Annotated in this window: 54 protein-coding genes and 1 riboswitch (1 of these 55 only partly in view); of the genes, 34 read left to right on the top strand and 20 right to left on the bottom strand. The window is 70.8% G+C overall.

Going from position 1 to position 57253, the window contains the following annotated elements:
* Together ACFYXB_RS12340 and ACFYXB_RS12335 are read left to right on the top strand one after the other, a co-directional pair.
* Positions 1–942: the 3' portion of an ROK family glucokinase gene (locus ACFYXB_RS12340; protein WP_389580775.1), read on the top strand. The gene continues 12 nt to the left of window position 1, outside the view; the window shows 942 of its 954 coding nt (coding positions 13–954); its start codon lies beyond the left edge, outside the window; the stop codon is at positions 940–942.
* A gap of 139 nt (positions 943–1081) precedes the next feature.
* Positions 1082–1828 (top strand): endonuclease/exonuclease/phosphatase family protein, encoded by a 747-nt coding sequence (locus tag ACFYXB_RS12335; RefSeq protein ID WP_389580773.1) that lies wholly within the window; start codon positions 1082–1084, stop codon positions 1826–1828.
* Here the strand turns inward: ACFYXB_RS12335 and ACFYXB_RS12330 are convergent.
* Positions 1825–2418: a hypothetical protein gene (locus tag ACFYXB_RS12330; protein WP_389580770.1), complete on the bottom strand. Its 594-nt coding sequence runs from the start codon at positions 2416–2418 to the stop codon at positions 1825–1827. The genes ACFYXB_RS12335 and ACFYXB_RS12330 overlap by 4 nt on opposite strands.
* Entirely contained in the window at positions 2411–3190 is a 780-nt protein-coding gene (locus ACFYXB_RS12325; protein WP_351344967.1) for an alpha/beta fold hydrolase, read from the bottom strand. The genes ACFYXB_RS12330 and ACFYXB_RS12325 overlap by 8 nt, the downstream gene beginning before the upstream one ends.
* Before the next feature lie 164 nt (positions 3191–3354).
* Between ACFYXB_RS12325 and ACFYXB_RS12320 the strand changes: the two genes are divergently transcribed.
* The 5 genes from ACFYXB_RS12320 to ACFYXB_RS12300 all read left to right on the top strand — a co-directional run bounded on the left by ACFYXB_RS12320 (position 3355) and on the right by ACFYXB_RS12300 (position 8240).
* The gene (locus tag ACFYXB_RS12320; RefSeq protein WP_351345400.1) at positions 3355–4065 is read left to right on the top strand and encodes a lysophospholipid acyltransferase family protein; all 711 of its coding nucleotides are present in this window, start codon (positions 3355–3357) and stop codon (positions 4063–4065) included.
* Positions 4066–4097: 32 nt separating this feature from the next.
* The gene (gene macS / locus ACFYXB_RS12315) at positions 4098–5339 is read left to right on the top strand and encodes a MacS family sensor histidine kinase (protein ID WP_389580767.1); all 1242 of its coding nucleotides are present in this window, start codon (positions 4098–4100) and stop codon (positions 5337–5339) included.
* Positions 5336–6013, top strand: a complete 678-nt coding sequence (locus ACFYXB_RS12310; RefSeq protein WP_389580764.1) for a response regulator — start codon at positions 5336–5338, stop codon at positions 6011–6013. Before macS ends, ACFYXB_RS12310 begins: the two co-directional genes overlap by 4 nt.
* Positions 6014–6150: 137 nt before the next feature.
* Positions 6151–7179, top strand: a complete 1029-nt coding sequence (locus tag ACFYXB_RS12305) for a 6-phosphofructokinase (RefSeq protein ID WP_389580761.1) — start codon at positions 6151–6153, stop codon at positions 7177–7179.
* Between the two features lie 65 nt (positions 7180–7244).
* Complete coding sequence (locus ACFYXB_RS12300; protein WP_388506088.1) at positions 7245–8240, top strand: 2-hydroxyacid dehydrogenase; 996 nt, start codon at positions 7245–7247, stop codon at positions 8238–8240.
* On the opposite strand, the gene ACFYXB_RS12295 is transcribed toward ACFYXB_RS12300, so the two are convergent.
* Together ACFYXB_RS12295 and ACFYXB_RS12290 are read right to left on the bottom strand one after the other, a co-directional pair.
* Positions 8192–10126 carry an anthranilate synthase family protein gene (locus ACFYXB_RS12295; RefSeq protein ID WP_389580758.1) on the bottom strand — a complete coding sequence of 645 codons (1935 nt, stop codon included), beginning with the start codon at positions 10124–10126 and terminating at the stop codon, positions 8192–8194. The two genes, ACFYXB_RS12300 and ACFYXB_RS12295, sit on opposite strands and share 49 nt — an antisense overlap.
* 93 nt (positions 10127–10219) lie before the next feature.
* Positions 10220–10276, bottom strand: coding sequence for a trp operon leader peptide (locus ACFYXB_RS12290; RefSeq protein ID WP_076973970.1), 57 nt, complete (start codon positions 10274–10276; stop codon positions 10220–10222).
* A gap of 104 nt (positions 10277–10380) precedes the next feature.
* Here ACFYXB_RS12290 and ACFYXB_RS12285 point away from each other — a divergent pair, with 104 nt between their 5' ends.
* Together ACFYXB_RS12285 and ACFYXB_RS12280 are read left to right on the top strand one after the other, a co-directional pair.
* On the top strand, positions 10381–11733 hold the full coding sequence (locus tag ACFYXB_RS12285) for a class II 3-deoxy-7-phosphoheptulonate synthase (protein WP_389580755.1): 1353 nt from the start codon (positions 10381–10383) through the stop codon (positions 11731–11733).
* Between the two features lie 149 nt (positions 11734–11882).
* Positions 11883–12155, top strand: coding sequence for a (2Fe-2S)-binding protein (locus ACFYXB_RS12280; RefSeq protein WP_351344987.1), 273 nt, complete (start codon positions 11883–11885; stop codon positions 12153–12155).
* A gap of 15 nt (positions 12156–12170) precedes the next feature.
* Here ACFYXB_RS12280 and bfr read toward each other — a convergent pair whose 3' ends face one another.
* Entirely contained in the window at positions 12171–12650 is a 480-nt protein-coding gene (gene bfr / locus ACFYXB_RS12275; protein ID WP_351344990.1) for a bacterioferritin, read from the bottom strand.
* A gap of 174 nt (positions 12651–12824) precedes the next feature.
* On the opposite strand from bfr, the gene ACFYXB_RS12270 reads away from it, so the two are divergent.
* Entirely contained in the window at positions 12825–13466 is a 642-nt protein-coding gene (locus ACFYXB_RS12270; RefSeq protein WP_389580751.1) for a sulfite oxidase-like oxidoreductase, read from the top strand.
* Positions 13467–13481: 15 nt separating this feature from the next.
* On the opposite strand, the gene ACFYXB_RS12265 is transcribed toward ACFYXB_RS12270, so the two are convergent.
* The 6 genes from ACFYXB_RS12265 to thiO form a co-directional block, all read right to left on the bottom strand.
* Positions 13482–13982: a DUF4396 domain-containing protein gene (locus tag ACFYXB_RS12265; RefSeq protein ID WP_389580749.1), complete on the bottom strand. Its 501-nt coding sequence runs from the start codon at positions 13980–13982 to the stop codon at positions 13482–13484.
* A 127-nt stretch (positions 13983–14109) separates the two neighbouring features.
* Positions 14110–15000, bottom strand: a complete 891-nt coding sequence (locus ACFYXB_RS12260) for a deoxyribonuclease IV (protein ID WP_389580747.1) — start codon at positions 14998–15000, stop codon at positions 14110–14112.
* A 46-nt stretch (positions 15001–15046) separates the two neighbouring features.
* Positions 15047–16972 carry a Stk1 family PASTA domain-containing Ser/Thr kinase gene (gene pknB, locus ACFYXB_RS12255; protein ID WP_389580744.1) on the bottom strand — a complete coding sequence of 642 codons (1926 nt, stop codon included), beginning with the start codon at positions 16970–16972 and terminating at the stop codon, positions 15047–15049.
* Between the two features lie 222 nt (positions 16973–17194).
* Positions 17195–17989: a thiazole synthase gene (locus ACFYXB_RS12250; RefSeq protein ID WP_389580741.1), complete on the bottom strand. Its 795-nt coding sequence runs from the start codon at positions 17987–17989 to the stop codon at positions 17195–17197.
* Positions 17990–17992: 3 nt separating this feature from the next.
* Complete coding sequence (gene thiS / locus ACFYXB_RS12245; RefSeq protein WP_351345008.1) at positions 17993–18205, bottom strand: sulfur carrier protein ThiS; 213 nt, start codon at positions 18203–18205, stop codon at positions 17993–17995.
* Positions 18202–19362: a glycine oxidase ThiO gene (gene thiO, locus ACFYXB_RS12240; protein ID WP_389580738.1), complete on the bottom strand. Its 1161-nt coding sequence runs from the start codon at positions 19360–19362 to the stop codon at positions 18202–18204. The genes thiS and thiO overlap by 4 nt, the downstream gene beginning before the upstream one ends.
* A riboswitch (TPP riboswitch) is annotated at positions 19360–19471 on the bottom strand. (Overlaps the previous gene by 3 nt.)
* Positions 19472–19609: 138 nt before the next feature.
* Between thiO and ACFYXB_RS12235 the strand changes: the two genes are divergently transcribed.
* The 5 genes from ACFYXB_RS12235 (at position 19610) to ACFYXB_RS12215 (ending at position 24217) form a co-directional block, all read left to right on the top strand.
* Positions 19610–20839 (top strand): NAD(P)/FAD-dependent oxidoreductase, encoded by a 1230-nt coding sequence (locus ACFYXB_RS12235; RefSeq protein ID WP_389580736.1) that lies wholly within the window; start codon positions 19610–19612, stop codon positions 20837–20839.
* 84 nt (positions 20840–20923) lie between these two features.
* The gene (locus ACFYXB_RS12230; RefSeq protein WP_351345025.1) at positions 20924–21289 is read left to right on the top strand and encodes an Rv2175c family DNA-binding protein; all 366 of its coding nucleotides are present in this window, start codon (positions 20924–20926) and stop codon (positions 21287–21289) included.
* Between the two features lie 184 nt (positions 21290–21473).
* Positions 21474–22136: a thiamine phosphate synthase gene (gene thiE, locus ACFYXB_RS12225; RefSeq protein WP_389580733.1), complete on the top strand. Its 663-nt coding sequence runs from the start codon at positions 21474–21476 to the stop codon at positions 22134–22136.
* A gap of 126 nt (positions 22137–22262) precedes the next feature.
* On the top strand, positions 22263–23186 hold the full coding sequence (gene metF, locus ACFYXB_RS12220; protein WP_351345031.1) for a methylenetetrahydrofolate reductase [NAD(P)H]: 924 nt from the start codon (positions 22263–22265) through the stop codon (positions 23184–23186).
* Between the two features lie 56 nt (positions 23187–23242).
* A complete protein-coding gene (locus ACFYXB_RS12215; RefSeq protein ID WP_389580729.1) occupies positions 23243–24217 on the top strand; it encodes a hypothetical protein in 975 nt (324 codons plus the stop codon).
* 9 nt (positions 24218–24226) lie between these two features.
* On the opposite strand, the gene ACFYXB_RS12210 is transcribed toward ACFYXB_RS12215, so the two are convergent.
* The 5 genes from ACFYXB_RS12210 to ACFYXB_RS12190 all read right to left on the bottom strand — a co-directional run bounded on the left by ACFYXB_RS12210 (position 24227) and on the right by ACFYXB_RS12190 (position 30233).
* Entirely contained in the window at positions 24227–25723 is a 1497-nt protein-coding gene (locus ACFYXB_RS12210) for a phytoene desaturase family protein (protein WP_389580726.1), read from the bottom strand.
* Positions 25724–25769: 46 nt separating this feature from the next.
* Positions 25770–26384 (bottom strand): DUF4126 domain-containing protein, encoded by a 615-nt coding sequence (locus ACFYXB_RS12205; protein ID WP_389580723.1) that lies wholly within the window; start codon positions 26382–26384, stop codon positions 25770–25772.
* 390 nt (positions 26385–26774) lie between these two features.
* Positions 26775–27404: a TetR/AcrR family transcriptional regulator gene (locus ACFYXB_RS12200; RefSeq protein ID WP_351345043.1), complete on the bottom strand. Its 630-nt coding sequence runs from the start codon at positions 27402–27404 to the stop codon at positions 26775–26777.
* Positions 27405–27451: 47 nt separating this feature from the next.
* Positions 27452–29536: a YhgE/Pip family protein gene (locus ACFYXB_RS12195; RefSeq protein WP_389580721.1), complete on the bottom strand. Its 2085-nt coding sequence runs from the start codon at positions 29534–29536 to the stop codon at positions 27452–27454.
* Positions 29508–30233: an ATP-binding cassette domain-containing protein gene (locus tag ACFYXB_RS12190; RefSeq protein ID WP_389580718.1), complete on the bottom strand. Its 726-nt coding sequence runs from the start codon at positions 30231–30233 to the stop codon at positions 29508–29510. The genes ACFYXB_RS12195 and ACFYXB_RS12190 overlap by 29 nt, the downstream gene beginning before the upstream one ends.
* Positions 30234–30426: 193 nt before the next feature.
* On the opposite strand from ACFYXB_RS12190, the gene ACFYXB_RS12185 reads away from it, so the two are divergent.
* The 3 genes from ACFYXB_RS12185 (at position 30427) to ACFYXB_RS12175 (ending at position 32675) form a co-directional block, all read left to right on the top strand.
* A complete protein-coding gene (locus ACFYXB_RS12185) occupies positions 30427–30990 on the top strand; it encodes an SAV_6107 family HEPN domain-containing protein (protein WP_351345052.1) in 564 nt (187 codons plus the stop codon).
* A gap of 193 nt (positions 30991–31183) precedes the next feature.
* Positions 31184–32008 (top strand): methyltransferase, encoded by an 825-nt coding sequence (locus ACFYXB_RS12180; RefSeq protein ID WP_389580715.1) that lies wholly within the window; start codon positions 31184–31186, stop codon positions 32006–32008.
* 277 nt (positions 32009–32285) lie between these two features.
* On the top strand, positions 32286–32675 hold the full coding sequence (locus tag ACFYXB_RS12175; protein WP_351345058.1) for a DUF3040 domain-containing protein: 390 nt from the start codon (positions 32286–32288) through the stop codon (positions 32673–32675).
* Between the two features lie 119 nt (positions 32676–32794).
* Here ACFYXB_RS12175 and ACFYXB_RS12170 read toward each other — a convergent pair whose 3' ends face one another.
* The 4 genes from ACFYXB_RS12170 to ACFYXB_RS12155 form a co-directional block, all read right to left on the bottom strand.
* The gene (locus tag ACFYXB_RS12170) at positions 32795–35170 is read right to left on the bottom strand and encodes a DUF3488 and DUF4129 domain-containing transglutaminase family protein (RefSeq protein WP_389580711.1); all 2376 of its coding nucleotides are present in this window, start codon (positions 35168–35170) and stop codon (positions 32795–32797) included.
* Positions 35171–35315: 145 nt separating this feature from the next.
* Entirely contained in the window at positions 35316–36686 is a 1371-nt protein-coding gene (locus ACFYXB_RS12165; RefSeq protein WP_389580709.1) for a DUF58 domain-containing protein, read from the bottom strand.
* Positions 36686–37729 (bottom strand): MoxR family ATPase, encoded by a 1044-nt coding sequence (locus ACFYXB_RS12160; protein ID WP_351345066.1) that lies wholly within the window; start codon positions 37727–37729, stop codon positions 36686–36688. Before ACFYXB_RS12160 ends, ACFYXB_RS12165 begins: the two co-directional genes overlap by 1 nt.
* A 262-nt stretch (positions 37730–37991) precedes the next feature.
* Entirely contained in the window at positions 37992–38540 is a 549-nt protein-coding gene (locus ACFYXB_RS12155) for a beta-class carbonic anhydrase (RefSeq protein WP_389580707.1), read from the bottom strand.
* A gap of 444 nt (positions 38541–38984) precedes the next feature.
* On the opposite strand from ACFYXB_RS12155, the gene rsmH reads away from it, so the two are divergent.
* The 16 genes from rsmH to ACFYXB_RS12075 all read left to right on the top strand — a co-directional run bounded on the left by rsmH (position 38985) and on the right by ACFYXB_RS12075 (position 56901).
* Entirely contained in the window at positions 38985–39941 is a 957-nt protein-coding gene (rsmH, locus tag ACFYXB_RS12150) for a 16S rRNA (cytosine(1402)-N(4))-methyltransferase RsmH (RefSeq protein ID WP_389580704.1), read from the top strand.
* Positions 39942–39983: 42 nt separating this feature from the next.
* The gene (locus ACFYXB_RS12145) at positions 39984–40529 is read left to right on the top strand and encodes a septum formation initiator family protein (RefSeq protein WP_389580701.1); all 546 of its coding nucleotides are present in this window, start codon (positions 39984–39986) and stop codon (positions 40527–40529) included.
* Positions 40530–40534: 5 nt separating this feature from the next.
* Positions 40535–42613: a peptidoglycan D,D-transpeptidase FtsI family protein gene (locus ACFYXB_RS12140; RefSeq protein ID WP_389580699.1), complete on the top strand. Its 2079-nt coding sequence runs from the start codon at positions 40535–40537 to the stop codon at positions 42611–42613.
* A 180-nt stretch (positions 42614–42793) separates the two neighbouring features.
* Positions 42794–44323, top strand: coding sequence for a UDP-N-acetylmuramoyl-L-alanyl-D-glutamate--2,6-diaminopimelate ligase (locus ACFYXB_RS12135; RefSeq protein ID WP_389580697.1), 1530 nt, complete (start codon positions 42794–42796; stop codon positions 44321–44323).
* A 4-nt stretch (positions 44324–44327) separates the two neighbouring features.
* Entirely contained in the window at positions 44328–45743 is a 1416-nt protein-coding gene (murF, locus tag ACFYXB_RS12130; protein WP_389580695.1) for a UDP-N-acetylmuramoyl-tripeptide--D-alanyl-D-alanine ligase, read from the top strand.
* Positions 45743–46813, top strand: a complete 1071-nt coding sequence (gene mraY / locus ACFYXB_RS12125; RefSeq protein ID WP_351345410.1) for a phospho-N-acetylmuramoyl-pentapeptide-transferase — start codon at positions 45743–45745, stop codon at positions 46811–46813. Before murF ends, mraY begins: the two co-directional genes overlap by 1 nt.
* Positions 46795–48219 (top strand): UDP-N-acetylmuramoyl-L-alanine--D-glutamate ligase, encoded by a 1425-nt coding sequence (gene murD / locus ACFYXB_RS12120; protein WP_389580692.1) that lies wholly within the window; start codon positions 46795–46797, stop codon positions 48217–48219. The genes mraY and murD overlap by 19 nt, the downstream gene beginning before the upstream one ends.
* Positions 48220–48305: 86 nt before the next feature.
* On the top strand, positions 48306–49667 hold the full coding sequence (ftsW, locus tag ACFYXB_RS12115; RefSeq protein WP_389580690.1) for a putative lipid II flippase FtsW: 1362 nt from the start codon (positions 48306–48308) through the stop codon (positions 49665–49667).
* A gap of 6 nt (positions 49668–49673) precedes the next feature.
* Positions 49674–50762 (top strand): undecaprenyldiphospho-muramoylpentapeptide beta-N-acetylglucosaminyltransferase, encoded by a 1089-nt coding sequence (gene murG, locus ACFYXB_RS12110; protein ID WP_351345089.1) that lies wholly within the window; start codon positions 49674–49676, stop codon positions 50760–50762.
* 26 nt (positions 50763–50788) lie between these two features.
* Positions 50789–51583, top strand: coding sequence for a cell division protein FtsQ/DivIB (locus ACFYXB_RS12105; protein ID WP_389580687.1), 795 nt, complete (start codon positions 50789–50791; stop codon positions 51581–51583).
* 284 nt (positions 51584–51867) lie between these two features.
* Positions 51868–53067, top strand: coding sequence for a cell division protein FtsZ (ftsZ, locus tag ACFYXB_RS12100; RefSeq protein ID WP_389580684.1), 1200 nt, complete (start codon positions 51868–51870; stop codon positions 53065–53067).
* Between the two features lie 10 nt (positions 53068–53077).
* Complete coding sequence (gene pgeF / locus ACFYXB_RS12095) at positions 53078–53806, top strand: peptidoglycan editing factor PgeF (RefSeq protein WP_389580681.1); 729 nt, start codon at positions 53078–53080, stop codon at positions 53804–53806.
* A 6-nt stretch (positions 53807–53812) separates the two neighbouring features.
* Entirely contained in the window at positions 53813–54532 is a 720-nt protein-coding gene (locus ACFYXB_RS12090; RefSeq protein WP_351345101.1) for a YggS family pyridoxal phosphate-dependent enzyme, read from the top strand.
* Positions 54533–54661: 129 nt separating this feature from the next.
* Positions 54662–55303: a cell division protein SepF gene (locus tag ACFYXB_RS12085; protein WP_389580678.1), complete on the top strand. Its 642-nt coding sequence runs from the start codon at positions 54662–54664 to the stop codon at positions 55301–55303.
* Between the two features lie 64 nt (positions 55304–55367).
* Positions 55368–55652: a YggT family protein gene (locus ACFYXB_RS12080; RefSeq protein ID WP_115908676.1), complete on the top strand. Its 285-nt coding sequence runs from the start codon at positions 55368–55370 to the stop codon at positions 55650–55652.
* 52 nt (positions 55653–55704) lie between these two features.
* On the top strand, positions 55705–56901 hold the full coding sequence (locus ACFYXB_RS12075) for a DivIVA domain-containing protein (protein ID WP_389580675.1): 1197 nt from the start codon (positions 55705–55707) through the stop codon (positions 56899–56901).
* Positions 56902–57253: the final 352 nt, after the last annotated feature.

Here is a 57253-nt window from a genome sequence, read left to right as displayed (position 1 = left end):
ATCGGCGTCGACATCGGCGGCACGAAGATCGCGGCCGGCGTGGTCGACGAGGAAGGCAACATCCTCTCGACCCACAAGGTGCCGACCCCGGGCACCGCCGAGGGGATCGTGGACGCCATCGCCTCCGCCGTCGAGGGCGCGCGCGCCGGGCACGAGATCGTCGGCGTGGGCATCGGCGCGGCCGGCTATGTGAACCGGCAGCGTTCCACCGTGTACTTCGCGCCGAACATCGACTGGCGACAGGAGCCGCTGAAGGAGAAGGTCGAGGCCCGAGTCGGCCTCCCTGTCGTCGTCGAGAACGACGCCAACGCGGCCGCGTGGGGCGAGTACAAGTTCGGTGCGGGCAAGGGCCACCGCAACGTCATCTGCATCACGCTCGGCACCGGCCTCGGCGGCGGCATCATCATCGGCAACAAGCTGCGCCGCGGGCACTTCGGCGTGGCCGCCGAGTTCGGCCACATCCGCATGGTCCCGGACGGCCTGCTGTGCGGCTGCGGCTCGCAGGGCTGCTGGGAGCAGTACGCCTCCGGCCGTGCCCTCGTCCGCTACGCCAAGCAGCGCGCCAACGCCACCCCCGAGAGCGCCGAGATCCTCCTCGGCCTCGGCGACGGCACCCCCGACGGCATCGAGGGCAAGCACATCTCCACGGCCGCCCGCAAGGGCGACCCGGTCGCCGTCGACTCCTACCGCGAACTGGCCCGCTGGGCCGGCGCCGGCCTCGCCGACCTGGCCTCCCTCTTCGACCCCTCCGCGTTCATCGTCGGCGGCGGCCTCTCCGACGAAGGCGAACTGGTCCTCGACCCGATCCGGAAGTCGTACAAGCGCTGGCTGGTCGGCGGCAACTGGCGCCCGGTGGCCGAGGTGATCGCGGCCCAACTGGGCAACGAGGCGGGGCTGGTGGGCGCGGCGGACCTGGCGCGCGAGCCGGATCCGATCATGTAACTCCGCCGGCTTTCCTTACCTCAGGGGCGCGGGGCTGTGTAAACATGCGGCTCCGCCGCGTGAGCGCGACCAGCCACCGACGACCGGCAGTCGCGCACAAGACCTCGCGCCCCGAGCCAGTGGGCGTACATTGATCCACATGTCGCCGCTCCCCAACTCCCACACTGAGCCCGACGGTTCCGCAGTCGTCCGCGTACTGAGCTACAACATCCGCTCGATGCGCGACGACACCACCGCCCTCGCCCGAGTCATCACCGCCTGCGCCCCCGACCTGGTCCTCGTCCAGGAAGCCCCCCGCTTCTTTCGCTGGCGCAAGAAACTCGCCCGCCTCGCGGCCGCCTCCGGCCAGGTGATCCTCACCGGTGGCGCAACCGCCGCAGGCCCCGCGATCCTCTGCAACCTCCGCGCCACGGTCGAGCGCAGCGAGGACGTACTCCTCCCGCTCACCCCCGGCCTGCACCGCCGCGGCTTCGCCACCGCGGTCGTCCGCTTCGGCGACGCCCGCCTCGGCGTGCTCAGCTGCCACCTCTCTCTGCAGAAGGACGAGCGCTACGAGCAGGGCGGCATGCTCCTCGACCGGCTCGCCGGCATGGGCGTCGGACACGCGATCGCGGGCGGCGACCTCAACGAACGCCCCGGCGACCGCACCTTCCGGCGCCTGGCGGATGGCCTCCAGGACTGCTTCGCCACCGTCCCCTGGGGCGGCGAATACACGTCCACGCCCAGCGCACCCCACCAGCGCATCGACGCGATCTTCGCGACGAAGGGCATCGAGGTGCTGGGCTGCGGAGTACCTCTCGCCCTCCCCGGCGTCACCGACACAGACCTGAGGGCGGCCACGGACCACCTTCCGGTCCTGGCCGCCCTCAGAATCCCCGCGCACTAGACGACCGCGCCGCGCCCCGGATCGTCGTCCTCGTCGTCGTCCGTCTTCATCCGTGTCACCAGCGTGACGAACCCGCCGAGGAAGCCGCCGATGCCCAGCGTCGTCAGCCACCACGTCATGTCCCAGCCGAGCAGCACCGCCACCAAAAGCAGGATCGGCCCGCCGACCACGCCCAGCCAGGCGAACTTGGCGGTCGTGTCGGCCATGGGCAGCGGCGGCGGCTCGGGCGGCACGAAGTGGCCCTCGTCGTCCTCCTCGAAATCGTCCTCGGACGGCTCGGGCGCCGTGTAGTCACGCGGCCCGACACCCGGCGCGAACGCGACGGAGCTGCCCACGGGCTTGGCGGGCTGCTGCTCCCCGGTGTCGGCGGCGTCGGAGTCCGCGTCGTCGGCGGCGTCGTCGTGCCGCTCGTTCGGCCCGGTCTCGGGCAGCGCGAGATCCTCGATCGCCTTGAACGGCTTGGCGCCCGGCGGATCCGGCGGCTCGTCGCCGTACCCGGAGACGATCGCCTGCCAGGCGGCCTCCTCGTCGAAGGGCACGCCCTGCTCGTCCGGCTCGCGGTCCTCGCGGTCGGAGTCGTGCTCAGCCAACTGAGGCCGTCCCTTCCTTGCCGACACTGGGTGCGAGCCGGTCTATGAAGTCGAGGCTCTCCTCGAAGATCCGGTCCGCGTCTTGGTCCAACGTCGCCACGTGGTAACTCTGTTCCAGCACTATCTCTGTCACGTCCGTCGACGACACCCGGCTCAGCACGCGGGCCGAGTCGGCGGGCGGCACCACATGGTCCTGGGCGCTGTGCAGGAGCAGCAGCGGCTGGGTGACCTGTGGCAACTCCCCGTCCAGCAGCCGGAAGAAGTTCCGCAGGGAGTGGGCCGCGTGCAACGGCACTCTGTCGTACCCCACCTCCGCCGCGCCCGGCTTCGCGATGTCGCTGGCGATGCCCTTCGTCGTGCGCACCAGGTGCCGGGCCACCGGAAGGGCGTACGCCGACAGGCCGTGCACCTTGTTCGCCGGGTTGACGACCACCACGCCGGCGATCGCGTCCCCGTGCTTGGCGGCCAGCCGCAGCGCCAGCGCCCCGCCCATCGACAGGCCCGTCACGAACACCACCGCGCAGCGCTCGCGCAGGACGCGCAGCTCGCGGTCCACCTCCGCGTACCAGTCCTGCCAGCCCGTGAGCTGCATGTCCTCCCAGCGCGTGCCGTGCCCGGGCAGCAGCGGCAGCGACACGGTCAGGCCGTGCGCCGCGTGGTGCTCCGCCCAGGGGCGCAGCGACTGGGGCGAGCCGGTGAAGCCGTGACAGAAGAGGACACCCACCTCTGTGCCCTCGTGGTGGTACGGCTCGGCTCCGGGGAGGACCGGCACCTTTGGGGCTCCTCTTCATGAGCGGGACGTGAACGACGACTGCGGATGTGATTCACCGTACGCGACCGCACTGACACCGACCAGGGTCGTCGGCTCCTTCCACCCCGCCGCGGGTTAAGGTCTGAGCGACGGAAACAGGAGGCACGCGGTTGTTGTACGGCACGATGAAGGTCGCCATCGGGGGACCGCTGAGGATCGCCTTCCGGCCCTGGGTGGAGGGGATGGAGAACATCCCGGCCGAGGGCCCCGCCATCCTGGCGAGCAATCACCTGTCCTTCTCGGACTCGTTCTTCCTGCCCGCGGTGCTCGACCGCAAGGTCACCTTCATCGCGAAGGCGGAGTACTTCACCACGCCGGGCATCAAGGGACGGCTGACCGCGGCCTTCTTCAAGGGCGTCGGCCAGCTCCCGGTGGACCGCTCCGGCGCGCGAGGCGCGGGCGAGGCCGCCATCAAGAGCGGCCTCGAGGTCCTCGAACGCGGTGAGCTGTTCGGCATCTATCCGGAGGGCACGCGCTCGCCCGACGGCCGGCTGTACCGCGGCAAGCCCGGCGGCCTCGCGCGCGTGGCGCTCGCCAGCAGCGCGCCCGTCATCCCCGTCGCGATGATCGACACCGAGAAGATCCAGCCGCCCGGCAAGGTGATGCCGAAGCTGATGCGGCCGGGCATCCGCATCGGCAAGCCGCTCGACTTCAGCCGCTACCAGGGCATGGAGCACGACCGCTTCGTCCTGCGCGCGGTGACCGACGAGGTCATGTACGAGATCATGAAGCTCTCCGGCCAGGAGTACGTTGACATGTACGCCACCGCGGCCAAGCGGCAGATCGCGGAGGCGGCCAAGGCGGAGAAGGCAGAGAAGGCGAAGACCGAGTCCTAGACAGGGCAGACGGGCACCGGGGGGTGGGGGGCGTGGCCGGACGCGAGCGCGTCATGAGGATGTCCGTCGAGCAGCCGTTGTGGCGTGCGCTCGCCGGGTACCGCGTCCTGACGATGTTGTACGCCATCGGCCTGTACGTCAGCGCGTACGACCGGCACGACCGCGACGACAACCCCTGGGTCGCCGTCGCCTACTTCGCGGTCCTGTTCGTGTGGACCTTCGCCACCCTTCCCAGGGTGGCGGGCGCGGCGAGTTGCACCAAGCGCTTCCTCGCCGTCGACCTGACGATCGCGCTCACCGGCATCCTGCTCACCCCGCTCGCCCACAGCCATCACGTCGCCGAGGGCGGTCCGACCCTGCCGTCGATATGGACCGCGGGCTCCGTGCTGGCCTTCGCCATCAAGGGCGGCTGGCGCTGGGCGGCGTTCGCGTCCACCATCGTGGCCTGCGCCAACCTGTTCGAGCGGGGCGTCCCGGCCCGCGACACGGTCCACAACGTGATCCTCGTCTGGGTCGCCTCCATCGCCATCGGGTACGTCGTGGAGGTCGCCCGTGCCTCCGAGCGCACCCTGGCCCGTGCCCTGGAGATCGAGGCCGCCACCCGGGAACGGGAGCGGCTCGCCCGCGACATCCACGACAGCGTGCTCCAGGTGCTGACGATGGTGCAGCGCCGCGGCGCGGTGCTCGGCGGGGAGGCGGCGGAACTGGGACGCATGGCGGGGGAGCAGGAGGTGGCCCTGCGCACCCTGGTCTCCGGCGGCATGGTCCCGGTCTCGCGCGCCTCGGAGGACGCGGCCGAGGGCGCGGTCGTACGGGCCGTGGAAGAACCGGACGACGCCGTCGACCCCACCGCCCCCGTCGATCTGCGCACGCTCCTCGCCCCGTACGCCGGTGCCCGGGTCAGCCTCGCCGAGCCCGGTGCCCCGGTGCCGCTGCCGCCCGGCGCCGCGCGGGAGCTGGCCGCCGCTGTCGGTGCCGCCCTGGACAATGTGCGCAGACATGCCGGGGAGGACGCGCGGGCCTGGATCCTGGTCGAGGAGGAGCCGGACGCGGTCGTGGTGACCGTAAGGGACGACGGCCCCGGCATCCCCGAGGGGCGGCTCGCGCAGGCCGAGGGCGAGGGGCGGCTCGGGGTGGCCCAGTCGATCCGGGGTCGGCTGCGCGACCTGGGCGGCAGTGCCGAGCTGATCTCGGTGCCCGGCCAGGGCACGGAGGTCGAACTGAAGGTACCGAAGGACGCCGAAAAGGCGCGGGGGAAGGCGGAGCGGCGATGACGCAGCAGCAGGGCCCGATCAAGGTCATGGTGGTCGACGACCACCCCATGTGGCGCGACGCGGTCGCCCGGGACCTGACCGCGTCGGGCTTCGACGTGGTCGCCACCGCCGGGGACGGCGAGCAGGCAGTGCGCCGCGCACGGGCCGTCGGTCCCGACGTCCTCGTCCTGGACCTGAACCTGCCCGCCAAGCCCGGCGTCCAGGTCTGCAAGGAACTGGTCGGCGCCGACCCGGCGCTGCGCGTCCTGGTGCTGTCGGCCAGCGGCGAGCACGCCGACGTCCTGGAAGCCGTGAAGTCGGGCGCGACGGGCTATCTGCTGAAGTCGGCCTCCACCGAGGAACTCCTGGACGCGGTGCGCCGTACGGCCGTCGGCGACCCGGTGTTCACGCCCGGCCTCGCCGGACTGGTCCTGGGCGAGTACCGGCGGCTGGCAGCCGAGCCCGGCCCCGCCCCGGACACGGACGCGCCGGGCGCACCGCGGCTGACCGACCGCGAGACCGAGGTGCTGCGCCTGGTCGCCAAGGGCCTGAGCTACAAGCAGATCGCCGAACGCCTCGTCATCTCCCACCGCACGGTCCAGAACCACGTCCAGAACACCCTCGGCAAGCTCCAGCTGCACAACAGGGTCGAACTGGTCCGGTACGCGATAGAGCGCGGGCTCGACGAGGAGTAGACCGGCCGACGTGACACCGGCCGACTGAGCGGCGTTCCGACAATTCACTGGAATCACCCTGCCCGCCTCTCGCTGTGTGACGTGACCCACCTTTACCGTGAGTGAGCGTCAGGTAACCGCGGCGAAGGGACAATTCCATGCGGGTCGGAGTACTGACCGGAGGCGGCGACTGCCCCGGACTCAACGCCGTCATCCGGGGCGTCGTCCGCAAGGGCGTCCAGGAATACGGCTATGACTTCGTCGGCTTCCGGGACGGCTGGCGGGGCCCCCTCGAAGGCGACACGGTCCGCCTCGACATCCCCGCCGTGCGCGGCATCCTGCCCCGCGGCGGCACCATCCTCGGCTCCTCCCGGACCAACCCCCTCAAGATGCAGGACGGCATCCGCCGCATCAAGGAGAACCTCGCCAAGCAGGAGGTCGAGGCGCTCATCACCATCGGCGGCGAGGACACCCTGGGCGTGGCCGCGCGGCTGGCCGACGAGTACGGCGTGCCGTGCGTCGGCGTGCCGAAGACCATCGACAACGACCTCTCCGCCACCGACTACACCTTCGGCTTCGACACCGCCGTGGGCATCGCCACGGAGGCCATCGACCGGCTGCACACCACTGCCGAGTCCCATATGCGCGTCCTGGTCGTCGAGGTGATGGGCCGTCATGCCGGCTGGATCGCCATCCACTCCGGGCTCGCGGGCGGCGCCAACGTCATCCTCATCCCCGAGCACCGCTTCGACGTCGAGCAGGTGTGCGCCTGGGTGACCTCGCGGTTCAAGGCGTCGTACGCCCCGATCGTGGTCGTCGCCGAGGGCGCGATGCCGAAGGACGGCGACGTCGTGCTCAAGGACGGGTCGCAGGACTCCTTCGGCCATGTGCGGCTGTCCGGCGTCGGCGAGTGGCTGGCCAAGGAGATCGAGAAGCGCACCGGCAAGGAGGCCCGCACCACGGTTCTCGGCCACGTCCAGCGCGGCGGCACGCCGAGCGCCTTCGACCGCTGGCTCGCCACCCGCTTCGGCCTGCACGCCATCGACGCCGTCCACGAGCGCGACTTCGGCAAGATGGTCGCTCTGCGCGGCACGAACATCGTCCGAGTCCCGATCGCGGACGCCACATCCAAACTGAAGACGGTGGATCCCGAGCTGTACGCGGAGGTGGGGGTCTTCTTCGGCTGAACCGGCGCTCCGGGGCTGTGGGCCGTATATTCGGCGGCCCATGGCCCAGTACGGCGGGAGCAGTTGTGGAGATCGTGGCTTTCGGTGTCCAGTCCGACGAGATGCCTCTCATCGAGCGGGCCTTCCAGGGTCACCACGACGTCCGCTGCGTGGACGTCTTCCTCAACGAGGACACCGCCCCCATCGCCGCCGGCCACGAAGTGATCTGCACCAGCGTCAACTGCGACCTCGGCCACCGCGTCATGCAGACCCTCGCGGTCGGCGGCACCCAGATGGTCGCCCAGCGCTCCACCGGCTTCAACAACATCGACCTCGACGTCGCCGAGCGCCTGGGCATCACGGTCGCCCGCGTCTCGTACTACTCCCCGTACTCGGTCGCCGAGTTCGCCTGGACGCTGGCCATGGCCGTCAACCGCCGTATCGTCCGCGCCTCCACCCGCACGCGTGACTTCGACTTCCGGCTCGACGGACTGATGGGCCGCGACATGCACGGCCGCACCGCCGGCGTCCTCGGCACCGGCAAGATCGGCGAGGCGTTCGCCCGGATCGCCCACGGCTTCGGGATGCGCCTGCTCGGCTGGGACATCGCCGAGAACCCGGCCTGTGCGGAACTCGGCATGACGTACGTCCCCAAGGAGCGGCTCCTCGCCGAGTCCGACCTCATCAGCCTGCATGTGCCGCTGATGCCCCAGACCAGCCATCTCATCGACGCGGACGCCCTCAAGTCCATGAAGGACGACGCGATCCTGGTGAACTCCAGCCGCGGCGGCCTCATCGACACCGCGGCCCTCGTCGCCGAACTGCGCGAGGGCCGCTTCACCGGTGTCGGCCTCGACGTCTACGAGGCGGAGGCGGGCCTGTTCTTCCTCGACAAGTCCCTGGAGGCCGTCGACGACGACACCCTGGCCCGCCTGGTCACCTTCCCCAACGTCCTGGTCACCTCGCACCAGGCGTACTACACCGAGGACGCCGTCGGCCAGATCATCCACGCCACGGTGTGCAACGTCCTCGACTACGAGGCCGGTCGCCGCTCGGAGAACGTGCTCGTGCCGCGCAGCTGACCGATGAGGTCCCGGACGACCGCGGCCCCGTTCAGCGTCAGCACCGACTCCGGATGGAACTGGACGCCCGCGAACCCCGGCCCCCGTACGGCATGCACCTCACCGTTCGCCGCCCGGCTCACCTCGACGCCGTGCGCGGCCAGCTCCCGCAGCGCCTCGTCGTCGCAGTGCGCCACGAAGCTGTTGTAGAAGCCGACGGTCTCGGGGCGCCCGAACAGGTCGACCGTCGTCTGCGCCCCCTGGTACGGCACCTCCTTGCGGACGATCTCCAGCCCCAGCTCGGCCGCGATCAGCTCGTGCCCGAGGCACACGCCGAGCACCGCGTGCCGGTGCCCTCGGAGCACCTCGGCGGTCAGCCCCCGCAGGAACCGCATCTTGGGGTCGTCCAGGTCGGACGGGTCACCCGGTCCGGGGCCGAGCACGACCGGGCCCTCGTGTGCGAGCACCGCGTCCCGCAGACCCGACTCGTCGTAGCGCCGGACGGTCACGTCGAGGCCGCCCGAGTGCAGCACGTGCGCGAGCATCGCCGTGAAGGTGTCCTCGCCGTCCACGACCAGCGCGTGGCCCGTCAGGACCTGGGACCGCTCCTGCATCCGCAGCCAGAAGGGGGCGAGGGAGGCCCGGCGGCCGTCCAGCGCGGCCCGCACCCGGGGGTCGTCGGCGAGCCGCGGTCGTACGGACTCCGCGCGCGGCCGGGACGGCTGTACGCCCAGCGCGGCCAGCACCCCCGCCGCCTTGGCATGGGTCTCCGCGACCTCGCTCGCCGGGTCCGATCCGCGCACGAGCGTCGCGCCGACCGGGACGCGCAGGCGGCCGGCCGGGTCGATGTCGGCGGTGCGGATGAGGATGGGGGAGTCGAGGGTCTGGGCCCCGCCGGAGTCGCGGCCGAGGAGGGCCAGCGCCCCGCCGTAGTAACCGCGCCCACCAGTCTCGTGCCGCTCGATGACCCGGCAGGCGTTCTGCACCGGCGACCCGGTGACGGTCGCGGCGAACATGGTCTCCTTCAGGACCTCCCGCGCGTCCAGCGACGACTTGCCGCGCAGCTCGTACTCGGTGTGCGCGAGGTGCGCCATCTCCTTCAGCCGCGGGCCGATCACGACACCACCCATGTCGCCGACGGTGCACATCATCTTGAGCTCCTCGTCGACGACCATCGACAGCTCCTCGATCTCCTTGCCGTCGGCGAGGAAGCGCAGCAGATGCTCGGGCGTCGGCCCCTCGGCGGGATAGCGGTACGTCCCGCTGATCGGGTTCATCACGACCGTCCCGCCGGACATCCGCACATGCACCTCGGGACTCGCCCCGACCAGCGTCCGCCCGCCCGTCTTCCGCCCCTGGCCTTCCAAGGAAGGTCCTTCGGGCCCTTGCTCATTTCCGGTGTGCACGACGAACGTCCAGTACGCGCCCCGCTCGCCCTCGAGGAGCCGCCGGAACAGGGCGAGCGCGTCGGCCCGGCCGAACCCGGGGATCTCACCCTCGTACGTCCGCCGGATCACGAAGTTCGCGCCCTCGCCGCGCCCGATCTCCTCGCGCAGCACCCGCCCGACGATCCCGCCGTACTCCTCGTCCCCGACGTCGAAGCCGCCGCCCTCGACGCGCACCTCGTGCGTCGGCAACTGGGCCAGGGCCTCCGCGAGAGGCAGTGAGTACGACTCGGTCGGCGTCAGCACCGCCAGCGGCGTGCCGTCGTCGCGGACGTCGAAGCCCCGCTCGCGGATCTGCCGGTACGGGATCAGCGCCAGCCCCTCGTCGGGCAGGTCGGCGAGACGGTCGTACGTGCCGACCGGGCCGAGGAACACCTCCACGGTGTTCTCGTCATGGCCCGGTGTACGACGGCGCAGCAGGGCGAACGGGCGGGGATCCTCGAGCAGGTCGAGCAACTGCATGGGTCCGTTTTCCTTCTCGCTGGGAGGAGCGGACTCCGGAAACGCCGAAGGCCGCCCCTCGGGCGGCCTTCGCGAATTCTTGCGTACGCGCAGTCAGTGGGCCGCCGGATGAGCGGTCCACCACCAGTTCTGGATCGAGTGCGCGAACATGCCAGGCAGCGTACCCCAAGCCCCCGTGTCCGACTGGTGTACCCGGTGTCTCAATTGCTGAGCATGGGGCGGGACGCCCGACACGACCCCGTAATGTTGAGGACGTGACCGTGAACGCTAAGACCAGCGCGAGCGCTGGCAACACCTGGCGAGACCTGCCCGCGGCGCAGCAGCCCGAGTACCCCGACCCCGAGGCTCTGCGCGCAGTGATCGCGGACCTCGAGTCGTATCCGCCGCTCGTCTTCGCGGGCGAGTGCGACCTGCTGCGCTCCCGGCTGGCGGCCGTCGCCAAGGGAGAGGCGTTCCTCCTCCAAGGTGGCGACTGCGCCGAGGCCTTCGACGGGATCTCCGCCGACCACATCCGCAACAAGCTCAAGACGCTGCTGCAGATGGGTGCCGTGCTGACGTACGCCGCGTCCGTGCCGGTGGTCAAGGTCGGCCGTATCGCCGGTCAGTACTCCAAGCCGCGCTCCAAGCCGGTCGAGACCCGCGACGGCGTGACCCTCCCGGTGTATCGGGGCGACTCGGTCAACGGCTTCGACTTCACCGAGGCCAGCCGCATCCCCGACCCGGAGCGGCTGAAGCGGATGTACAACGCCTCGGCGTCCACGCTGAACCTGGTGCGCGCCTTCACCACCGGCGGCTACGCCGACCTGCGCCAAGTGCACGCCTGGAACCAGGACTTCGTGAAGTCGTCCCCGTCCGGCCAGCGCTACGAGCAGCTCGCTCGCGAGATCGACAACGCGCTGAACTTCATGCGGGCCTGCGGCGCCGAGCCGGAGGAGTTCAAGACGGTCGAGTTCTACGCCTCGCACGAGGCGCTGCTCCTCGACTACGAGTCCGCCCTGACCAGGGTCGACTCCCGCACCGGCAAGCTGTACGACGTCTCCGGCCACATGGTGTGGATCGGTGAGCGCACCCGGCAGCTGGACGGCGCGCACATCGAGTTCGCCTCGAAGATCAGCAACCCGATCGGCATCAAGCTCGGCCCGACGACCGCGGCCGAGCAGGCGCTGCAGTACATCGAGCGCCTCGACCCGGAGCGCGAGCCGGGCCGGCTGACGTTCATCGTCCGCATGGGCGCTGACAAGGTCCGCGACAAGCTCCCCGAGCTGGTCGAGAAGGTCACCGCGTCGGGCGCCACCGTGGCCTGGGTGACCGACCCGATGCACGGCAACACCTTCGAGGCGGCCTCCGGTCACAAGACCCGCCGCTTCGACGACGTGCTCGACGAGGTCAAGGGCTTCTTCGAGGTCCACAAGTCGCTGGGCACGCACCCGGGCGGCATCCATGTGGAGCTCACCGGTGACGACGTCACCGAGTGCGTGGGCGGCGGCGACGAGATCTTCGTCGACGATCTGCACCAGCGCTACGAGACGGCCTGCGACCCGCGCCTGAACCGCAGCCAGTCGCTCGACCTGGCCTTCCTCGTCGCCGAGATGTACAGGGACCAGTGACCGGAGGGCCTGTTACCGGGACGTGAGGTGGGGCGCGGATCACATACGATCCGCGCCCCAGCCTACTTTTACGGGTCCTGTGTGACAGGTAAGGTTAGGTTAGCCTCACCGATCAACGGGATGGCAATAACGACCGATCCCGGTGGGAGGTGAACCGCGTGTACGTCTGCAGTTGCTTCGGCATCACCGAGCAGCAGGTCAAGCAGCACGCGGAGGACGGTGCCTGCACCCCCCGCCAGATAGCGTCGGCCTGCAAGGCTGGCACCGACTGCGGTTCGTGCGTACGGCGTATCCAGGCGATCCTCGGCCGTGGGGCGTGCCCGCGCCGTGAGCTGGCCGATCAGGGCAAGCCGATCCTGTCCGAGCCCGTGGTCGCGAGGCTGGACGAAGCCGGTGCCGCGCGGCTGGACGAGGCTGCGTAGCTCTGTCGAGGCGGCCTAGCTCTCCGGCTGCTCGATGATCTGAGCGATGTAGAGCGCCTCGCCGAGCTTCTCCAGCAGTTCCAGCTGGGTGTCCAGATAGTCGATGTGGTGTTCCTCGTCCTCGAGGATCGACTCGAAGATGTTCGCGGACGTGATGTCGCCCTTCTCGCGCATCACCTTGATACCGCGCCGCAGCCGGTCGATCGCCTCCACCTCGATCTGCCGGTCCGCCTCGAACATCTCCTTGACGGTCTGTCCCACCCGTACATGGAAGAGCCGCTGGTAGTTGGGCAGGCCCTCCAGGAACAGGATCCGGTCGGTGAGCACCTCGGCGTGCTTCATCTCGTCGAACGACTCGTGCCGCGTGTACTTGGCGAGTTTGTACCAGCCGAAGTTCTCCTGCATCTTCGCGTGCAGGAAGTACTGGTTGATCGCGGTGAGCTCGCCGGTGAGCTGCTCGTTGAGGAACTCGATGATCTCGGGGTCGCCCTGCATCGCAGAGGCTCCTTCCGAATGGGGGAAACGGGGAGTTTGCGGCGAATGATTGCACCGGCGCAGAAGATCGTCCAGTAAGTGCGTACTTAGTACGTAAGTGCATGCCTGATGTCATTTGTCCGGTTCGGGGATGCCTGGTCAAGGGCACTGCCCAAGGTCTGTCAGGATGGAGACATGGGTCACCCGGTGGAGCGCGAGTCTGGAGAATCTTCCGAGGCCGTACGGTCCGAGCTTCCGCCGGGGCAGCGACTGCAGCGCGGCTGGCCGGTCACGCACTACGGGCCGGTGCCCAAGTTCCGGCCCGAGCGCTGGGAGTTCAGGGTCTTCGGTACCACCGCCGACGGCGACAAGCACTGCTGGACCCACGAGGAGTTCACGGCCCTGCCGTACGCGACCGTCGTGGCCGATCTGCACTGCGTGACGAAGTTCAGCATGCTCGGGGCCGAGTGGGGCGGCGTCCCGGCGAGCGCGATCCTGGAGGCCGCCCCGCCCGCGCCCGACGTCACCCATGTGATGGTCTGGGCGGAGTACGGCTTCAGCTCCAACCTCCGCCTCCTGGACTTCGCCGCCGACCGCACGATCTTCGCGACCCACAAGGACGGCGAACTCCTCACCGCCGAGCACGGCTTCCCGGTCCGCCTGGTCGTCCCCCATCTCTACGCCTGGAAGGGCCCCAAGTGGGTGCGCGGCGTGGAGTACATGACCGCCGACCGCCGCGGCTTCTGGGAGGAGCGCGGCTACCACAACATCGGCGACCCCTGGAAGGAACAGCGCTACTCCTACCAGGAAGAGCCCGGGGACGGCCCCGAGCTCTGATCCCGGCGTCGTACGTCAGTGGTGGTACTGATGCATCACCGCATGCCCCTTGCCCCGCCCGATGGTCCACTTGTTGACCGGCGTCGTGACCACGAAGGCGATCGCCAGCGAGATCGCCAGCGAGCCCCAGAACAGCAGGTCGCCGAGCTGTGCGTCCATCGCGTCCGGCCAGAGCACGATCACCCCGTTGTCGATCAGCTCCATCACGGCGATGGACAGCGTGTCCGCGGCCAGCGCCACGCGGAAGGCGGTACGGAAGTCCACGCCGGCCCGCAGCACGCCGCGCAGGGTGAGCGAGTACCCGAAGAAGAAGGCCAGCACGATCGCCAGCACCGTGGTCGCGAGATTCCCCCAGCCGAACGCCGTACCGATCACCATGCCCAGCACCTCACCGATGGCACACCCGGTGAGGCAGTGCAGGGTGGCCTGAACGGCCATGGACCAGGTGGCCGCGGGAAGGTGAGCGTGGTGGTGTGCGTGTGCTTCGCCGTGCTGCGCGTGCGCCTCGTGCGACATGGTGCCCCCTGTGCCGAGTGAACGGTTCCTGTGACGAGTAGGAACCATATACCCCCCGGGGGTATTCCTCATTGGGTATTCCGCCTCGGCGTCGAGGTCCTCCGCCTTCGGGTCGAGGTCCTCCGCCTCAGGGACGGCGATCTCTCAGCTTCTTCAGCCGCGCCACGTCCGCCGCGTGCCCCTCCTTGCCGCCGGGGGTCTCGATGATCAGTGGTACGCCTGCCGTCGCGGGGTGGGTCATCAGCGCCCGGAACGGGTCCTCGCCTATGTGGCCGGAGCCGATGTTCTCGTGGCGGTCCTTGTGTGCGCCCACCACGTCCTTGGAGTCGTTGGCGTGGATCAGCCTCAGTCGACCCTCGCCGACCGTGTCCACCAGCAGGTCCAGGGTCTGGTGCATACCGCTCGGACCGGTCAGATCGTGCCCAGCGGCGAAGATGTGGCAGGTGTCCAGGCACACGCCCAGCCGCGGATGCGCGTCCAGCGCCTCGAAGTACGGCCCGAAGTCCCAGGTGCGGGAGCAGAGCGAGGCCCCCTGTCCGGCCGTGGACTCCAGGAGCAGGTACGGGTCGTCGTCGTGCGTGAGCTCCTCGAGGAGCGGCAGCATGTGCTCCCGTACCTGCTTCAGCGCGACCTCCCGCGGCCGCCCGCCGGTCGCGCTGCCCGTGTGCACGACCACGCCGAGCGCGCCGATCGCGCGCCCGCGCCGCAACGAGTGCCGAAGCGACTCCACCGACTTCTCCACGGTCGCCTCGGTGTGCGAACCGAAGTTGATCAGGTAGGGCGCGTGCACGTACGCCGGGATCGACTCCTCGGCACACGCCGCCCGGAACTCCTCGTCCTGCCGCGGATTCCCGGCCGGGGTCGCCCAGCCGCGCGGATTGGCCACGAAGACCTGCGCGGCCTCGGCCTTCAGCTCCCGTGCGTACGACAGCCCGACGGAGTGCAGACCACCGGCCACGGGGACGTGACCGCCGACGGGGTTGCGGGAGGGGGCGGGAATGCCGGGCTGCTTGTTCACCCGTTCAGGGTGTCACGCCGTATTCGGCACCAGGGAAACGCCCTCGTCAGCGGATGGTGATCGTGATCGTCGAGCCCTTGGGGGCCGTGTCGCCGCCGTTCACCGACTGGTCCTTCACCGTGTCGCCGAACAAGCCGAGCAGACCCCGGTCCTCCTTGACCTTGAAGCCGGCTTGCTCCAGCGACTGCTTCGCGTCGTCGACACCGGCCCCGACCACGTCCGGCACCTCGACCATCTCGGGGCCCTTGGACAGCGTCAGCGTCACTGTGTCGCCCTCGGCGGCCTGGCTGTCGCCCGCCGGGGTCTGCTCGGCGATCGCGCCCTTGTCGAACTCGGAGTTGACCGCCTGCGCGGCGATCCGCACCCGCAGCCCGGCGTTCTGCAGGTCCTGCTTGGCGCTGTCCAGGTCCTCACCGGTGACGTCCGGCACGTCCACGGGGCTGCCCTTGCTGACGACGAGCGCGACCGCCGAGCCCGCGCGGCGCGTGGTGCCGGTCTGCGGGTCGGTGCTGATCACCGAGCCCCGCGGGACGCTGTCGCTGAACGCGCGCGTGACCATGCCGGGCTGGAGACCGTCCTTCCGCAGCAGCGCCCTCGCCGCGGCCAGCGTGCGGCCTTCGAGGCCGGGCACCTTCACCGTCTCCGGGCCGTCGGAGATGGTCAGCGTCACCGAGTCATTGCTGCGGATGCGCTTTCCGGCGGCGGGGTCGGTACTGATGACCGTGCCGCGCTGCACCGTGTCGCTGTAGGCGTGCCTGACCTGCTTGACGTCGAGCCCGGCCTGCTTCAGCCGGTCCCTGGCCTGCGCCTCGGTCTTCGCCAGCAGCGGCGGGACCCGCGTGAACTGCCCGGAGTTGATGTACCAGACCCCGGCTCCCACCCCGAAGACCACCAGCACGGCGACGACGAGCGTGATCAGCCCGCGCCCGGGCCGCGACGGCCGCCGCCCCGGCGGGGCGGGCGGGACGGCGAGGCGGCTGGTCCGGTGGACGCTCCCGTCGGGCTCGTCCTCGTTGACGGGCAGCGGCCGCGGCACCGTCAGCGAGCGCGGTATCACGCTCGTACGGTCCTCGGCGATGTCGTGCTGCGCGGTCAGCGCCTGCGGCGGCATCGCGTCCAGCTGCTCGGCGCTCAGACCCGCGCGGGCGTGACGCACGTAGGCGAGCAGCGCTACGGCGTCGTGCGGCCGGATCTCCGGCGTGCGCGCGGTGGCGGCGGCGACCAGTTCGTCCAGCTCGTACGCCGTCCCCGGCACGGTGGCCGAGGGCGGCGGCACGTCCTCGTGGAGGTGCTTGTAGAGCACGGCGGCGGGGGAGTCCCCGTCGTGCGGCTTCTGTCCGGTCAGCATCTCGTACAGCACCACACCGCACGCGTACACGTCGACGCGCGGATCGGCGGTCCCGCTCTCGATCTGCTCGGGCGCGAGGTACGACACGGTCCCGAGGACAGCGCCCGTCGTACTGGTCACGGTGTCCACCGACCGCACGAGCCCGAAGTCGGCCACCTTGACCCGGCCGTCGTCCCCTATCAGCACGTTCTCTGGCTTCATGTCCCGGTGCACGAAGCCGGCGCGGTGTGCGGCGCCCAGCGCGGCGAGCACCGGCTCCAGGATGTCCAGCGAGGCCCGCGGCTGCAGCGCCCCGCGCTCACGCAGCACGTCGCGCAGGGTGCACCCGGCGATGTACTCCATGGCTAGATACACGTACGACCCGTCGGTCCCCTGGTCGAAGACCTGCACGACGTTGGGGTGGGCGAGCCGCGCGACGGACTTCGCCTCCCGTATGAACCGCTCCACGAACGCCCCGTCCGCCGCCAGCGTCGGATGCATCACCTTGAGCGCGAGGATCCGGTCCAGTCGGGTGTCCAGGGCCCGGTAGACCGTGGCCATCCCGCCGACGGCGATCCGCGCGTCGACGCGATAACGGCCGTCGAGCACCTGCCCGACGAGAGGGTCCTGAAGGGTCATATCCACGCAGGCGAGTCTACGAGCGCCGACTGACACCCTCACCCGCTTCCACCGCGACAGCAGCGGTACTGCAGCCGACCTGTGACGCGAAGCACGCGAACCGGTGAAGCTCGCGGCACGAACCTGCAGCCGCCGATGGCCCCGAACCCCCACAGGAAATGTCAAGCTCTTGGCCGACACCAAACGGGTGGTGCGCGGCTGGGAGACAAAACGGGACTGCGACCCCGCTCAGAACGCAGGTCGCTCGGGGTCCAACACGGCCAGGCCCGCCGCAGGCGATGATGCGGACGCGAAATGTCGCCGGGGAATCCGCCCCGCCAGCCGAGCCAACCGCCCCGCCTCCACCGCGTGCCGCATCGCCGAGGCCATCACCTCCGGCTCCTGCGCCCGCGTCACGGCCGACGCCAGCATCACCCCCGAACACCCCAGCTCCATGGCCAACGCCACATCGGACGCCGTACCGGCCCCCGCGTCCAGAATCACCGGCACACGCGCGTGCTCGACGATCAGCTGGAAGTTGTGCGGATTGCGGATCCCCAGCCCCGATCCGATCGGCGACCCGAGCGGCATGACGGCCGCACACCCCGCGTCCTCCAGCTTCCGCGCGAGCACGGGGTCGTCGTTCGTGTACGGCAGCACCGTGAACCCGTCGTCGACCAGCGTCTCCGCCGCGTCCAGCAGCTCGATCGGATCCGGCAGCAGGGTCCGCTCGTCGGCGATGACCTCCAGCTTGATGAGATCGGTGCCCAGCGCCTCCCGCGCCAGCCGGGCCGTCAGCACTGCCTCGCCCGCCGTGAAGCAGCCCGCCGTGTTCGGCAGCACCCGCACGCCGAGCTTCTCGAGGACCGACAGCACGGACCCGTGCACCCCGGGATCGACGCGCCGCATCGCGACGGTCGTCAGCTCCGTGCCGGAGGCGACCAGCGCCCGTTCCAGCACGTCGAGGCTGGGCGCACCGCCCGTACCCATGATCAGGCGGGACGAGAAGGACGTACCGCCGAGGACGAAGGGATCGTCGGCCATGGTTCAGCCTCCTTGGACGGCGGTGAGGACTTCGACGCGGTCACCCTCGCGCAGGGCCGTGGACGGCCACTCCGCGCGCGGGACGACGGTTTCGTTGAGCGCGGCGGCGACCCCGGAGGGCGCCGCGGTGAGGGTCTTCACGAGGGCGTCGAGCGCCGTGCCGGGCGCGATCTCACGGCGCTCCCCGTTGACCGAGATGGTGAGAGGGACGCTCATGCGGGCTGCTCCGTGAGTACGGCGCCGAAGCGCTTCGGCGTGAAGGGGCGGGCCTCCTCGGGGAGCTCCCCGGTGGCCAGGACGTGCGCCATGGCGTCGCCGGTGACCGGCGTGAGCAGCACGCCGTTGCGGAAGTGCCCGGTGGCCAGCAGCAGCCCGTCGAGTCCGGTCGGCCCGAGCAGCGGCGCGTTGTCGGGGGAGCCCGGCCGCAGCCCCGCCCGCGTCTCGGTCAGCGGCAGTTCGGTGATCCCCGGAATCAGCTCGTGCGCGTCCCGCAGCAGCTCGTACACGCCCCCCGCGGTCACCGTGGTGTCCCAGCCCAGTTCCTCGCTGGTGGCGCCGACGACTAGCTCGCCGTTCTCCCGGGGCACCAGGTAGACCTGGCTGCCGCGCACCACGGCCCGCACGGTCCGGCTCAGGAACGGCGCGTACCGCTTCGGCACCGTCAGCCGCAGCACCTGCCCCTTCACGGGCCGTACGGGCGGCAGCACCTCGTCCGGCACCCCCGCGAGCCGTCCGCTGAGGCTGCCCGCCGCGAGGACCACATGGTCGGCGTCCAGCTCCGTACCGTCCGCCGTGGTGACACCGGCCGCCCGCTCCCGTACGACACGCAACCGCTCCACCCACGCGCGGTGGAACACCACCCCAGCCCGCTCGCACGCGGACACCAGCGCCGCCGACAGCCGCCGCGGGTCGATCTGGTGGTCGCCGTCCACCCGCAGCCCGCCGCGCACACCTGGCGCCAGCATCGGCTCAAGACGGCGGCAGTCACGGCCGGACAGCCACTCGGAGTCCAGCTCCGACCGCTGCTGCAGGGCGTGCAGTTCGCGCAGATGGGCGCGGTCGTCGGCGTCCAGCGCCACGGCGAGCGTGCCGCACCGGCGGTAGCCGAGGTCGTGGCCGGTCAGCTCGGTGAGCTCGGCCGCGAAGTCCGGATAGCGGCGGGCCGACTCCAGGTTGAGGCCGAGCAAAGTCTGCTCGCCGTAGTGCAGTTCTGTGACCGCGGCCAGCATCCCGGCGGCCACCTGGGCGGCGCCGCCGCCCGGTTCGGGGTCCACGACGGCCGTCGCGAACCCGCGCTGCGCGGCGCGCCAGGCCGTGACCAGGCCGATGATTCCGCCCCCGATGACGAGGACGTCTGATGTACGTGACGACATGGGCGTCCAGCCCCTCCCTTCGCCGGCATGACCCGGATCAGGTTCGTACGGTCGGAGGCCGCCAGCCTCCCTCTCAGCCCGGTGCGTCCGGGCTCCCGCGAGTGCTTGTACGTGGGCCACCCTAGCCCTTGGCCCGACGGCTCTGTAAGGGCACCACCCGGCTACCGGCCGGGAGCCCGGCCGCTGTGCAACACGTCACCGCACGCGCCACCTGACTGACTGTTTGTCAGTTGTCTATGGTGATCAGGTGAGCGAGCAGACGCAGCAACGAGGCACGTCACAGGCGCGGCGCGTGGTCGTCGTCGGAGCGGGCATGGCCGGGGTGCAGACCGCGGTCGCCCTGCGGGAACAGGGCTTCAAGGGCACCGTCACGCTGATCGGCGCCGAACCCCACCAGCCGTACGACCGGCCGCCGCTGTCCAAGGCCGTGCTGCTCGGCAAGGCCGAGGGCTCCGCCTTCGACGTCGACTTCGAGGCACTCGGCATCGACGTCCGGCTGGGCAGCGAGGCGCTGGGCGTGCGCCCGGCCGACCATGAACTGGACACCGAAGCGGGACCGGTGCCGTACGACGTCCTGGTCCTCGCGACTGGTGCCGAACCGATCCGCCTGCCCGGCGCGGAGGGCGTCCCCGGGGTGCATCTGCTGCGCACCCTGGACGACGCCGAGCGGCTGCGGCCGGTGCTCGCCCGGCAGCACGACATCGTGGTTGTCGGCGCGGGCTGGATCGGCGCCGAGTTCGCCACGGCGGCCCGTGAGGCGGGCTGCGCGGTGACGGTCATCGAGGCCGCCGACCGGCCGCTCGCGGGCGCGCTGCCGGCCGAGGTGGCCGCGCCGATGACCGCCTGGTACGCCGACAGCGGCACCGAACTGCGCACCCACGCGCGCGTGGAGCGCATCGAACCCGGTGAGGTCGTCCTCGACGACGGCTCGCGGCTGCCCGCGGGAGCCGTCGTCGTCGGCGTCGGCGCCCGCCCCGCCACGGCCTGGCTGTCCGGCTCCGACATCGAACTGGGCGCGCACGGCGAGGTCGTGGCCGACGACCACCTGCGCACCTCCGTACCGGACGTGTACGCGGTCGGCGACTGCGCCTCCTTCCCTTCGGGCCGCTACGGCGAACGGCTGCTCGTGCACCACTGGGACAACGCCCTCCAGGGGCCGCGCACGGTCGCGGCGAACATCGTCGGCGACGCCTCGGCCGTCTACGACCCGGTGCCGTACTTCTGGTCCGAGCAGTTCGGCCGTTTCGTCCAGTACGTCGGTCATCACGCGGCGGCCGACACGCTCCTGTGGCGCGGCGACCCGGCCGGGCCCGCCTGGTCCGTCTGCTGGCTGCGCGGGGACCGGCTGGTCGCTCTGCTGGCGGTGGGCCGGCCGCGGGACCTGGCGCAGGGGCGGCGGCTGATCGAGGCGGGTACGCCGATGGACCCACGGCTGCTGGCGGACCCGGCCCGGCCGCTGAAGGAAGCCACCGCTTGACGAACATGACGCGCGTGACCAGAAAAGTCCCGGTTTGGCGGGGCCCGACTTCCGACTGTCAGTCCGGGATGGCACGCTGTTTCCGTGACCGAGATTGACGCAAAAATCGATGCTCTCGTCCCCGCCTGGCTCACCCTCCCCGACATCGCAGAGATGCTGGACGTCGAGGTGACGCGTGTGCGGCAGCTGGTCAAGGAGGGCCAGCTCATCGCCGTACGCCGTGGCGAGAACCGGGCGCTGCACGTCCCCGCCGCCTTCATCGACGGGGACAAGGTCGTCAAGGGCCTGTCCGGGACCCTGACGCTCCTGCGGGACGACGGCTTTTCCGACGAAGAGATGCTGGAGTGGCTCTTCACCCCCGACCCCAGCCTGCCCGGCACTCCCGCCCAGGCCCTGAGCGAGAACCGCGGCACGGAGGTGAAGCGCCGCGCCCAGGCGCTCGCCGTCTGACCCGAACACCGTCCGGCGTCCGGGCCGTGGCCCTCAGGGGCCACGGCCGTGGACGGGTGCGGCCTGGGGTCCGCAGCCCGACCGAGGCCCGTGGTCCGCGCGGCCGACTACGCTCACGGCAGCCCTACGCCATTCACGCCACGTACGTCACCGACAACGCACCGAAACCGGGGGGACGCACCGTATGTCCGACACAGGCACCGCCACCACCGCCCGCGCCCGGCTCGCCGACGCCCGCGTCTACCTCTGTACCGACGCCCGCAAGCGGCAGGGCGACCTCGCCGACTTCCTGGACGCGGTCCTGGCCGGCGGCGTCGACATCGTGCAGCTGCGTGACAAGGGCATGGAGGCGGGCGAGGAGCTGGAGCACCTCGCGGTCTTCGCCGAGGCCTGCGCCCGGCACGGCAAGCTGCTCGCGGTCAACGACCGCGCCGACATCGCCCGCGCCGCCGGCTCCGATGTGCTCCACCTCGGCCAGGGCGACCTCCCGGTCCCCGCGGCCCGCGCGATCCTCGGCGACGGCGTCCTGATCGGCCGCTCCACCCACGCCGAGTCAGAGGCCGCCGCGGCTGCCGCCCAGGAGGGCGTCGACTACTTCTGCACCGGCCCGTGCTGGCCGACCCCCACCAAGCCCGGCCGGCACGCGCCCGGCCTCGGCCTGGTCCGGTACGCCGCCTCCCTGGACACCGACCGCCCCTGGTTCGCCATCGGCGGCATAGACCTCGGCAACCTCGACGAGGTGCTCGACGCGGGCGCCCGCCGAGTGGTCGTCGTCCGCGCGATCACGGAGGCCGACGACCCGGGAGCGGCGGCGGCGGAGTTCGCCAAGCGACTGCGTCAGGCGTAGGCCCCTGGGCCTCGCGTAGACGCCGTGCGTCGGCGGCTTGTCCAAGGGGTGAACAATAAGTCGGCAAATCGGGCAAATCCCCGGCGTCCGGTTGGGGGACTGCTCACCCATGGCTAACCTGCCGGTATGGCCCTTGGCACCGCATCCACCAGGACCGATCGCGCGCGCACTGTGCGTGACATCCTCGGCACTGGCAAGACGACATACTCGTTCGAGTTCTCGGCGCCGAAGACCCCCAAGGGCGAGCGGAGCCTGTGGAGCGCGCTGCGCCGGGTCGAGGCAGTGGCCCCCGACTTCGTCTCCGTGACGTACGGCGCCGGCGGTTCCACCCGAGCGGGCACGGTCCGGGAGACCCAGCAGATCGTCGCCGACACGACGCTCACCCCGGTTGCCCACCTCACCGCGGTCAACCACTCCGTCGCCGAACTGCGCAACATCATCGGCCAGTACGCGGACGCCGGGATCCGCAACATGCTCGCCGTCCGCGGCGACCCGCCCGGCGACCCCATGGCCGAGTGGGTGGCGCACCCCGAGGGACTGGCGTACGCGGCCGAACTCGTCGAACTCATCAAGGAGTCGGGCGACTTCTGCGTGGGCGTCGCCGCCTTCCCCGAGATGCATCCGCGCTCCAGGGACTGGGACACGGACGTCGCGCACTTCGTCGACAAGTGCCGTGCGGGCGCCGACTACGCCATTACGCAGATGTTCTTCCAGCCGGAGTCGTATCTGCGCCTGCGCGACCGGGTCGCCGCCGCGGACTGCCGGACCCCGGTCATTCCCGAAGTCATGCCGGTCACGAGCGTGAAGATGCTGGAGCGGCTGCCCAAGCTCAGCAACGCCGTATTCCCGGACTCCCTGAAAGAGCGGATCCTCACAGCCAAGGACGATCCTGCGGCGGTACGCTCCATCGGTATCGAGTTCGCCACGGAGTTCTGCGCACGGTTGCTCGCCGAGGGAGTGCCTGGTCTGCACTTCATCACGCTCAACAACTCCACGGCAGCGCTGGAAATCTACGAGAACCTCGGTCTGCACCACCCACCGCAGGCCTAGACCTGCCGCACCGGGATACGACACACTGCGTAGCGGTCACTGGAGGAGGGGCGTACATGGGCTTGACGGTCCTCTACATCGCGTTCGGCGTCGTCGCACTGTGGTTGCTGGGCGAGGTGCTGCTCCAGTACAAGGCGCGGCTGCGCTGGCGGCTGCTCGCCTTCGCCGGCTTCCTGGGCGTCGTGCTCGGTGTGCTGGCACACTCCGTCATCATCATCGGTGTGGGCGCGGCCGCCTTCGTGATCGGCCAGACCTATGTCACCCTCTCGTTCCGCCGCGGCTTCGAGGCGGGCTGGGCGGTCAACAGGCCGGGCGCGGACGGCAGCAGGCGCGGCCGCGGCGAGGCCGACTACCAGGACCCCGCCCTCGAGGTCTCCGACATGGAGGCGGGCGAGGACGGCTACGACGACCGGGACGCCGGCTACGGCCGTGACAGCGTCGCGTACGGCGACCACGGCAATGACGCCTACGACCGCGACGACGTGTTTACCGCGGGCCACGCACACGAGCCCACCGCCGCCGAGTCGACCGCCGTGTACGAGCCGCAACCGCTGCCCGACGACACCGGCTCGTACGGCATATACAGCGGCTCCTCCTACGCCGCGGCCGACACCGACCCGGCCTACGCGACCGCCGGCCAGCCCCAGGACCAGGGCTACGCGGCCGCCGCCCAGGGCACCGACCAGACGTACGGCTACGACTACTCCGGCTACGGGCAGCAGCAGTACGGCTACGACACCACCGGCCAGCAGCAGTACGCCAACTACTCCGACCCGTACATCGGCACCCAGACGTACGGCGGCGCCGCGTACGACCCGGCCTACGGCCAGCAGCAGTACGGCCAGCAGGGGTACGGCCAGGACCAGTACGCCACCGGCAACTACGGCGAGACCCCGGCCGGCGGGGTCTGGGTCCCGCAGCAGCGCACCGACGAGGCCTACGGCGGCGAACTCCCGCAGGAGCAGCCGTACCCCTACCAGGGCAACGGGCAGCAGCAGGGCAACGGGTACGACGAGCAGTACCGCTACTGACGCACCGGCTCACTGAGAGCCGCGGAACTCCGGTCCCTCCACGATCAGCCCCGCGACCAGCGCGCCGGACATGCCCGCGTGCGGCAGCCCGCCACCGGGGTGTGACCAGCCGCCGACCGTGAACAGGCCGGGCACAGCGGTGGTGTTGGCCGGGTGCAGCAGACGCCCGCCGCCCGCCGCGAGCGCCGGGGCCGGTATCGCTCCGCCCGCCGCGCCCGTCGTCTCCTCGATGTCGGCGGGGGTGCGCACCTCCGTCCAGAGGATGCGCTCGCGCAGCCCGGGCACGACTCGTTCGGCGACGGTGATCAGGTTCTCGGCGAGGGCCGGGTCCGCCTCACCCGGCTGGGCCGGGACCGCCGAGACCAGTGTGATCGCCTCGTGGCCCGGGTCCGGCACCAGCGTCGGGTCGTCGGGCCGCAGCACGGTGACCGTGGGCCGCGCGGCCATTCCGCCCGGCGTGCCGAACAGCAGATCCAGCTCCGTCTCCCGGTTCTCCGCGTGCACCACGGTCCGGTGAGCCGCCCCCTGCGGCCGTCCGCCGCGCAGCGCCAGCAGCACGGTGAGGCGGCTCGGCAGCCCGTGCTGAGGCGCGACGCCGCTCTCGGGCCGCAGCGCCTTGCCGGATACGAAGCGGCTCAGGGTTTTCGGAGCGACCCCGGCGACCACGAAGTCGGCCTCGGCCACCTGTCCGTCCGTCAGCTCGATCCCGGCCGCCCGGCCGTCCTTCTCCAGCACCCCGGTGACCTCGGCGCCGAAGACGAACTCGACCTTCCGTCGCAGGCAGCGCTCGTACACCGCGCGCGCCAGTTCCCGTATGCCGCCGCGCACGTACCAGGTGCCGAAGGCGTGCTCCATGTACGGCAGCACGGCCGCGCTCGCCGGAGCGGTCCGGGGATCGAGGCCGTACGTCAGCGCGTGGCTCTCCAGGAGCGCGGCCAGGCGCGGGTCGCGCAGCTCCCAGGCTCCGACCTCGGCGAGCGTGCCGGCCACCCGGGTGCGCAGCAGGCGCTTGTGCGGAACGGCCGGGTAGGGCTCACGCTCGGCCAGCACCGGCCAGTTCGGCCACAGCGGCTCCTCCAGGAGGGGCCGGCGGGTGCGGTCCCAGGCCTCGCGGGCACGCACCAGAAAGTCGCCCCAGCGCTGCCCGGCGCCCGTGCCGAGGGCCGCGTCCAGCGCCCCGACGACGCCCGCGCGCGAGGCGTTCGGCAGGGACACCTCCGTGCCGTCCGCGAACACGTGCCGCGACGACGGGTCGACCTGCACCAGCTCGACGCAGTCCTCCAGCGCCTCCTTGCCGGTCTTGACGAACAGATCGCGGTGGACGGCGGGCAGCGTCAGCAGTCCGGGGCCCGTGTCGAAGCGGAACCCGTCCCGCTCGAACCGGCGCACCGCACCGCCGTACGTCTCCGTGCGCTCGTACACAACCACCCGGTGGCCCGCGACGGCCAGCCGGGCGGCGGCCGCCATCGCGCCCATCCCGGCGCCGATCACCGCAATCCGTCCCATGCCCGCGACTTTATCGACCGCCACTGACAATCCCGCCCACGGGCGGTCAGTCCGGTGTTCGCTCCACCTGGGAAGCCAGCTTCCGCTCCTCCCGCCGCTGGGCCCGGCGGCGCAGGAAGCGCCGGATCCGCGAGATCAGGAAGAACAGCACGACCAGCCCGGCGAACAGCAGGACCGCCGCGATGATCGCCGCGGCTTCCGGATGGAACATCGCGAAGGTGACGATCCCGCCCACCCCGAGATCCTCCGCCATGCTCACGATCATGTTGCTGAAGGGCTCGGGCGACGTGTTGATCGCCATCCGGGCCCCGGCCTTGACCGTGTGGCTGGCCAGCGCCGTCGAACCGCCGAGCAGCCCCGCCGCCACGTCCGACAGCGAACCGCTCTGCCCGGCCAGCAGCGCGCCGACCCAGGCACCGGCGGCCGGCCGGACCACGGTGTGCACGGAGTCCCACGCCGAGTCGACGTACGGGATCTTGTCGGCGACGGCCTCGCACAGGAACAGCGCCCCGGCGATGGCGAGCACCTCGGGGCGCTGCAACGTCTCGGGGATGTCGTCGCTCACCCCGGTCGCACCGAAGACGCCGAGCAGCAGCACGACGGCGTAGGCGTTGATGCCGCTGGCCCAGCCGCTGGTGAACACCAGGGGGAGTACGGACACGGAGGTGATCGTAACCAGTCGGCAACCGTGCGTCCTGGGCTTGAGTGCGGACGGCTGAGTACCCGTACCTAGGGAGTGAGATGAGTACGCGCGCGGATGGGGGCCGACCTGCGCGAACGAGAGAGTGGAGACACGGAAAGGGGCGCGGCACCGGCACCGCCGACACGGGGCGGCGGAACGGGGCCCGCGCCCTTGGCCGCTCCTTCCGTCGATTCCGTCGGCGGAAGCGAGCCACGGGGGACCGTACGGCGACCGTACGGGGGAGCAACGGGGGAGTACGGAAGGCGCCGGTCCGACGGCGGCCCGCGGGGGACGCGGCCACCTCTCGGACCGGCGCTTTCGTGTGCACGCGCGCGTGGACTCACCGTCGACCGGCCACGTGCGTGTGTCTCACCGCTTGCCGCTCACCCGGCCCTGGAGCAGCCGGGACAGGGCCGCGTGGACGTCGTCCAGGGACCGCTCCGGCTGGAAGGACTTCCAGTCCAGCGCGGCCACCAGCACCATGCCGACCAGTGCGGCGGCGGTCAGCTGGATGTCGATCTCCTCGCTGAACTCGCCGTTCTCCACGCCCTCGCGCAGTACGCCCTCCACGACGGCGACGGCCTCCTGCCGCACCACCATCAGCGTGGACTGCCAGGCGCGGTTGGTGCGCCACAGCTCGGCCACGTACAGCTGGGTGAAGGACGGATAGCGGTCGATGAAGACGAGCCCGGCGCGGACCATCGCGTCCAGGGCGTCCACCTTGCCGCCGCCCTCGCGTGCCGTCCGTTCCGCCGCCTCCTTCAGGGAGGCGGTGAGGAGTCCCACGCCGTGCCGCAGCAGCTCCTCGAAGAGGACCGACTTGCTCGCGAAGTTGTAGTAGACCGTGCCCTTCGCGACCCCGGCGCGCTCGGCGATCTCGTCCACCGTGGTCGCGGAGAAGCCCTGCTCGGCGATGAGGGTGACGGCCGCCTCGTAGAGCTTCTGCCGGGTTGCCTCGCGGCGGGTGCTGCCGCCGGACGTGGCGCTGCTGCTTTCCATGGATCCGATTCTCACAGGTACGCGCGCGTGCAGGGACTTCTTGCGGATCACAGGCTCAGCTCCGGGTGCAGCCGGTCCAGTGTCCACACCTGGCGGCGCCGGGCCGACAGCGCGGTGAGCGCCAGGGCCCCTGCCGTGAACGCCACCAGCATGCCGCACGCCTGCCACACCGGGCCGAGCCCGCCGCCCGTGATCAGCCTCCGTAGGGCCTCGACGACGTAGCTCATCGGCAGGAAGGGGTGGATCGCGTTGAAGAAGCCGGGGCTGGTCTGTACGGGGTACGTGCCGCCCGCCGAGGTCAGCTGGAGCATCAGCAGGGCGAGGACGAGGATCCGGCCCGCCGCGCCGAAGCGGGCGTTCAGCCACTGCACGAGCGCCGCGAAGCACGCCGTCACGAGGAACAGGAAGCCGACCGTCCCGGCCGCCCGCGCCATCTGCAGGCCGATCGCCCAGTGCAGCACGGACATCAGGGCCACCGTCTGCAGCACTCCGACCGCGACCACCGGCAGCCAGCCCGCCAGTGCGATCCGCCAGGCGGCCGAACCGACCGCCAGGGCACGCCGGTTGAGCGGCGCGATCAGCATGTAGGCCACCATCGCCCCGACCCACAGGGACAGCGGGATGAAGTAAGGGGCGAACCCGGTGCCGTAGTTGGGCGCCTTGTGCAGGTCCCGGGTGGCGAGTTGGACCGGGTCGGCCATCACCTCGGTGTGCCGGTCGCGGTCCTTCGTGCCGTAGTCGGGGATCTTCCCGGCGCCGTTGTGCAGTCCGCCGGCCAGTTTCCCGGAGCCGTCGACGAGCTTGTACATGCCGCCGCTCAGGTCCTCGGCGCCCGTGCGGAGCTTGCCGACGCCCTCGTCCAGGTCGGACGCGCCGGTCTTCGCCGTACCGAGTCCCGTGTGCAGCTTCTCGGCGCCCGCGGCGACCTTGCCCGCGCCCTCGTTCAGCTTGTTGATCCTCTTCACGGCGTCGTCGACGTCCTCGGAGAGGTGCGGTGCGCGCCCGGCGAGTGCCTGGGCCTGCTCCTGCAGGGTGCCGAGGTTCGCGCGCATCGTCTTCAGGTCGCCGTCCTGGTTGGCGATCAGCGTGTTGAGGTCGTCGGCGACGGCGGCCACGTCGTCGGCCGCCTCTCGGGCCTTCTTCAGGTCGGGGCAGACGGGGTCGGACAGCAGCGGTTTCTCGCAGTGGGCCCGGTAGAAGTCGTCCAGTGTCCCGGCTGCCGCGTGGGCCGTCCTGGCGGCGCCCGGCGCCGTCTTCACCAGGACGTCGAGGTTGTACCGGACCGCCTTGGCGGAGTCGGCGACCAGTTGGGCCGTGTCGCCGATGGTCTTCTCGTTGTCCTTCAGGAACGGTCCGGCCTTCTCGTAGACCCCGTTGACGTTGTCGGCGAGCGTCTGCGTGCCCTCGGCGACCTGCCGCGAACCGTCCTCCAGGTCGTCCGCGCCCTTGTCGAGCTTCGTCAGACCCTTGTCGAGCTTGCCGCTGCCGCTCTTGGCGTCCTTCAGCCCGTCCGCGAGATCCTTGGAGCCCTTCTCCGCCTTCCCGATGCCGCCCTTGAGTTTGTCGGCCCCCTTGGCGGCCTTCACGGTCTTCCCGTGGATGTCGGAGAACGAGATGAAGATCCGGTCCAGGAAGGACCGTGACGCCTTGGTGGACGCGGCCGTGCGCACCTCGCTGAAGACCGTCCGGGAGATCTGCCCGACGATGTAGTTGTTCGCGTCGTTCGTCCGCACCTGGAGCGCGCCCGTCTCCGGCGCAGCGCCGGCACTGGACGCGATGCGCGCGCTGAAGTCGGCGGGCATCGTCAGCGACAGGTAGTACGTGCCGTCCTCGACACCCCGGCGCGCCTCGGCGGCGCTCACCTCGTGCCAGTCGAACGTCCGGCTCTCGCGCAGCCCTTCGGTGATGTCGTCGCCCGCCGTGAGCCTATTCCCGCCTGCGGTCGCCCCCTTGTCGTCGTTCACGAGGGCCACGGGGATGCGGTCGAGGCGGCCGTACGGGTCCCAGAAGGACCACAGGTAGAGGGCGCCGTAGAGCAGAGGCAGCACCAGGAGCGCGACCAGGGCGGCACGCGGCAGCTTCCCCCGGCCGAAGCGCCTCAGCTCAAGCGCGGCCAGTCGCGGCGAGCGCATCGGCCTTCTCCTCTCCCTGCGTGGACACGCGGACGGTGCCGTCCGGGGCTTCGCCGCACACCGCCAGTACGGTCGTCCCGGCATCGGCGAGAGACCTCAACAGCGCCCAGAAGTCGGCGCGTTCGGCCTCGGACAGCTTGAGGTCCATGTCGTCGACGCCGAGCAGCCGCGGACGGCCGACGAGGGCGAGCGCGACGGAAAGGCGCAGCGCCTGCGGGCGCTCCAGATCGCGTACGGCGGTCCGGGCGCCCTTGGGCAGGGCGTCCAGGTCGAGTCCGGCGGCGCCGAGCGCGCCGTCGACGCGCAGTTTCGCCGCCACCGTACGCTCCGCGCGCGGCCGCAGCAGCCCGCGCAGGGAGTCGCCGAACCGGCGCTGCAGCAGGGCCCGTTCGCGCAGGTGCTCCCCGACGGTCAGTGCCGGGTCGAGGTCGGTCACCTCGGCGACGTTGGCCACGGCGCTGATCCGGCGCACGGCCGCCAACTGCTTCGGCAGCCGTGCCCCGCCCACGGCCGCCGTCCCCTCGGTCGCCCGCATCCGGCCGGTGAGCGCCAGCAGCAGACACGTCCGGCCGGACCCGGACGGTCCCTCCACCGCGATCAGCGCACCCGGCCGGGCGTCGACGGTGATCCCCCGGAACGCCCAGCCGCGCGGGCCCTTGAGCCCGAACTCCTCGACTGTGACAGCGACACCGTCCACCACTCCCCCTGAATGTGAGCCACCTGAATGTGCACCACAATTTGAACTGACTGGTCAGTGCAAAAGTTACCTCGAACCTTCGATCGAAGCAAAGTCCCAGGTCAGAACGGATTGTCAGTGCCATACCTCACGATGGGCACATACGGCACCTCGTATCAGGGCGTGCCGTCACCCAGACGACAGGAGGTTCGTCATGGCCAACTCGTCAGCGGCCGCCGCCCGTCGGCACCGCACCACCGGCCCTGCCCCCTCACTGACCGGCCCGGCGAGCGACGTGCACCCCGTGCTCCGCCGGGCCACGGCCCCGCCCGCCGCCCTCGACCTGCTCGCCCAGGCCCGTGCCGGACTCGACGAGGCAGCCGTCCTGGAAACCCCCAACGAGCGCTACGCGACTGCTCATCTCGCCGCCCTGCGCACCGCCGCCGCCGTGCTCGCCGCGCGAGGCCGGGCCGAGCCCTCGCCCCGCCGCCGCGCACGCATCAGGAGTGCCTGGGAAGTGCTCCCCGAGATCGCGCCCGAGCTCACCGAGTGGAGCGCCCTGTTCGCCTCCGGCGCCCGGCGCCGCGCCCGGGCGGAGGCGGGCATACAGGGCGCGGCCAGCCGCCGCGACGCCGACGACCTGATACGGGACGTGGCGATGTTCCTCCGCCTCGTCGAGCGGATGCTGGTGCTCCAGCCGGTTCTTCCGCAGCCCCGCCAGGAGCCGGACGAACCGGACCGACCACGCACCAGGAGCGACCTCCCCGACGCGGGCTGATCACCGGCACGGCCAAGGGGTGTCCGCCGTACGAGACGGACGCGGCCGCACGCCACCACGGTGACCAGGTACGGCACCGGAGGCAATAGGGTGGACAACGCCTGAGGCCTGCCCTGCGTCCGCACCTCGGACCGGGCGGGCACCCCGTTCGCGCCGCCGGGCAACAGGCGGTGCCGCGCCGAGGAGTCAACTCGTGTCGGACCCGATGCGCCCGCCCGTCTCCCACCACCCTCAACCGACGTCGCTGCGCTCCGACCCCTCTCGTCCTCGCGCCTCTCTTCGTACCGCCGTGGTCTGGGAGGTACTCCAGGACGTCCTCGACCGCCGGGTCAAGGCCACGGGCCGGGACTCTCTGGACGTCCTCGACACCGGGGGCGGCAGCGGCAACTTCGCGGTGCCCGTCGCCCGCCTCGGGCACCGCGTCACCGTCGTCGACCCCAGCCCGAACGCGCTGTTCGCGCTGGAGCGCCGGGCCGCCGAGGCCGGCGTCGCCGACCGCGTCCGGGGCGTCCAGGGCGACGCCCACGGCCTCTTCGACGTGGTCGAGCGCGGCGGCTACGACGCGGTGCTGTGCCACGGCGTTCTGGAGTACGTCGACGACCCCGCCGAGGGCGTCCGCAACGTCGTCGCCGCCCTGCGCGCCGAGGGCGTCCTCAGCCTGCTCGCGGCCGGTCTCGGCGGCGCCGTGCTCGCCCGTGCGCTCGCCGGTCACTTCAAGGAGGCCCGGCAGGCCCTCGACGACCCCGACGGCCGCTGGGGCGCCGGGGACCCGATGCCGCGGCGCTTCACCACCGAGCAGCTCACCGCGCTCGTCGAGGGCGCCGGCCTGCGCGTCGGCGCCGTGCACGGAGTGCGGGTCTTCGCCGACCTCGTGCCCGGAGTCCTCGTGGACACCGAACCCGGAGCGCTCGACGCCCTGCTCAAGCTGGAGGAGGCCGCGGCCCAGCTCCCGGCCTTCCACTCCGTGGCCACGCAGCTCCATGTGCTCGGTGAGACGCGGGGTCCCGACGAGGCCTGAGCGGCCACCGTGGAAGCGCCGCTGATCAGGGGCTCGAACGCACATGGAGTAGGCCACACGCCCCCCGAACGAGGGGTTTGCGCCGTATGATCGAGGGAGACCGCCCGGCATGACGGGTCGGCCGCCGGGGAATGGAAGCCTCAGCGAGCCGGGACGCTTATGGCGGATTTCGGTTGGCCAGTTGGCGTAGAGGGGCGGGTTTCACGGGGGCGATTCCCTGCCTATCCTGAAGGGACCCCCCGGGTCGCCCCGGCGACTGCACGATGAGGAGGAATCCGTGCCGCTCTCGGAGCACGAGCAGCGCATGCTCGAGCAAATGGAGCGAGCGCTGTACGCCGAAGATCCCAAGTTCGCGACAGCGCTTGAGGGAAACGGGCTGCGCACGTACACCCGGCGACGGGTCTACCAGGCGGTCGCCGGGTTCCTCGTAGGTATCGCGCTCCTCATGGCCGGAATGGTCGCACAGCAGATTTGGGTCAGCGTGGTGGGCTTCCTCGTCATGCTGGGCTGTGCGGTCCTTGCCGTAACAGGTTGGCGCAAGGCCCCCAAGCCGGGCGAGCAGCCCGCGGGTGCCCCGCATCCTCGCCGTCAGGGACGGCCGAAGCGGTCCATGATGGACCGGATCGAGGAGCGCTGGCAGCGCCGCCGCGACGAACAGGGCCACTAGTCTCGGCGAGGCTTTACCGGGACACATAAAGACATGCTTGAGGGGTGACCACCCGGTGGGTGGTCACCCCTCAGTCGTGTACCGGCACGTCGTCGCCACTGCGGGCCGGGCGGCCGGGCTCAGCTCTGCTGGCCCGACGGCTTGCGTACGTTCGGCCGGGCCGCCGTCGCCCGTGCCTTGAGCGCCGTCCACCATGCCGACACCGCCCACACCACGCGTACCGCGGATCTCGGGGCGAACAGTGCCCGTAGCCGCGTGCCACGGTTGACCGTGGAGTCGAGCCCGGCGATCACCTGGCGCACGTCTCCCGCCAGACCGGCCGTCGGACGCGGCCGCGGTGCGTAGAGGACCTGCTCCACCGCGTCGGCCACCCGGTGCACGGCCGCGCCCGCCGCCGCGTCGAGGTGTCCGAGCCCTACGATCCGGGCGGCCGCCTTGCGCGGGGTCTGCGAGTCGTCCGGCAGGATGCCGATGTCCCAGGCGGTGTCGGTCAACTCCGCCCAGACCGCCAGCGTGTGGGCCACCGCGCCCTCCTCGGTACGGGCGTGCCCGCCCAGCCGTACGGCACGCAGGCGCCTGCGCCACAGCAGCGGCGACAACGGGATCAGGAGCACGACCAGGCCGCCCAGCGCCAACAGCCCCAGCGCCCACCACTTCGAGCCGTCGTCACCGCCGCCCGCCACGGCCGCCGCCGACGGACTGTCGCACGTCCCCAGCCTCCGGTCGGGCGCAACGCAACTCTGGCTCGGCGAGGCCGCCGTCGAGGGCAGCACCGATGCTGCGTGCGAGGGGAGCCCCGGGTCCGGGTTCGCCGTGCCGGGGGTGTCCGTCTGGGTGTACGACGGTGCCGTGCCCCGGGTCGGGGTGGGCTCGAAGCGGGTCCAGCCCACGCCCTCGAAGTACAGCTCGGGCCAGGCGTGCGCGTCGCGGAGACCGACCGACACCGAGCCGTCCGCCTGCGGGGAACCGGGCGCGAAGCCGACGGCGACCCGGGCCGGTATGCCCAGCGTGCGGGCCATCGCGGCCATCGCGAAGGAGAAGTGGACGCAGAAGCCCTCCTTCCGCTTCAGGAAGTTCGCTATCGCGTTCGGGCCGCGGCCGACTTCCACCTTGGTGTCGTACTGGAAGCCGCCGGTCACCGCGAAGTAGTCCTGGAGCTTGACCGCCTCGTCGTAGTGGTTCGTCGCGCCCCGGGTGACCTGCTCGGCCGTCCTGGCCACCACCGACGGCAGCGAGCCCGGCACCTTCGTGTACTCGCGCTCCAGCGCGGCCGGCGGCTGCGGCGCCTCGGCCAGCTGCTCCGCGGTCGGCTGCACGTCAAGGCTGGTCACCTGGTAGGTCGCACCGCGCGTGTTCTGGCCGTGGTCGCCGACCAGCGTCATGCCGAGCGGTTCGTAGCGCCACCTGCCGCCGATCTTCACCTCGCTCGGCGGGTACGGCATCGGCAGCCAGTCCTGGGCGTACCAGTCCGCCGCCGAGATCACGGTCTTGACCTCGGTGCGCTTGATGTTCGGGCTCAGGCCGACCGGCGTGGGGATCGGGTCCGGCACGTCGACGATGTGCCGCTGGGCCGGCTTCCAGGTGGTGCCGTCGAAGTCGTCCAGGGAGACGATCCTGAGGTACAGGTCGGAGATGTCGTTCGTGTTTGTCTTCAGGGACAGGACCTGCCGGTCCTGGTCCACGTTCAGGCTGTCGCGCAGCGACACCAGGGGGTTCACTGCGGAGATCGTCCCGCCGTTCCCGTTGCCCGCGCCCACGCCCGTCCCCGCGCCGTCCAGGAGGCCGCCCTGGATCGCGGGCAGCGGCAGCAGGGCGACGCAGAGCGCGACCATGCCGATACGGCGCCCGGTACGCACCGGTGCCACCACGCCGCCCGTCGTGTCGCCGGGCGTGCGCGGCCCTCCGCCGAAGACTCGGCCCCACTGCGAGAGCCGGTCCCGGCCCTCGGCGAGCAGCAGCATCAGATAGCCCGAGGCCGCGACGAGGAACCAGAGCCAGTCGGCGCTGCTGTCGGACAGACCCGCGGCGACGGAGTACAGAGCGAGCAGCGGCAGGCCCGCGGGAGCCGCGCTGCGGAAGGTCACCGCGAGGGTGTCCACCAGCAGCCCGATCACCACGACACCGCCGACGAGCATGAGCCGTATGCCGTCGGAGAGCGGGGCCGGGATCGCGAACCGGCTGACGTCGTCCGAGCCCTGCTGGAGCAGGTCGGCGAAGTAGCGGAAGGTGTCGGGGCCGGGTATCAGACCGAGGATCGCGTGGCTCCGGGCGAAGACGAGGGTCAGCAGGACGAGCGTGACGAGAGCCTGCGCCGTCACGGTCAACGGCCGCGCCAGCGGCACCCGCCGCGTCGCCGCCCCGACACCCGTCTGGACGGCCACCAGGAACGCGGCCTGGAAGATCCACGTCACCGGCGAGACCAGCGGCAGCAGCGCGCACGCCGCCATCATCGTGGCCGCCGCCGCACACAACGCAAGCCGAGCCCGCCCGCTCATGACGACACCTCCAAGCCCCTCACCGCGCCACCACCACTCAGCCACGCCCACCCGCACACAGCCGTGCCCCGCCTCAGCGGCACCACCGTGCCCCGCCCCGACGGCCGCTCGCCGGCCCAGGCGTCTCGTGCTCGTATGCGCCCGTTCACGGCCGTGCCTCCCCGGTGCTGCCCGCGGCTGCTGTCGCGTTCGTGCGTTCGCGGTCCGCCTGGCGCCAGAGTTCGGGCAGGGAGCCGCCGCGGGGCACGCTCACGGCTGTCCAGCCCGCCTCGCGCAGCATGCGCAGCCGCTCCGCGTGCCGGTTCGTGGGGCCGGGTACGTCGGTCGGTTCCCGCACCCAGGTGTCGGGGTCCAGCAGGAACGCGACGGCGCCGCCGCTGCGCTGCCGCATCTTGGCGACCACCGTGGCCTGTTCCTCGTCGAGTTCGCCGAGGAAGGCCACCAGCAGCCCTTCGTTGCCACCGCGCAGCACGTCGTACGCCCGTGACAGGCCCGAGCCGTCCGAGTGGTCGATCACGGCGAGGGTGTCCATCATCAGCCCCGCCGCGTCCGCCGTCTCGTGGCTGGCGCCCGCGAACCCGTCGGCGCCCTCCCCGGGCACCGAATTGCCCGTGTCCGTCAACAGCCGTACCGAGAAGCCGCGTTCGAGCATATGGACCAGAACGGACGCCGTACCCGACACGGCCCACTCGAAGGCCGACTCCGGTCCCGCGCCCGCGAAGGCGATGCCCCGGGTGTCGAGCAGCACGGTGCACCGGGAGCGCTGCGGCTGTTCCTCGCGCCGCACCATCAGCTCGCCGTAGCGCGCGGTGGAGCGCCAGTGCACCCGGCGCAGGTCGTCGCCGTACCGGTACCCGCGCGGGATCACGTCGTCCTCGCCCGCCAGGGCCAGCGAGCGCTGTCGCCCGTCGCCGTACCCCCTCGCCTCGCCGCTCAGCCGCACCGGCGGCAGCGCCTCCACGCGCGGGATGACGGTCAGGGTGTCGTACGTCGAGAAGGAGCGGGTCAGCTCGCACATCCCGAACGGGTCCGTCAGGCGCAGTTGCAGCGGCCCCAGCGGATAGCGCCCGCGCAGGTCCGAGCGGACCCGGTACGACACCTCGCGGCGGCCGCCCGGCTCCACCCGGTCCAGGACGAAGCGGGGCCGTGGACCGAGCACGTAGGGCACCCGGTCCTGGAGCATCAGCAGTCCCGTCGGCAGCCGGGAGACGTTGTCCATCCGCAGATGGACGCGGGCCTCGCTGGTCGCCGGTACGCGCGAGGGGGACAGCCGGCGGCTGCCGGCCACCCGGTAGCGCGTGTGGAAGAGCACGGCCGCGCAGATCAGGGGCAGCACGGCCAGCAGGAGCCCGACCCGGAGCAGATCCGGCTGGCCCAGGACGTACGCGCAGATCGCCGCCGCGACGCCGGCCGCGAGGAAGGAGCGCCCGCGCGTGGTCAGCCCGGCCAGGGCCGTACGGACACCGCCCTTATCCCCTCGGTCGGCCTCCGCCTGCCCGGTCCCCCCGGTGCTCATCACAGCCTCCGGGGCGGCTGCTCGCGGAACGCGGACGGCGCCGCGCCCTGGCCCAGACCGCCGAAGCCGCTCTGCTGCGGCGCCGCGGGCACCGGGGTGCGCTGCAGGATCTCCTGGACGACCTGCTCCGCCGTACGCCGGTTGAGCTGGGCCTGGGCGGTGGGCAGCAGCCGGTGCGCCAGGACGGCGACGGCAAGGGCCTGGACGTCGTCCGGCAGCGCGTACTCCCTGCCGGAGAGGGCCGCGGACGCCTTCGCCGCGCGCAGCAGATGCAGCGTCGCACGCGGTGAGGCGCCGAGTCTCAGGTCGGGGTGCGTGCGCGTGGCGGCGGCCAGTTCCACCGCGTAGCGCCGGACGGTGTCGGCGACGTGCACGCCGCGCACCGCCTCGATCAGCTTCACGATCTCGTGCGCGTGCGCCACCGGCTGAAGGTCGTCCAGCGGGCTGACCCCGCCGTGGATGTCGAGCATCTGCAACTCGGCGTCCGCGCTGGGGTAGCCGATCGAGACCCGGGCCATGAAACGGTCGCGCTGCGCCTCGGGCAGCGGGTACGTGCCCTCCATCTCGACCGGGTTCTGCGTCGCCACCACCATGAAAGGACTGGGCAGTTCATAGGTCTGCCCGTCGATGGTGACCTGCCGCTCCTCCATCGACTCCAGCAGCGCCGACTGGGTCTTGGGCGAGGCGCGGTTGATCTCGTCGCCGATCACGATCTGCGCGAAGATCGCACCCGGCTTGAACTCGAAGTCCCGGCGCTGCTGGTCCCAGATGGACACACCGGTGATGTCCGAGGGCAGCAGGTCGGGCGTGAACTGGATACGCCGCACTGAGCAGTCGATCGACCGTGCCAGCGCCTTGGCCAGCATCGTCTTGCCCACGCCGGGGACGTCCTCGATCAGAAGATGTCCCTCGGCGAGCAGCACGGTCAGCGAAAGCCGTACGACCTCGGGCTTGCCCTCGATCACTCCTTCCACCGAACTGCGCACCCGCTCCACAGTGGCGGTCAGATCTGTGAGGCTCGCTCGATCGTCATAGGTCGTCACCCGGCCCTCCTCGGCCCGTTCTCACGCCGGGCCGTCGCTTCTGCGATGCGGACCAGCCCACCCCAAAACACGGACACCACGCGTGAAAAGTTCCGCGTGACGCCACACCCCGCATTCTTGCCGCCGTTACCGATTCGTGTCACTCGCCTGTGGACAACTGCCGTCACTATGTCGGTCTTACGGCTTTTCAGCATCGGTCCTACGGCTGATCGACCGCCCGTTCGAGGGTGATCGGTGGCCGAGTCCGGGGTGGCCGGGCCGGTCAGGTCGGGTCGACCTCGCGCAGCAGACCCGACCTGACGTCGAACACGAATCCGCGCACATCGTCGGTGTGCGGCAGGAACGGCGAGGTGCGCACTCGCTGCATGGACTGCCGTACGTCCTGCTCGACATCCCGGAAGCTCTCCACGGCCCAGGCGGGGCGCTGGCCGACCTCCATCTCCAGTTCGTGCCGGAAGTCCTCGGTGAGGGACTCCAGACCGCAGTTGGTGTGGTGGATGAGCACGACACTGCGGGTGCCGAGCGCGCGCTGGCTGATCGTCAGGGAACGGATGACGTCGTCGGTGACGACTCCGCCCGCGTTGCGGATGGTGTGGCAGTCGCCGAGCTTCAGGCCGAGCGCGGCGTGCAGGTCGAGACGGGCGTCCATACAGGCCACGACGGCCACGTGCAGGACCGGACGGGCGTCCATGCCCGGGTCGGTGAAGGCGGCCGCGTACTGCTCGTTGGCCTCTACGAGACGGTCCGTTACGGTGCCGCGACCAGCTATGGCGCCTTTGGGCCCGGTGGGAACTGCTGCAGAAGTCGTCATAGTCACGACGGTACTGGTCACGTATGTTCCGGGCCTGCTGTGAGACGGGACAAAGAACGTCATCGGGGCTTGTTGTGAGCTAACCCACAGGGAGGATAAAACTGCTCCGTACGGGTGAATCTTTTGGATTTGCGGCGCCGCCCGGAGTCCGCTGCGCGACGCGCAGGCCGGTTGATTGACCGCGAGACAGGGTGGACTAAAGTGACGCGAAGCGGGAGGCGAGGTTCTCCCTGCTGGACTGATTTCCCCGGAGACCCCGCCACCCGCGCGGACCGTCTCCCCACGTGCGCGGCGCGTACGTACGGCTCGGCCTCCTCCCGCTCCCGGTCGGCTGACGCTCTGCGGCTCCGGCGGACCGCCCCTTCCGGGGGCACCTCCGGCGTCAGCCGGGGAGGGCGGGGACCCGGCGGTGCGTACGGCCCGCGCCGGACCTGAGAGGCCCCCTTGAGTCAGAGTCGACACGTTCCGGTGATGCTCCAGCGGTCCCTGGACCTGCTGGCGCCCGCCCTTGAGCGGCCCGGAGCGGTGGTCGTCGACTGCACCCTGGGTCTCGGCGGGCACAGCGAGGCGCTGCTGGCCCGGTTCCCGGACGTCCGGCTCGTCGCCCTCGACCGCGACAAGGAGGCCCTGCGCCTGTCCGGGGAGCGGCTCGCCCCCTACGGCGAGCGGGCCACCCTGGTGCACGCCGTCTACGACGAGCTCCCCGACGTATTGGAGCGGCTCGGCATCGCGCGCGTGCAGGGCGTCCTGTTCGACCTCGGCGTCTCCTCCATGCAGCTCGACGAGGCCGACCGCGGCTTCGCCTACGCCCAGGACGCGCCCCTGGACATGCGCATGGACCAGACGACGGGCATCAGCGCCGCCGATGTCCTCAACACCTACCCGGCGGGCGAGCTCGTGCGCATCCTGCGCGCCTACGGCGAGGAGAAGCAGGCCAAGCGGATCGTCGCCGCCGTCGTGCGTGAGCGCGAGAAGGAGCCGTTCAGCAACAGCGCCCGGCTGGTGGAGCTGATCCGGGACGCGCTGCCGCAGGCCGCCAAGCGCACCGGCGGCAACCCGGCCAAGCGCACCTTCCAGGCCCTGCGCATCGAGGTCAACGGTGAACTGTCCGTCCTGGAGCGGGCCGTCCCCGCCGCCGTGCGGGCGCTCGCCGTGGGCGGCCGGATCGCCGTGCTGTCGTACCACTCGCTGGAGGACCGCCTGGTCAAGCAGGTGTTCGCGGCCGGTGCCGCCTCCACCGCGCCGCCCGGCCTGCCGGTGGTGCCCGAGCGCTACCAGCCCCGGCTCAAGCTGCTCACACGCGGTGCCGAACTTCCCACCGAGGAAGAGGTCGCGGAGAACCGGCGGGCGGCTCCGGCGCGGTTGCGCGGGGCCCAGCGCATCAGGGAAGACGTCGTATGAGGGGCGTGAGTGAGTTGGGTACCCGAACTCACCGGAGGGCATGTGAGTAGGAAACCCGAACTGAGGGGGCGGGCCGCCCGGCTCGCACAGCTCTTCCCGGTCGGCCGGGCCCGGGCCGCCCGCACCCCGTTCGTCCTGCTCGTCGTCCTGCTCCTCGGAGGCGGCCTGATCGCCCTGCTGGTCCTCAACTCGGCCATCAGCGAAGGCTCGTTCCAACTCGACGACCTGCAGAAGCGCACGAAGAACCTCACCGACGAGGAACAGGCCCTCCAGCGCGACATCGACGCCTACTCCGCCCCCGACGCCCTCCAGCGCCGCGCCCGCGAACTCGGCATGGTCCCCGGCGGCGACCCGGCCTTCCTCGACCCGAACGGCACGGTCAAGGGCGCCCCCAGCCCCGCCGCCGCGGTCACCCGTGCGCCCCGGCCCGCGGCCCCCGAGGCGCTCAGCAGCGCGGCCCCCCCGGACCTGCGGCCCAGCGCCCCCCCGCCCGCCACAGCCACCGCCTCCGCGACCCCCACCGCACCGGCGCCGCCCACGCCCTCCACCACCGCCCACCCCGCCATGACCACGACCCCCGGCAGGTGACGGAAGTGTCCGACAGGGAACCACCGCGCCGCCGCGTACCCGGCCCGGCCAAACCGCCCGCGAATCCCCGGCCCCGCGCCGACAGAGGGGACAGAGGAGACAGAGCCGATAGAGCCGACAGGGCGGATCCCCGGCGCGCCGGAAACGGCAAGGGCAACAGCAACGGCAACGGAGGGCAGCGGAGGCCCGGCCCCCGCCCCGGCCCCGGGGCCCGGCCGGTCCGGCGCCCCGGGACCGGGCCCCGGCCCGCCGCCGCTCCCGTCCTGCGGCTGGGCAGCCCCCGGCCCCGGCTCCGCCTCGTCGCACTCGCGCTGACCCTGGTGCTGCTCGCCTTCGTCGTACGGCTGCTCCAGGTCCAGGCCGTCGACGCCAGCGCCTATGCCGCCAAGGCCGAACTCAACCGCTACGTCGTGCACACCCTGGCCGCCGAGCGGGGCGGGATCACCGACCGCAACGGCGTGGCCCTCGCGATCAGCGAGGATGCCAACGACGTCACGGCCGACCCGACGATGTTCACCCGCAAGCAGCTCGGCATCGACGACGCCCCCGAGCAGGCCGCCGCCCTCCTCGCGCCGATCCTCGGCCAGGACCAGGCCGACCTCGTGCAGAAGCTGCGGCCGAAGAACAAGAACACGCGCTACGTCAAGCTCGCCGGGCGGCAGACCCCGCAGATCTGGAAGCAGATCAAGGACCTGAAGACAGCGCTCGACAAGAAGGCGCGGAAGGACAAGTCGACGGTCAACGTCCTCGCCGGCGTCTTCTCCGACCCCAGCAGCCAGCGCGTGTATCCCAACGGCGACCTCGCCGCCGGGATACTGGGCTGGGTCAACTCCGAGGGCAAGGGCGGCGGAGGCATCGAGCAGCAGCTGGACAAGAAGCTCTCCGGCAAGGACGGCAAGATCCGCTACGCCCAGTCCGGCGGCCGCGAGGTGCCCACCGTGGGCTCCACCGAGACCCTGGCCGTGCCCGGCTCCGACGTCGAGCTCACCATCGACCGCGACATCCAGTGGGCCGCGCAGAACGCCATCACCGAGCAGGTGAGGAAGTCCAAGGCCGACCGCGGTTATGTGATCGTCCAGGACGCCCGCACCGGCGAGATCCTCGCCATGGCCAACTCGCCCGGTTTCGACCCCAACGACCTGACGAAGGCGAACTCCTCGGCGATGGGGAACGCGGCCCTCCAGGACGCCTACGAACCCGGCTCCACCGCCAAGGTCATGTCGATGGCGGCCATCCTGGAGGAGAACGCTGCCACCCCGCTCACCCACGTCGTAGTACCCAACCGGCTGCACCGCGGCGACCGGCTCTTCCAGGACGACGTCGACCACGCCACCTGGAACCTCACCCTCAACGGCGTGCTCGCCAAGTCCAGCAACATCGGCACCATCCTGGCCACCGGCCAGCTCGGCAAGACTCAGCCCGAGGCCAACAGGGTCCTCTACTCGTACCTGCACAAGTTCGGCATCGGCGGCTATACGGGACTCGGCTTCCCCGGCGAGACCAGGGGCATTCTCGCGCCGGCCGACAAGTGGTCGACGTCGCAGCAGTACACGATCCCCTTCGGCCAGGGCATGTCGCTCAATGCCATGCAGGCGGCTTCCGTGTACTCGACGATCGCCAACGGCGGCGTCCGCGTCGAGCCGACCCTGATCCGCGGCGAGAAGGGCGCGGACGGGCGCTTCGCCCCCGCCCCGCAGCCCAAGAAGACCCGGGTGGTCAGCGCGAAGACGGCGAAGACCCTGGCGCAGATGCTGGAGTCCGTCGTCGACGACCAGGAGGGCACCGGCGCCAAGGCGCGCATCCCCGGCTACCGGGTCGCGGGCAAGACGGGCACGGCCAACCGTGTGGATCCGGCCACCGGCAAGTACCGCGGCTACACCTCGTCGTTCGCCGGATTCGCACCCGCGGACAAGCCCCGGATCACCGTCTACTGCGCCATTCAGAACGCCACCTCGGGCAGCTACTTCGGCGGCCAGATCTGTGGCCCCATCTACAAGCAGGTGATGGAGTTCGCCCTCAAGACCCTCCAGATCCCGCCCACCGGCGCCCCGCCCGCGAACCTGCCCGTCTCCTACAAGCCCTGATCAGCACCTCCGGGAAAGACCGGGAAGACCACCAGGAACGAGCCCGTGACAACGATCACTCCCGACCCCGGGAACCACGCCCCGTCCACGCCCTCGCTTCGCTCCGGAGCGGCCGCGCCCGGTACGCTCACCGCCGTGCCACACGCTGATCAGTCCCAAACCACCCAGAAGGGCGCTTCCGTGACCTACCCGGGGCCGCCACGACCGGTTCGGATCTCCGCCACACCCCTCGCGGAGCTCGCCGATCAGCTGGGTGCCGCCGCGCCGGACACCACGGACGGCCCTGTCGAGGTCACGGGCATCACCCATGACTCGCGCGCCGTCCGCCCCGGCGACCTGTATGCCGCCCTCCCGGGCGCCCGCCTGCACGGCGCCGACTTCGTCACACAGGCCGCCGGCCTCGGCGCGGTCGCCGTGCTGACCGACCCGACGGGCGCCGAACGCGCCGCCGCTGGCGGCCTGCCGGTCCTGGTGGCCGACGACCCCCGCGCGCAGATGGGAGAACTAGCGGCCACCATCTACGGCCGCCCGGGCGACGACCTGCTCCAGATCGGCATCACGGGCACCTCCGGCAAGACCACCACCGCCTACCTCGTGGAGGGCGGCCTCAGGACGGTCAAGTCCACCGGTCTGGTCGGCACGGTCGAGATGCGCATCGGCGACGAGCGCATCAAGTCCGAACGCACCACCCCCGAAGCCACCGATCTGCAGGCCCTGTTCGCCGTCATGCGCGAACGCGGCGTCGACGCGGTCGCCATGGAGGTCTCCAGCCACGCCCTGGTCCTCGGCCGGGTCGACGGCTGCGTCTTCGACATCGCCGTCTTCACCAACCTCAGCCCGGAACACATGGAGTTCCACTCCGACATGGAGGACTACTACCGGGCCAAGGCGCAGCTGTTCACGCCACAACGCAGCAAACACGGTGTGATCAACCTCGACGACGCGTACGGCCGCAGGCTCGCCGAGGAGGCCACCGTCCCGGTCGTGACCTTCTCCGCCGAGGGCCACCCCGACGCCGACTGGCGCGCCGAGGACGTGCACATCGGCCCCATGGACTCGACGTTCACGGTTCTCGGCCCCGGCGGCGAGCGCATCGCCGCCAAGTCCCCGCTGCCGGGCCCCTTCAACGTGGCCAACACCCTCGCCGCGATCGTCGCCCTCGCCGCCGCCGGCCTCGACCCGCAGTCCGCCGCCGACGGCGTCGCCGCCGTGCCGGGCGTGCCGGGGCGGCTGGAGCGCGTGGACGCCGGGCAGCCGTACCTCGCGGTCGTCGACTACGCACACAAGACCGACGCCGTGGAATCGGTCCTCAAGGCCCTCCGCAAGGTCACCAAGGGGCAGTTGCACGTCGTCCTGGGCTGCGGCGGCGACCGCGACCGGACCAAACGCGCCCCCATGGGCGCCGCCGCGGCCCGGCTCTCCGACACGGCCGTACTGACCTCTGACAACCCCCGCTCCGAGGACCCTCTCGCGATCCTTGCCACCATGCTCGAGGGCGCGGCGTCCGTACCCGTACACGAACGCGGCGAGGTGCTCCTCTTCGAGGACCGGGCCGCCGCGATCGCCGCCGCCGTCGCCCGCGCGCAGCCCGGGGACACCGTGCTGGTCGCGGGCAAGGGCCACGAGCAGGGCCAGGACATCGCCGGAGTGGTCCGTCCCTTCGACGACCGCCAAGTGCTCCGCGAAGCTATCCAGAAGACCCAGGGATGAACTTGTGATCGCCCTCTCTCTCGCCGAGATCGCAGCAGTCGTCGGCGGGCAGACGCACGACATACCGGATCCGTCCGTCCAGGTCACCGGACCGGTCGTCCGGGACTCCCGCGAGGTGGAGCCCGGCAGCCTCTTCGCCGCCTTCGTCGGCGAGCGCGTGGACGGCCACGACTTCGCACAGCAGGTCGTCGAAGCGGGCGCGGTCGCCGTACTGGCGTCGCGCCCCGTCGGCGTGCCCGCGATCGTCGTGGACGACGTCCAGACGGCCCTGGGCGCCCTCGCCCGGCATGTCGTACGACGCCTCGGCGCGACCCTCGTGGCCCTCACCGGCTCCGCGGGCAAGACCAGCACCAAGGACCTCGTGGCCCAGGTGCTCCAGCGCAAGGCGCCGACCGTGTTCACGCCCGGCTCGCTCAACAACGAGATCGGGCTGCCGCTGACCGCCCTGTCCGCCACCGAGGAGACGAAGTTCCTCGTGCTGGAGATGGGCGCCCGCGGCCTCGGCCACATCCGCTACCTCACCGATCTGACGCCCCCGAGGATCGGCCTCGTCCTGAACGTCGGCACCGCCCACATCGGCGAGTTCGGCGGCCGCGAGCAGATCGCGCAGGCGAAGGGCGAACTGGTCGAGGCGCTGCCCCCGTCCGACGCCGGCGGAGTCGCCGTCCTCAACGCCGACGACCCATTGGTCCGGGCCATGGCCTCCCGTACCAAGGCGAAGGTGCTCCTTTTCGGAGAGTCGGCCGAAGCGGACGTACGCGCCGAGAACGTGCGACTCACGGACAGCGGACAGCCCTCCTTCAGGCTTCACACACCCTCCGGTGCAAGCGATGTGACCATGCGCCTGTACGGTGAGCACCACGTGTCGAACGCGCTCGCCGCCGCCGCCGTCGCCCATGAGCTGGGCATGTCCCCGAACGAGATCGCCACCGCGCTCTCCGAGGCGGGCTCCCTCTCCCGCTGGCGGATGGAGGTCACCGAGCGCCCGGACGGCGTGACCATCGTCAACGACGCCTACAACGCCAATCCCGAGTCCATGCGAGCCGCCCTGCGCGCGCTCGCGGCCATGGGCAAGGGACGGCGGACCTGGGCGGTGCTCGGCAAGATGGCCGAGCTCGGGGACGAGGCGCTCGCCGAGCACGACGCGGTCGGACGGCTCGCTGTCCGGCTCAACGTCAGCAAGCTCGTCGCGGTCGGGGGCAGGGAAGCGTCCTGGCTGCAACTGGGCGCATATAACGAGGGTTCGTGGGGTGAGGAGTCGGTGCACGTGTCCGACGCACAGGCGGCGGTCGACCTGTTGCGCAGCGAGTTGCGCCCGGGAGACGTCGTTCTCGTGAAGGCGTCCCGTTCGGTCGGCCTCGAGAGCGTCGCGCTGGCGCTGCTCGCGACCGGTGCCGAGGGTGAGGTCGCCGCCCGATGATGAAGCAGATCCTGTTCGCGGGAGTCATTGGTCTCTTCCTGACCCTGATCGGCACCCCGCTGCTGATCAAGCTCCTCGCGCGCAAGGGCTACGGCCAGTACATCCGCGACGACGGCCCGCGCGAGCACGCCAGCAAGCGCGGTACGCCGACCATGGGCGGCATCGCCTTCATCTTCGCGACGATCGCGGCGTACTTCCTGTCCAAGGTGATCACCGGATACGCGCCGACCTTCTCCGGGGTGCTGGTGCTCGGCCTGATGACGGGCATGGGTCTGGTCGGCTTCCTGGACGACTACATCAAGATCGTCAAGCGGCGTTCGCTGGGTCTGCGGGCCAAGGCGAAGATGGCCGGCCAGCTGCTCGGCGGTATCGCCTTCGCGGTGCTCTCGCTGCAGTTCGCGGACTCCCGCGGCAACACCCCGGCCTCCACCAAGCTGTCGTTCATCACGGACTTCGGCTGGACGATCGGCCCGGTGCTGTTCGTCGTCTGGGCGCTGTTCATGATCCTCGCGATGTCGAACGGCGTGAACCTGACCGACGGTCTGGACGGCCTCGCCACCGGCGCCTCCGTGCTCGTCTTCGGCGCGTACACGTTCATCGGCGTCTGGCAGTTCCAGGAGTCCTGCGCCAACGCGACGACCCTGACCAACCCGGGCGCCTGTTACGAAGTACGAGATCCACTCGACCTCGCCGTCGTCTCGTCCGCGCTGATGGGCGCCTGCCTCGGCTTCCTGTGGTGGAACACCTCGCCGGCGAAGATCTTCATGGGCGACACCGGTTCGCTGGCGCTCGGCGGTGTCCTCGCCGGACTCGCGATCTGCTCCCGCACGGAGCTGCTGCTGGCCATCCTGGGCGGCCTGTTCGTCCTTATCACCATGTCGGTCGTCATCCAGGTCGGCTCCTTCCGGCTCACCGGCAGGCGCGTCTTCCGGATGGCGCCACTCCAGCACCACTTCGAACTCAAGGGCTGGTCCGAAGTTCTTGTCGTGGTCAGATTCTGGATCATTCAGGGCATCTGTGTGATCGTCGGACTGGGGCTCTTCTACGCGGGATGGGCAGCAGACAAGTGACCGACTGGCAGGGGAAGCACGTCACCGTCGCCGGGCTCGGAGTCTCCGGTGTCCCGGCGGCCAAGGTCCTGCACGGCCTCGGCGCTCATGTCACGGTCGTCAACGACGGCGACGATGCACGCGCGCGTGAGCAGGCCGCGGAACTGGAGGCACTCGGCATCACCGTGCGCCTCGGCGACGGGGACTCCCTGCCCGACGGCACCGAGCTGATCGTCACCGCGCCCGGCTGGAAGCCCGACAAGCCGCTGTTCGCCGCGGCCGAGCGGGCGGGCGTCCCGGTCTGGGGCGACGTCGAACTGGCCTGGCGGCTGCGCGGCCCCGACGCCGCGCCCTGGCTGGCCGTGACGGGCACCAACGGCAAGACCACCACCGTCCAGATGCTCGCCTCCATCCTCAAGGCGGCGGGCCTGCGCACGGCGGCCGTCGGCAACATCGGCGTCTCGCTCCTCGACGCGGTTCTGGGCGAAGAGCAGTACGACGTCCTCGCCGTGGAGCTGTCGAGCTACCAGCTCCACTGGGCGCCCTCCCTGCGCGCTCACTCCGCCGCCATCCTCAACCTCGCCCCCGACCACCTCGACTGGCACGGCTCCATGGAGGCCTACGCCGCCGACAAGGGCCGTATCTACGAAGGAAATCGGGTCGCCTGCGTCTACAACGTCGCCGACAAGCTCACCGAGGACCTGGTGCGCGAGGCGGACGTCGAAGAGGGCTGCCGCGCCATCGGGTTCACGCTGGGCACGCCCGGACCCTCCCAACTCGGCGTCGTGGACGGAATCCTGGTCGACCGCGCCTTCGTCGAGAACCGGCAGAAGAACGCCCAGGAGCTCGCCGAGGTCTCCGACGTCAACCCGCCCGCCCCGCACAACATCGCCAACGCCCTTGCCGCGGCGGCCCTCGCGCGCGCCTTCGGGGTGCCCGCCGCCGCCGTGCGGGACGGCCTCAGGGCCTTCACCCCGGACGCCCATCGCATCGCGCACGTGGCCGACGTGGACGGCGTCGCGTACATCGACGACTCCAAGGCCACCAACACCCACGCGGCGGAAGCCTCGTTGGCGGCGTACGAGTCGATCGTGTGGATCGCCGGCGGACTGGCCAAGGGCGCGACCTTCGACGAGCTCGTCGCCAAGTCGGCGAAGCGGCTGCGGGGCGCGGTCCTCATCGGCGCGGACCGTGCGCTGATCCGCGAAGCGCTCGCGCGACACGCGCCGGAAGTACCCGTCGTCGACCTCGACCGGACCGACACTGGGGCGATGCTCCAGGCGGTCCAGGAAGCCCAGCGCCTCGCCGTCGCCGGCGACACGGTGCTGCTGGCCCCGGCCTGCGCCTCCATGGACATGTTCACCAACTACAACAAGCGCGGTGACGCGTTCGCGGAGGCGGTCCGCGAACTCGACACGGGCGCCTGACGGCGGGTCTCGGCGACATAAGGTGCCTTCGGGACCTTCGGAGGAACGCGTGACTCGGATGTGGCTCAGGGCGGGAGGGGCCGGAAATGTCCGGTAGTCGTACGGGTCGTCCTCCGGTTCAGCGGGCTGTCAGGCGGCGCGCCACCCCCCGCGCCTCGCGTGACAGCCCCGTACATCGGCTGTACGTCCGCGCGCACAAGGCCTGGGACCGGCCGCTGACGGCGTACTACCTGATCCTCGGCGGTGGTCTGATGATCACCGTGCTCGGTCTTGTGATGGTCTACTCGGCCTCGCAGATCACCGCGCTCCAGCTGTCGCTGCCCGGGTCGTACTTCTTCCGCAAGCAGTTCCTGGCCGCGGTCATCGGAGGCGGGTTGCTCTTCGCCGCCTCCCGTATGCCCGTGAAGCTGCACCGGGCCCTGGCCTACCCGATCCTCGCCGGTGCCGTCTTCCTGATGGTCCTGGTGCAGATCCCGGGGATAGGGATGTCGGTCAACGGCAACCAGAACTGGATCTCGCTCGGCGGCTCCTTCCAGATCCAGCCCAGCGAGTTCGGCAAGCTCGCGCTCGTGCTGTGGGGCGCCGACCTGATCGCGCGCAAGCATGACAAGAAGCTGCTGACCCAGTGGAAGCACATGCTGGTGCCGCTCGTCCCGGTCGCCTTCCTGCTGCTCGGACTGATCATGCTGGGCGGCGACATGGGTACGGCGATCATCCTGACGGCGATCCTGTTCGGCCTGCTGTGGCTGGCGGGGGCGCCGACCCGGCTGTTCGCCGGGGTGCTGGCGATCGCGGCCACGCTCGGTGTGATCCTCATCAAGACCAGCCCGAACCGGATGGCCCGCCTGCAGTGCATCGGCGCCACCGACCCCGGCCCCGGTGACAGCTGCTGGCAGGCCGTGCACGGCATCTACGCTCTCGCGTCCGGCGGACTCTTCGGTTCCGGACTCGGTGCGAGTGTGGAGAAATGGGGCCAACTGCCCGAAGCCCACACCGACTTCATCTTCGCCGTCACCGGTGAGGAACTGGGCCTCGCGGGGACACTGTCGGTACTCGCCCTCTTCGCGGCTCTAGGCTATGCGGGTATCCGCGTGGCCGGACGCACGGAGGACCCCTTCGTGAGGTATGCCGCGGGAGGCGTGACCACCTGGATCACCGCCCAGGCGGTGATCAATATCGGTGCGGTGCTCGGTCTGCTGCCGATCGCCGGCGTCCCGCTCCCGCTGTTCTCCTACGGGGGCTCCGCCCTGCTGCCGACCATGTTCGCCATCGGGCTGCTGATCGCCTTCGCACGCGACGAGCCCGCTGCGCGGGCGGCGCTTGCGATGCGGCAACCCCGCTTTGGTAGAAAGCGGGGAGCCGGGGGTGCTGTGGTTGACCGGGAACCCCGGAGATGGAACACGATGAGACGGCGTGCCTCGGCGGCGCGTACGTCCGGAGAGCGGTGAATTTCGGTGCATGTCGTACTCGCCGGCGGGGGTACCGCGGGCCACATCGAGCCCGCGCTCGCCCTCGCGGACGCCCTGCGCAGGCAGGACCCGACCGTGGGGATCACGGCCCTGGGCACGGAACGCGGCCTGGAGACCAAGCTCGTCCCCGAGCGCGGCTACGAGCTCGCGCTGATCCCGGCCGTACCGCTGCCGCGCAAGCCCACCCCCGAGCTGATCACCGTCCCGGGCCGGCTGCGCGGCACCATCAAGGCCGTCGAGCAGATCCTGGAGCGCACCAAGGCGGACGCCGTGGTCGGCTTCGGCGGTTATGTCGCCCTGCCCGGCTATCTGGCCGCCAAGCGCCTCGGCGTGCCGATCGTCATCCATGAGGCCAACGCCCGCCCCGGCCTCGCCAACAAGATCGGCTCGCGCTACGCGGCGCAGGTCGCGGTCTCCACGCCCGACAGCAAGCTGCGCGGCGCCCGCTACATCGGCATCCCGCTGCGCCGCTCCATCGCCACCCTGGACCGCGCCGCCGCGCGCCCGGAGGCTCGCGCCCGCTTCGGTCTCGACCCCAACCTGCCCACGCTGCTGGTCTCCGGTGGCTCGCAGGGCGCCCGCCGCCTCAACGAGGTGGTCCAGCAGGTCGCTCCGTGGCTCCAGCAGGCCGGCATCCAGATCCTGCACGCGGTCGGGCCGAAGAACGAACTGCCGCAGGTTCACCAGATGCCGGGAATGCCCCCGTACATCCCGGTAAGTTACCTGGACCGGATGGACCTCGCGTACGCCGCGGCCGACATGATGCTCTGCCGCGCGGGTGCGATGACCGTCGCCGAACTCTCCGCCGTCGGACTCCCGGCCGCCTACGTCCCGCTGCCCATCGGCAACGGCGAACAGCGGCTCAACGCCCAGCCGGTGGTCAAGGCCGGCGGCGGTCTCCTCGTCGACGACGCGGAACTCACGCCCGAGTGGGTGCAGCAGAACGTGCTGCCCGTACTCGCCGACCCCCACCGGCTGTACGAGATGTCCCGCGCCGCCGGTGAGTTCGGCCGCCGGGACGCCGACGACCTGCTCGTCGGCATGGTGTACGAGGCGATCGCCTCGAACCGCTAGGACCGTATGACGAAAGGGCAGTCAGCGTGGCCGGACCGACCACCGCCGAGCGCGGTGAACGCCAGCAGGAGTCGTCCGGCCCGCCGCCCGCCCGGCGGTTGAGGAGCCCCCGCCTTCGTACGATCGTCATCCTGGCCGTCGCCGTCGTCCTCCTCGGAGCCGGATCCGTCTGGCTGTTGTACGGCTCCCAGTGGCTGCGCGTGGACCGCGTATCGGTCTCCGGGGCCCTCATCCTGACGCCCGCGGAGGTGCGCGAGGCCGCCGAGGTCCCGGTCGGGGCGCCGCTGATTTCCGTCGACACCGACGCGATCGAGGCCCGACTGCGCCGGAAACTGCCGCGAATTGACACGGTCGACGTCGTCCGCTCATGGCCCAGTGGAATCGGGCTGAAAGTGACCGAGCGCACCCCGGTTCTGGTTGTCGGCAAGGACGGCAAGTTCCTCGAAGTGGACGACGAGGGTGTCCGGTTCGCCACGGTTTCGCGGGCGCCGAAAGGTGTTCCTGTACTGGAATTGACTGCCTCCGGCTCGGATTCGGCCACCGCGAGCCTGCGCCGATTCGGAACCGACCGGCTGGTGCGGGAGGCGGTGCACGTCGCCGGTGCCATTCCGTCCGCCGTCGCCCGCGACACCCGGGTCGTCAAGGTCCTTTCGTACGACGGCATCTCGCTGGAGTTGAAGGACGGGCGTACGGTCGCGTGGGGGAGCGCCGAGAGCGGCCGGGCGAAGGCCCGTACACTCACCGCGCTCATGAAAGCGGCTCCCGATGCGCGGCACTTCGACGTCAGCGTTCCCACTGCCCCTGTGTCATCGAGGAGTTGACGTACATCAGCGCAGGCCAGCACCCTGGTTGGGCACTGCTACGCCTGATCACATAGGGTGAAAAGAAAAACGGGAGGTTCGGCGTGTTCGTTGAACGTGCGCCACTTGTCGACTTAGTGTCCTGTTCAGAGACTTCAAGGAACAGACACACTGGTAACCCTAAACTTCAGCGTTAGGGTTCGGGTCGGCGTTCGGACCGTCCCAATCGGCATCCGTCGGCGGATCGCGGAGCGCAGAGCTTCGGCGGCCCGGCGACACGTAACTCGAGGCGAGAGGCCTTCGACGTGGCAGCACCGCAGAACTACCTCGCAGTCATCAAAGTCATCGGTGTCGGCGGCGGTGGTGTCAATGCCATCAACCGGATGATCGAGGTCGGTCTCAAGGGCGTCGAGTTCATCGCCATCAACACCGACGCGCAGGCGCTGTTGATGAGCGACGCCGACGTCAAGCTCGACGTCGGCCGCGAACTCACCCGCGGACTCGGCGCCGGCGCCAACCCGGCTGTCGGCCGCAAGGCCGCCGAGGACCACCGCGAGGAGATCGAAGAGGTCCTCAAGGGGGCCGACATGGTCTTCGTGACGGCCGGTGAAGGCGGCGGCACCGGCACCGGCGGCGCGCCCGTCGTGGCCAACATCGCCCGCTCCCTGGGCGCCCTCACCATCGGCGTGGTCACGCGCCCGTTCACCTTCGAGGGACGGCGCCGCGCCAACCAGGCCGAGGACGGCATCGCCGAACTCCGCGAAGAGGTCGACACCCTGATCGTCATCCCGAACGACCGGCTGCTTTCCATCTCGGACCGCCAGGTCTCGGTGCTCGACGCGTTCAAGTCGGCCGACCAGGTCCTGCTCTCCGGTGTCCAGGGCATCACCGACCTCATCACCACGCCCGGTCTGATCAACCTCGACTTCGCCGACGTGAAGTCCGTCATGTCCGAGGCCGGTTCGGCGCTCATGGGCATCGGCTCGGCCCGCGGCGACGACCGTGCGGTGGCCGCGGCCGAGATGGCGATCTCCTCGCCGCTCCTGGAGGCGTCCATCGACGGCGCCCGGGGCGTGCTGCTGTCCATCTCCGGCGGCTCGGACCTCGGCCTGTTCGAGATCAACGAGGCCGCGCAGCTGGTCAGCGAGGCCGCCCACCCCGAGGCCAACATCATCTTCGGCGCGGTCATCGACGACGCCCTCGGCGACGAGGTCCGGGTCACCGTGATCGCGGCCGGCTTCGACGGGGGCCAGCCGCCGGCCCGGCGGGAGAACGCCATCGGCTCGGCCTCGTCCTCGGGCCGCCGTGAGGAGCCCGCTCCGGCACGGCACCCGGAGAGCCGCCCGTCCTTCGGTTCGCTCGGCAGCGTGACCCCGAAGGAGGAGCTGGAGCCCGTTCCCTCGCCGGTGAACGAGGCCCCGGTCGCTCCGCCGGTCGCGCCGTCGCCGCGCACCTACGCGGACAGCGCGGCCGAGGAACTGGACGTACCGGACTTCCTTAAGTGATCCTCCTGACGTGATAACACAGCGCGACACACTGAACGGCGCGCACTTCGCCTTCACCGACAGGTGGGGCGGGGTGAGCGCCGTTCCGTACGAGGAGCTCAATCTCGGCGGCGCGGTCGGCGACGACCCCGGCGCCGTACGGGCCAACCGGGAGCTGGCCGCCAAGTTGCTGGATCTCGACCCGGCGCACGTGGTCTGGATGAACCAGGTGCACGGCGCCGACGTGGCGGTGGTGGACGGACCCTGGGGCGAGCGCCCGGTGCCGGAGGTCGACGCGATCGTCACGGTGCGGCGGGGTCTCGCCCTAGCCGTGCTCACCGCCGACTGCACCCCCGTCCTGCTCGCCGACCCCGTGGCGGGAGTCGCCGCCGCGGCCCACGCGGGCAGACCCGGCATGGTCGCCGGAGTCGTCCCCGCCGCCGTGCGAGCGATGATGGAACTGGGCGCGGACCCGGCCCGGATCGTCGCCCGCACCGGGCCCGCGGTCTGCGGCCGGTGCTACGAGGTGCCGGAGGCGATGCGCGCCGACGTCAGCACCGTCGAGCCGGCGGCGCACTCCGAGACGAGCTGGGGCACGCCGGCGGTCGACGTGAGCGCCGGAGTGCACGCGCAGCTCGAACGGCTCGGGGTGCGCGACCGGGAGCAGTCGCCGGTGTGCACGTTGGAGTCGCGCGACCACTTCTCGTACCGCCGGGACCGCACCACCGGGCGGCTCGCTGGCTATGTGTGGCTGGACTGATGGGGCATGACGGACCGTAAGGGCGAACTCGCCGTAAACCTGGCAAAGGTGGAGGAGCGCATCGCCGCCGCGTGTACGGCCGCCGGGCGCAAGCGGGAGGAGGTGACCCTGATCGTGGTCACCAAGACCTACCCGGCGAGCGATGTGCGGATCCTGTCGGAACTCGGTGTGCGACACGTCGCCGAGAACCGCGACCAGGACGCGGCCCCCAAGGCCGCCGAATGCTCGGATCTGCCCCTCAGTTGGCACTTTGTGGGTCAGTTGCAGACCAACAAGGTGCGATCCGTGGTCAATTACGCGGATTTCGTGCAGTCCGTGGACCGTTCGCGACTCGTGACGGCACTGTCGAAGGAGGCGGTGCGCGCCGGGCGGGACGTGGGCTGCCTCATCCAGGTCGCGCTCGACGCGGGCGAGAGCGGGAGAGGCGAACGCGGTGGCGTGGCGCCCGGCGGAATCGAAGAGTTGGCCGACCTCGTCGCCGGCGCTCCGGGGCTACGGATCGACGGACTGATGACAGTCGCCCCGCTCGCGGGGGAGTACGCGGGGCGCCAACAGGCGGCGTTCGAGCGGTTGATGGATTTGTCGACTGCCCTGCGCCGAGCCCATCCGGCTGCGAACATGGTCTCAGCAGGGATGAGCGCGGACCTCGAACAGGCCGTGGCGGCCGGAGCGACACATGTGCGCGTCGGCACCGCGGTACTCGGAGTCCGCCCCAGGCTCGGGTAACGTCGCCAAGAAGTCGGACCACAGCAGAAAATATGGTCAATGTCGCCGAAAGGCGGGCACAACGACCTCGTGGATCGCGGGCACTTGGCAGTCGTCACCCGATCCACCACAGAGCGGAGGACTCAGAGCATGGCCGGCGCGATGCGCAAGATGGCGGTCTACCTCGGCCTCGTGGAGGACGATGGGTACGACGGCCGGGGATTCGACCCCGACGACGACTTCGAGCCCGAACTGGACCCGGAGCCCGAGCGGGACCACCGACGGCACGAGCCGTCACATCAGTCGCACAGTGCACACCAGTCCCAAAGGGACGAATCGGTGCGAGTGGTGCAGCCTCCGGCGCCACGCGCCCCGGTTTCGCATGCGGCTTCGCTACCCGCGGAATCCGGGCGTCCGGCGCGCATTGCGCCCGTGGCGTCCATCACACAAGAACGTCAGTCCCTGGAGAAGAACGCACCGGTGATCATGCCCAAGGTCGTGTCGGAACGAGAGCCGTACCGGATCACCACACTCCACCCCCGGACCTACAACGAGGCCCGTACCATCGGGGAACACTTCCGTGAGGGCACCCCGGTGATCATGAATCTGACTGAGATGGACGACACAGACGCGAAGCGACTTGTCGACTTTGCGGCCGGTTTGGTGTTTGGTCTTCATGGCAGCATTGAGCGGGTGACGCAGAAGGTGTTCCTGTTGTCGCCTGCTAACGTCGATGTCACGGCGGAGGACAAGGCCCGCATCGCAGAGGGCGGGTTCTTCAACCAGAGCTGAGACGCAAGACCGGAAACTAGCAGTACGAGCAGCACGGTACACAGGGGAGAGGGAAGCAAGGGTCATGAGCGTGGTTTTGGATGTCATCTACATCGCGCTGATGTGCTTCCTCATCGTGCTGATCTTCCGGTTGGTCATGGACTACGTCTTCCAGTTCGCCCGCTCATGGCAACCCGGCAAGGCGATGGTGGTCGTTCTGGAGGCCACCTACACTGTCACCGATCCACCGCTCAAGCTTCTGCGGCGGGTCATTCCGCCGCTGCGTCTCGGGGGCGTGGCGCTCGACCTGTCCTTCTTCGTACTGATGATCATCGTCTACATCCTGATCTCGATCGTGAGCCGGCTGTGAGCGATGTGAACTACCGTCTTGCCGATGCCGACGACTACGTTGAGGTGAAGAGATGCCGTTGACCCCCGAGGACGTGCGGAACAAGCAGTTCACGACCGTCCGCCTTCGAGAAGGCTATGACGAGGACGAGGTCGATGCCTTCCTCGACGAGGTCGAAGCCGAACTGACCCGCCTGCTCCGGGAGAACGAGGACCTGCGCGCCAAGCTGGCCGCGGCGACCCGTGCGGCTGCGCAGAACCAGCAGAACATGCGCAAGCCTCCGGAGCCGCAGGACCAGCAGGGCGGTATGCCTCAGCAGGGCGGTATGCCGCAGCAGGGTGGCATGCCGCAGCAGGGTGGCATGCCGCAGCAGGGTGGCATGCCTCAGCAGGGGATGCGAGGCCCGGGCGGTCCGGTGCCCGCCGGCATATCGGGCCCGCCGCAGCAGCAGATGGGTGGCCCCATGGGTGGCCCGCCCCAGCTGCCGAGCGGTGCCCCGCAGCTGCCCGCCGGTCCAGGCGGTCAGGGTCCGGGTCCGCAGGGTCCCGGCCCGATGGGTCAGGGTCCGATGGGCCAGGGCCCCATGGGTGGCCAGCCCCCCATGCAGCAGCACATGGGCGGTCCGATGGGCGGCCCCATGGGCGGTCCGATGGGCGGCCCCGGTCAGGGCCCCGGTGGCGACAGCGCCGCCCGAGTCCTCTCGCTGGCCCAGCAGACCGCCGACCAGGCGATCGCCGAGGCCCGCTCCGAGGCCAACAAGATCGTCGGCGAGGCCCGCAGCCGCGCCGAGGGTCTGGAGCGCGACGCCCGCGCCAAGGCCGACGCGCTCGAGCGGGACGCGCAGGAGAAGCACCGCGTGGCCATGGGCTCCCTGGAGTCCGCGCGTGCCACGCTGGAGCGCAAGGTCGAGGACCTGCGCGGCTTCGAGCGCGAGTACCGCACGCGCCTGAAGTCGTACCTGGAGTCGCAGCTGCGTCAGCTGGAGACCCAGGCGGACGACTCCCTCGCCCCGCCGCGCACCCCGTCGGCGCCGTCCCTCCCGCCGTCCCCGGCGCCTTCCATGGCCCCGGCCGGCGCGAGCGCCCCGTCCTACGGCAACCAGGGGATGGGTGGCGGCCCCGCCCCTGCGCCTCCGTCCTACGGCGGTCAGCAGCAGATGTCCCCGGCGATGACCCAGCCGATGGCGCCGGTGCGTCCGCAGGGTCCTGGCCCGATGGGCCAGGCCCCCTCGCCGATGCGCGGGTTCCTGATCGACGAGGACGACAACTGACGGCCTGACGGCCAGTAGTACGCCGTTGGCATCGGCAGCGTTCATAGGGCGGGGCCCCGGATTCCAATCCGGGGCCCCGCCCTTGTGCTACGCGTGTTCACGGTTTATGCGGAGTGTGTTCGGATGAGGCCCCACTTGTCCACCGCACGCAACGCCGAAGGCCCGTCCCGCTCAAGATCTTTTCTTGAGGGGCCGGGCTCGGGTGTTGGCGGCGCGGAAGACCGACTGCGCACGGGGGCCGACCGACCGCATACGAGGGCCGACCGACCGCGTGGGACGGGCGGCGGACCGGCTTCAGCGGAGCCCGTGCGGCGGGCGGCCCGCTGCTCACGGCGGAGCCCGACTGTCTGCG

The sequence above is a fragment of the Streptomyces sp. NPDC002619 genome, from assembly GCF_042889305.1.
Classification (GTDB): domain Bacteria; phylum Actinomycetota; class Actinomycetes; order Streptomycetales; family Streptomycetaceae; genus Streptomyces.
Note: the sequence above shows the minus strand (reverse complement) of the source record. Positions and strands in the feature narration are given on the sequence as shown.

Excerpts from the sequence above, each read along its gene's own strand:
- metF (WP_351345031.1), top strand. The coding sequence starts at position 22,263 with ATGGCCCTTGGCACCGCATCCACCAGGACCGATCGCGCGCGCACTGTG.
- ACFYXB_RS12195 (WP_389580721.1), bottom strand. The coding sequence starts at position 29,536 with ATGCGCTCGCCGCGACTGGCCGCGCTTGAGCTGAGGCGCTTCGGCCGG.
- ACFYXB_RS12310 (WP_389580764.1), top strand. The coding sequence starts at position 5,336 with ATGACGCAGCAGCAGGGCCCGATCAAGGTCATGGTGGTCGACGACCAC.
- ACFYXB_RS12215 (WP_389580729.1), top strand. The coding sequence starts at position 23,243 with ATGGGCTTGACGGTCCTCTACATCGCGTTCGGCGTCGTCGCACTGTGG.
- murD (WP_389580692.1), top strand. The coding sequence starts at position 46,795 with ATGGGCAGCAGACAAGTGACCGACTGGCAGGGGAAGCACGTCACCGTC.
- ACFYXB_RS12080 (WP_115908676.1), top strand. The coding sequence starts at position 55,368 with ATGAGCGTGGTTTTGGATGTCATCTACATCGCGCTGATGTGCTTCCTC.
- ACFYXB_RS12320 (WP_351345400.1), top strand. The coding sequence starts at position 3,355 with ATGAAGGTCGCCATCGGGGGACCGCTGAGGATCGCCTTCCGGCCCTGG.
- ACFYXB_RS12305 (WP_389580761.1), top strand. The coding sequence starts at position 6,151 with ATGCGGGTCGGAGTACTGACCGGAGGCGGCGACTGCCCCGGACTCAAC.
- ACFYXB_RS12155 (WP_389580707.1), bottom strand. The coding sequence starts at position 38,540 with ATGACGACTTCTGCAGCAGTTCCCACCGGGCCCAAAGGCGCCATAGCT.
- ACFYXB_RS12270 (WP_389580751.1), top strand. The coding sequence starts at position 12,825 with ATGGGTCACCCGGTGGAGCGCGAGTCTGGAGAATCTTCCGAGGCCGTA.
- thiE (WP_389580733.1), top strand. The coding sequence starts at position 21,474 with ATGTCCGACACAGGCACCGCCACCACCGCCCGCGCCCGGCTCGCCGAC.
- ACFYXB_RS12185 (WP_351345052.1), top strand. The coding sequence starts at position 30,427 with ATGGCCAACTCGTCAGCGGCCGCCGCCCGTCGGCACCGCACCACCGGC.
- ftsW (WP_389580690.1), top strand. The coding sequence starts at position 48,306 with ATGTCCGGTAGTCGTACGGGTCGTCCTCCGGTTCAGCGGGCTGTCAGG.
- ACFYXB_RS12265 (WP_389580749.1), bottom strand. The coding sequence starts at position 13,982 with ATGTCGCACGAGGCGCACGCGCAGCACGGCGAAGCACACGCACACCAC.
- ACFYXB_RS12075 (WP_389580675.1), top strand. The coding sequence starts at position 55,705 with ATGCCGTTGACCCCCGAGGACGTGCGGAACAAGCAGTTCACGACCGTC.
- ACFYXB_RS12295 (WP_389580758.1), bottom strand. The coding sequence starts at position 10,126 with ATGCAGTTGCTCGACCTGCTCGAGGATCCCCGCCCGTTCGCCCTGCTG.
- thiS (WP_351345008.1), bottom strand. The coding sequence starts at position 18,205 with ATGAGCGTCCCTCTCACCATCTCGGTCAACGGGGAGCGCCGTGAGATC.
- ACFYXB_RS12210 (WP_389580726.1), bottom strand. The coding sequence starts at position 25,723 with ATGGGACGGATTGCGGTGATCGGCGCCGGGATGGGCGCGATGGCGGCC.
- ACFYXB_RS12200 (WP_351345043.1), bottom strand. The coding sequence starts at position 27,404 with ATGGAAAGCAGCAGCGCCACGTCCGGCGGCAGCACCCGCCGCGAGGCA.
- bfr (WP_351344990.1), bottom strand. The coding sequence starts at position 12,650 with ATGCAGGGCGACCCCGAGATCATCGAGTTCCTCAACGAGCAGCTCACC.
- ACFYXB_RS12085 (WP_389580678.1), top strand. The coding sequence starts at position 54,662 with ATGGCCGGCGCGATGCGCAAGATGGCGGTCTACCTCGGCCTCGTGGAG.
- ACFYXB_RS12250 (WP_389580741.1), bottom strand. The coding sequence starts at position 17,989 with ATGGCCGACGATCCCTTCGTCCTCGGCGGTACGTCCTTCTCGTCCCGC.
- ACFYXB_RS12170 (WP_389580711.1), bottom strand. The coding sequence starts at position 35,170 with ATGAGCGGGCGGGCTCGGCTTGCGTTGTGTGCGGCGGCGGCCACGATG.
- thiO (WP_389580738.1), bottom strand. The coding sequence starts at position 19,362 with ATGTCGTCACGTACATCAGACGTCCTCGTCATCGGGGGCGGAATCATC.
- ACFYXB_RS12165 (WP_389580709.1), bottom strand. The coding sequence starts at position 36,686 with ATGAGCACCGGGGGGACCGGGCAGGCGGAGGCCGACCGAGGGGATAAG.
- mraY (WP_351345410.1), top strand. The coding sequence starts at position 45,743 with ATGAAGCAGATCCTGTTCGCGGGAGTCATTGGTCTCTTCCTGACCCTG.
- ACFYXB_RS12090 (WP_351345101.1), top strand. The coding sequence starts at position 53,813 with ATGACGGACCGTAAGGGCGAACTCGCCGTAAACCTGGCAAAGGTGGAG.
- ACFYXB_RS12335 (WP_389580773.1), top strand. The coding sequence starts at position 1,082 with ATGTCGCCGCTCCCCAACTCCCACACTGAGCCCGACGGTTCCGCAGTC.